The 57671-nt window shown below is 38.0% G+C and carries 57 protein-coding genes and 1 other annotated feature (1 of these 58 running past the window's edge); of the genes, 35 read left to right on the top strand and 22 right to left on the bottom strand.

Translation table 11 applies throughout. The annotated features are described in order from the left end of the window. Positions 1-381: RNA-guided endonuclease InsQ/TnpB family protein (locus AACV00_RS17030; RefSeq protein WP_161680063.1), on the top strand; the 381-nt coding region annotated here is incomplete at its 5' end. Positions 382-484: 103 nt separating this feature from the next. Then, positions 485-1222, top strand: a complete 738-nt coding sequence (locus AACV00_RS17035) for a phosphatase (RefSeq protein WP_004242553.1) — start codon at positions 485-487, stop codon at positions 1220-1222. Between the two features lie 86 nt (positions 1223-1308). On the opposite strand, the gene cyaB is transcribed toward AACV00_RS17035, so the two are convergent. From cyaB to AACV00_RS17050, 3 genes are all read right to left on the bottom strand, one after another. Continuing rightward, positions 1309-1857: a class IV adenylate cyclase gene (gene cyaB, locus AACV00_RS17040; protein WP_004242554.1), complete on the bottom strand. Its 549-nt coding sequence runs from the start codon at positions 1855-1857 to the stop codon at positions 1309-1311. A 451-nt stretch (positions 1858-2308) separates the two neighbouring features. Beyond that, positions 2309-2704: a DUF2628 domain-containing protein gene (locus AACV00_RS17045; RefSeq protein WP_004242555.1), complete on the bottom strand. Its 396-nt coding sequence runs from the start codon at positions 2702-2704 to the stop codon at positions 2309-2311. A 309-nt stretch (positions 2705-3013) separates the two neighbouring features. Further along, positions 3014-3448: a universal stress protein gene (locus tag AACV00_RS17050; protein ID WP_004242557.1), complete on the bottom strand. Its 435-nt coding sequence runs from the start codon at positions 3446-3448 to the stop codon at positions 3014-3016. A 641-nt stretch (positions 3449-4089) separates the two neighbouring features. On the opposite strand from AACV00_RS17050, the gene ftnA reads away from it, so the two are divergent. From ftnA to AACV00_RS17070, 4 genes are all read left to right on the top strand, one after another. Beyond that, the gene (gene ftnA, locus AACV00_RS17055) at positions 4090-4593 is read left to right on the top strand and encodes a non-heme ferritin (RefSeq protein WP_004242561.1); all 504 of its coding nucleotides are present in this window, start codon (positions 4090-4092) and stop codon (positions 4591-4593) included. Between the two features lie 532 nt (positions 4594-5125). Continuing rightward, positions 5126-5518 (top strand): copper homeostasis periplasmic binding protein CopC, encoded by a 393-nt coding sequence (copC, locus tag AACV00_RS17060; RefSeq protein WP_004242563.1) that lies wholly within the window; start codon positions 5126-5128, stop codon positions 5516-5518. Further along, positions 5518-6417 carry a copper homeostasis membrane protein CopD gene (copD, locus tag AACV00_RS17065; RefSeq protein ID WP_004251471.1) on the top strand — a complete coding sequence of 300 codons (900 nt, stop codon included), beginning with the start codon at positions 5518-5520 and terminating at the stop codon, positions 6415-6417. Before copC ends, copD begins: the two co-directional genes overlap by 1 nt. A 47-nt stretch (positions 6418-6464) precedes the next feature. After that, positions 6465-6806 carry a YebY family protein gene (locus tag AACV00_RS17070; RefSeq protein WP_004242565.1) on the top strand — a complete coding sequence of 114 codons (342 nt, stop codon included), beginning with the start codon at positions 6465-6467 and terminating at the stop codon, positions 6804-6806. A 300-nt stretch (positions 6807-7106) separates the two neighbouring features. Here the strand turns inward: AACV00_RS17070 and AACV00_RS17075 are convergent, their stop codons facing one another. The 3 genes from AACV00_RS17075 to AACV00_RS17085 form a co-directional block, all read right to left on the bottom strand. After that, on the bottom strand, positions 7107-7349 hold the full coding sequence (locus AACV00_RS17075; protein ID WP_004242567.1) for a DUF1480 family protein: 243 nt from the start codon (positions 7347-7349) through the stop codon (positions 7107-7109). 212 nt (positions 7350-7561) lie between these two features. Further along, on the bottom strand, positions 7562-9880 hold the full coding sequence (locus AACV00_RS17080; protein WP_004242568.1) for a PqiB family protein: 2319 nt from the start codon (positions 9878-9880) through the stop codon (positions 7562-7564). Then, on the bottom strand, positions 9822-11078 hold the full coding sequence (locus tag AACV00_RS17085; protein WP_004242569.1) for a membrane integrity lipid transport subunit YebS: 1257 nt from the start codon (positions 11076-11078) through the stop codon (positions 9822-9824). The genes AACV00_RS17080 and AACV00_RS17085 overlap by 59 nt, the downstream gene beginning before the upstream one ends. Positions 11079-11355: 277 nt before the next feature. On the opposite strand from AACV00_RS17085, the gene AACV00_RS17090 reads away from it, so the two are divergent. The 5 genes from AACV00_RS17090 to htpX all read left to right on the top strand — a co-directional run bounded on the left by AACV00_RS17090 (position 11356) and on the right by htpX (position 18235). Beyond that, complete coding sequence (locus AACV00_RS17090) at positions 11356-11853, top strand: GAF domain-containing protein (RefSeq protein ID WP_004242571.1); 498 nt, start codon at positions 11356-11358, stop codon at positions 11851-11853. A gap of 95 nt (positions 11854-11948) precedes the next feature. Then, positions 11949-12641, top strand: coding sequence for an RNA chaperone ProQ (gene proQ, locus AACV00_RS17095; protein ID WP_004242572.1), 693 nt, complete (start codon positions 11949-11951; stop codon positions 12639-12641). Positions 12642-12660: 19 nt separating this feature from the next. Continuing rightward, on the top strand, positions 12661-14721 hold the full coding sequence (gene prc / locus AACV00_RS17100) for a carboxy terminal-processing peptidase (RefSeq protein WP_017827230.1): 2061 nt from the start codon (positions 12661-12663) through the stop codon (positions 14719-14721). Between the two features lie 903 nt (positions 14722-15624). After that, complete coding sequence (locus tag AACV00_RS17105) at positions 15625-16977, top strand: OprD family outer membrane porin (protein WP_004242576.1); 1353 nt, start codon at positions 15625-15627, stop codon at positions 16975-16977. A gap of 379 nt (positions 16978-17356) precedes the next feature. Next, positions 17357-18235, top strand: a complete 879-nt coding sequence (gene htpX, locus AACV00_RS17110; protein ID WP_004242578.1) for a protease HtpX — start codon at positions 17357-17359, stop codon at positions 18233-18235. 324 nt (positions 18236-18559) lie between these two features. On the opposite strand, the gene AACV00_RS17115 is transcribed toward htpX, so the two are convergent. From AACV00_RS17115 to hxpB, 3 genes are all read right to left on the bottom strand, one after another. Next, a complete protein-coding gene (locus AACV00_RS17115) occupies positions 18560-19951 on the bottom strand; it encodes an L-cystine transporter (RefSeq protein ID WP_004242579.1) in 1392 nt (463 codons plus the stop codon). 241 nt (positions 19952-20192) lie between these two features. After that, on the bottom strand, positions 20193-20759 hold the full coding sequence (locus AACV00_RS17120; RefSeq protein WP_004242580.1) for a metal-dependent hydrolase: 567 nt from the start codon (positions 20757-20759) through the stop codon (positions 20193-20195). A gap of 257 nt (positions 20760-21016) precedes the next feature. Continuing rightward, a complete protein-coding gene (gene hxpB, locus AACV00_RS17125; protein WP_004242581.1) occupies positions 21017-21685 on the bottom strand; it encodes a hexitol phosphatase HxpB in 669 nt (222 codons plus the stop codon). Positions 21686-21870: 185 nt separating this feature from the next. Between hxpB and AACV00_RS17130 the strand changes: the two genes are divergently transcribed. Continuing rightward, positions 21871-22425: a YniB family protein gene (locus AACV00_RS17130; RefSeq protein WP_004242582.1), complete on the top strand. Its 555-nt coding sequence runs from the start codon at positions 21871-21873 to the stop codon at positions 22423-22425. A gap of 93 nt (positions 22426-22518) precedes the next feature. Here the strand turns inward: AACV00_RS17130 and AACV00_RS17135 are convergent, their stop codons facing one another. From AACV00_RS17135 to AACV00_RS17155, 5 genes are all read right to left on the bottom strand, one after another. Then, positions 22519-23391, bottom strand: a complete 873-nt coding sequence (locus tag AACV00_RS17135) for a fructosamine kinase family protein (protein WP_004242583.1) — start codon at positions 23389-23391, stop codon at positions 22519-22521. A 150-nt stretch (positions 23392-23541) separates the two neighbouring features. Next, positions 23542-24399 (bottom strand): metal ABC transporter permease, encoded by an 858-nt coding sequence (locus tag AACV00_RS17140; RefSeq protein ID WP_004242584.1) that lies wholly within the window; start codon positions 24397-24399, stop codon positions 23542-23544. Continuing rightward, positions 24396-25307: a metal ABC transporter permease gene (locus AACV00_RS17145; RefSeq protein WP_004242585.1), complete on the bottom strand. Its 912-nt coding sequence runs from the start codon at positions 25305-25307 to the stop codon at positions 24396-24398. Before AACV00_RS17145 ends, AACV00_RS17140 begins: the two co-directional genes overlap by 4 nt. 2 nt (positions 25308-25309) lie before the next feature. Continuing rightward, positions 25310-26197: a manganese/iron ABC transporter ATP-binding protein gene (locus tag AACV00_RS17150; RefSeq protein ID WP_004251467.1), complete on the bottom strand. Its 888-nt coding sequence runs from the start codon at positions 26195-26197 to the stop codon at positions 25310-25312. Beyond that, the gene (locus AACV00_RS17155) at positions 26194-27102 is read right to left on the bottom strand and encodes a metal ABC transporter substrate-binding protein (protein ID WP_004242594.1); all 909 of its coding nucleotides are present in this window, start codon (positions 27100-27102) and stop codon (positions 26194-26196) included. The genes AACV00_RS17150 and AACV00_RS17155 overlap by 4 nt, the downstream gene beginning before the upstream one ends. A 390-nt stretch (positions 27103-27492) precedes the next feature. Between AACV00_RS17155 and AACV00_RS17160 the strand changes: the two genes are divergently transcribed. Continuing rightward, positions 27493-28194, top strand: coding sequence for a transglycosylase SLT domain-containing protein (locus AACV00_RS17160; protein WP_004242595.1), 702 nt, complete (start codon positions 27493-27495; stop codon positions 28192-28194). Here AACV00_RS17160 and AACV00_RS17165 read toward each other — a convergent pair. Further along, positions 28146-28880, bottom strand: coding sequence for a MarC family NAAT transporter (locus AACV00_RS17165; RefSeq protein WP_004242597.1), 735 nt, complete (start codon positions 28878-28880; stop codon positions 28146-28148). The genes AACV00_RS17160 and AACV00_RS17165 overlap by 49 nt on opposite strands. Before the next feature lie 106 nt (positions 28881-28986). Beyond that, a complete protein-coding gene (locus AACV00_RS17170; RefSeq protein WP_004242600.1) occupies positions 28987-29583 on the bottom strand; it encodes a GNAT family N-acetyltransferase in 597 nt (198 codons plus the stop codon). A gap of 266 nt (positions 29584-29849) precedes the next feature. Here AACV00_RS17170 and AACV00_RS17175 point away from each other — a divergent pair, with 266 nt between their 5' ends. The 22 genes from AACV00_RS17175 to AACV00_RS17275 all read left to right on the top strand — a co-directional run bounded on the left by AACV00_RS17175 (position 29850) and on the right by AACV00_RS17275 (position 50915). Continuing rightward, positions 29850-30197, top strand: coding sequence for a tRNA-binding protein (locus AACV00_RS17175; RefSeq protein ID WP_004242601.1), 348 nt, complete (start codon positions 29850-29852; stop codon positions 30195-30197). Positions 30198-30288: 91 nt separating this feature from the next. Next, the gene (locus tag AACV00_RS17180; protein WP_012367831.1) at positions 30289-30975 is read left to right on the top strand and encodes a helix-turn-helix transcriptional regulator; all 687 of its coding nucleotides are present in this window, start codon (positions 30289-30291) and stop codon (positions 30973-30975) included. Positions 30976-31200: 225 nt separating this feature from the next. Continuing rightward, positions 31201-32112: a fimbrial protein gene (locus AACV00_RS17185; RefSeq protein ID WP_004251460.1), complete on the top strand. Its 912-nt coding sequence runs from the start codon at positions 31201-31203 to the stop codon at positions 32110-32112. Between the two features lie 281 nt (positions 32113-32393). Then, complete coding sequence (gene thrS, locus AACV00_RS17190) at positions 32394-34322, top strand: threonine--tRNA ligase (RefSeq protein WP_004242605.1); 1929 nt, start codon at positions 32394-32396, stop codon at positions 34320-34322. A gap of 3 nt (positions 34323-34325) precedes the next feature. After that, a complete protein-coding gene (infC, locus tag AACV00_RS17195) occupies positions 34326-34865 on the top strand; it encodes a translation initiation factor IF-3 (protein ID WP_012367833.1) in 540 nt (179 codons plus the stop codon). Between the two features lie 94 nt (positions 34866-34959). Continuing rightward, the gene (gene rpmI, locus AACV00_RS17200; protein ID WP_004242608.1) at positions 34960-35157 is read left to right on the top strand and encodes a 50S ribosomal protein L35; all 198 of its coding nucleotides are present in this window, start codon (positions 34960-34962) and stop codon (positions 35155-35157) included. Positions 35158-35200: 43 nt separating this feature from the next. After that, positions 35201-35557: a 50S ribosomal protein L20 gene (gene rplT / locus AACV00_RS17205; protein ID WP_004242609.1), complete on the top strand. Its 357-nt coding sequence runs from the start codon at positions 35201-35203 to the stop codon at positions 35555-35557. Positions 35558-35656: 99 nt separating this feature from the next. Next, positions 35657-35779, top strand: a sequence feature (Phe leader region). Next, complete coding sequence (pheM, locus tag AACV00_RS17685; RefSeq protein ID WP_120655563.1) at positions 35658-35705, top strand: pheST operon leader peptide PheM; 48 nt, start codon at positions 35658-35660, stop codon at positions 35703-35705. Its footprint overlaps the feature before it by 48 nt. A gap of 102 nt (positions 35780-35881) precedes the next feature. Continuing rightward, positions 35882-36865 carry a phenylalanine--tRNA ligase subunit alpha gene (pheS, locus tag AACV00_RS17210; RefSeq protein WP_004242610.1) on the top strand — a complete coding sequence of 328 codons (984 nt, stop codon included), beginning with the start codon at positions 35882-35884 and terminating at the stop codon, positions 36863-36865. A gap of 14 nt (positions 36866-36879) precedes the next feature. Beyond that, positions 36880-39267: a phenylalanine--tRNA ligase subunit beta gene (gene pheT, locus AACV00_RS17215; protein ID WP_108717007.1), complete on the top strand. Its 2388-nt coding sequence runs from the start codon at positions 36880-36882 to the stop codon at positions 39265-39267. A 4-nt stretch (positions 39268-39271) separates the two neighbouring features. Continuing rightward, complete coding sequence (ihfA, locus tag AACV00_RS17220) at positions 39272-39568, top strand: integration host factor subunit alpha (RefSeq protein WP_004242612.1); 297 nt, start codon at positions 39272-39274, stop codon at positions 39566-39568. Between the two features lie 282 nt (positions 39569-39850). Next, complete coding sequence (btuC, locus tag AACV00_RS17225) at positions 39851-40885, top strand: vitamin B12 ABC transporter permease BtuC (RefSeq protein WP_004251448.1); 1035 nt, start codon at positions 39851-39853, stop codon at positions 40883-40885. A 1-nt stretch (position 40886) separates the two neighbouring features. After that, positions 40887-41636, top strand: coding sequence for a vitamin B12 ABC transporter ATP-binding protein BtuD (locus AACV00_RS17230; RefSeq protein ID WP_004242614.1), 750 nt, complete (start codon positions 40887-40889; stop codon positions 41634-41636). A gap of 134 nt (positions 41637-41770) precedes the next feature. Then, positions 41771-42916, top strand: coding sequence for a UDP-4-amino-4-deoxy-L-arabinose aminotransferase (gene arnB / locus AACV00_RS17235; protein ID WP_004251446.1), 1146 nt, complete (start codon positions 41771-41773; stop codon positions 42914-42916). Then, complete coding sequence (arnC, locus tag AACV00_RS17240) at positions 42916-43896, top strand: undecaprenyl-phosphate 4-deoxy-4-formamido-L-arabinose transferase (RefSeq protein ID WP_004242618.1); 981 nt, start codon at positions 42916-42918, stop codon at positions 43894-43896. Before arnB ends, arnC begins: the two co-directional genes overlap by 1 nt. Continuing rightward, positions 43896-45878 carry a bifunctional UDP-4-amino-4-deoxy-L-arabinose formyltransferase/UDP-glucuronic acid oxidase ArnA gene (gene arnA, locus AACV00_RS17245; protein WP_004251444.1) on the top strand — a complete coding sequence of 661 codons (1983 nt, stop codon included), beginning with the start codon at positions 43896-43898 and terminating at the stop codon, positions 45876-45878. The genes arnC and arnA overlap by 1 nt, the downstream gene beginning before the upstream one ends. Next, on the top strand, positions 45878-46771 hold the full coding sequence (gene arnD, locus AACV00_RS17250; RefSeq protein WP_004242622.1) for a 4-deoxy-4-formamido-L-arabinose-phosphoundecaprenol deformylase: 894 nt from the start codon (positions 45878-45880) through the stop codon (positions 46769-46771). Before arnA ends, arnD begins: the two co-directional genes overlap by 1 nt. Positions 46772-46778: 7 nt before the next feature. Next, complete coding sequence (arnT, locus tag AACV00_RS17255) at positions 46779-48440, top strand: lipid IV(A) 4-amino-4-deoxy-L-arabinosyltransferase (protein WP_012367836.1); 1662 nt, start codon at positions 46779-46781, stop codon at positions 48438-48440. Beyond that, the gene (gene arnE, locus AACV00_RS17260) at positions 48440-48781 is read left to right on the top strand and encodes a 4-amino-4-deoxy-L-arabinose-phosphoundecaprenol flippase subunit ArnE (protein WP_004242624.1); all 342 of its coding nucleotides are present in this window, start codon (positions 48440-48442) and stop codon (positions 48779-48781) included. The genes arnT and arnE overlap by 1 nt, the downstream gene beginning before the upstream one ends. Continuing rightward, the gene (arnF, locus tag AACV00_RS17265) at positions 48778-49179 is read left to right on the top strand and encodes a 4-amino-4-deoxy-L-arabinose-phosphoundecaprenol flippase subunit ArnF (protein ID WP_004251439.1); all 402 of its coding nucleotides are present in this window, start codon (positions 48778-48780) and stop codon (positions 49177-49179) included. The genes arnE and arnF overlap by 4 nt, the downstream gene beginning before the upstream one ends. 147 nt (positions 49180-49326) lie before the next feature. Then, the gene (locus AACV00_RS17270; RefSeq protein WP_017628170.1) at positions 49327-49818 is read left to right on the top strand and encodes an NlpC/P60 family protein; all 492 of its coding nucleotides are present in this window, start codon (positions 49327-49329) and stop codon (positions 49816-49818) included. A 77-nt stretch (positions 49819-49895) separates the two neighbouring features. Further along, a complete protein-coding gene (locus AACV00_RS17275) occupies positions 49896-50915 on the top strand; it encodes a lipoate--protein ligase A (RefSeq protein WP_004251432.1) in 1020 nt (339 codons plus the stop codon). Positions 50916-51031: 116 nt separating this feature from the next. Here AACV00_RS17275 and AACV00_RS17280 read toward each other — a convergent pair whose 3' ends face one another. From AACV00_RS17280 to AACV00_RS17305, 6 genes are all read right to left on the bottom strand, one after another. Beyond that, the gene (locus AACV00_RS17280; RefSeq protein ID WP_004242629.1) at positions 51032-51400 is read right to left on the bottom strand and encodes a helix-turn-helix domain-containing protein; all 369 of its coding nucleotides are present in this window, start codon (positions 51398-51400) and stop codon (positions 51032-51034) included. A gap of 580 nt (positions 51401-51980) precedes the next feature. Continuing rightward, complete coding sequence (gene lhgO / locus AACV00_RS17285; RefSeq protein ID WP_004242630.1) at positions 51981-53183, bottom strand: L-2-hydroxyglutarate oxidase; 1203 nt, start codon at positions 53181-53183, stop codon at positions 51981-51983. Positions 53184-53200: 17 nt separating this feature from the next. Then, complete coding sequence (locus AACV00_RS17290) at positions 53201-53914, bottom strand: FadR/GntR family transcriptional regulator (RefSeq protein ID WP_004242631.1); 714 nt, start codon at positions 53912-53914, stop codon at positions 53201-53203. Then, on the bottom strand, positions 53915-55882 hold the full coding sequence (locus tag AACV00_RS17295; protein ID WP_004242632.1) for a TRAP transporter permease: 1968 nt from the start codon (positions 55880-55882) through the stop codon (positions 53915-53917). It lies immediately after the preceding gene. A 12-nt stretch (positions 55883-55894) separates the two neighbouring features. Next, on the bottom strand, positions 55895-56929 hold the full coding sequence (locus tag AACV00_RS17300; protein WP_004242633.1) for a TAXI family TRAP transporter solute-binding subunit: 1035 nt from the start codon (positions 56927-56929) through the stop codon (positions 55895-55897). A 405-nt stretch (positions 56930-57334) separates the two neighbouring features. Continuing rightward, positions 57335-57671, bottom strand: partial view of a DedA family protein gene (locus AACV00_RS17305; RefSeq protein ID WP_004242635.1) — the 3' portion only. 176 nt of this gene lie beyond the right edge of the window; 337 of the gene's 513 nt are visible here — the last part of the coding sequence; the start codon falls outside the window, past its right edge — the gene reads right to left on this strand; the stop codon is at positions 57335-57337.

Consider the following 57671-nt stretch of genomic DNA (forward strand, 5'->3'; position numbering starts at 1 on the left):
TCGGCAAAAGGTACGACAGAACGGCATGGACGGAACGTAAAAGCTAAATCTGGTTTAAACCGCGCAATACTGGAGCAGGGCTGGTATGAAATGCGCCGTCAGCTTGAGTACAAGCAGCTCTGGCGAGGTGGTCAGGTACTGGCAATACCACCCGCCTACACCAGTCAGAAGTGCGCTTGCTGTGGTCATACAGCAAAGGAAAACCGGCAGTCACAAAGTCAATTCGAGTGCCTTGAATGTGGATATACAGCGAATGCTGATATCAACGGGGCACGTAACATTTTAGCGGCAGGACATGCCGTGCTTGCCTGTGGAGGGAGGGTGCAGTCAGACCGCCCGTCGAAGCAGGAACTCGCCGAGGTGATTCAGACATCAGTCTGAACGCAGTAGGGATCCACGTCCTTTAGGGCGTGGAGGATGTCAACTTTAGAAAAAAAAGGCTATTGTGTCAGTTGTTATAGTATGCCAGAAAAAGGGGAGCTTTATGTATCCAGTTGATTTACATGCACATACCATTGCGAGTACACATGCTTATAGTACGGTTAGCGAATATTTCCAACAAGCTAAAAAGAAAGGGATTAAGCTATTTGCGATTACAGATCATGGTCCCGATATGGATGACGCTCCTCATGAATGGCATTTTTCAAATTTGCCGGTGATCCCCAGAATGGTCGATGGTGTTGGTATTCTTTATGGCATCGAAGCAAATATCAAAAATATAAAAGGTGAAATCGACTGTACTGAGAAGATGAGTAAAAAATTAGATATTGTACTCGCTGGTTTTCATGATCCTGTTATGGGATCACTAGGTATGGTTGATAATACTAAAGCGCTTATTGCAACAATAAGTAGTGGTTTAGTACAGGTGATCACCCATCCGGGAAACCCTAAATATCCTATAGATATTAAGGAAGTCGCAAAGGTTGCTGCTGAGTTCAATGTTGCATTAGAAATGAATAATTCTTCTTTTATACATTCTCGAGTAGGAAGTGAGAAAAACTGCATTGAAATAGCAAAAGCGGTGCTTGATGCCGGAGGTTTAATTGCGCTAGGCTCCGATTCACATATTGCATCATCTTTGGGGAATTTTGAGCGAGTATTAGAAGTATTGGCGGAGATCCAATTTCCACAACAGAAGATATTGAATACATCACCAAGAAAGGTGCTTGATTTTTTACAAGCTCATGGCAAAAAAGAGATCACAGCGTTTCAACATTTTTGAGATAGTGAAAAAGCTTAAAAGCTAGCATTATTAAATGTTAGCTTTTTTCAAGTATCTTATTTGCTCGAGATTGTGCATCGTGTTAGTTAAGCTAACTTGCTTAAAAGTATTGTTTTATAGTTATGATGCTCTTGCTCACTATCATTAAAGCCAAATTGATATGCTAAGTTATGTAACTGTTGTTTATAGTCAGCAAGTTTACTCTCATCATCAGTCATAATAGCAAATTCAGCAAAGTAACCAAGATTGTCTAATTTATCGATAGTGATATGAAATTGCTCTAGAAAGTAGATTTGACGGGATTTTGTATAGTTTAAAATACAGTGATAACCTAATGTTTTAAACATCGAAACCGTTTTTTCTGCATCTTCTATTTTTACTGCTTCACATTGGGCTTGTTCTGGGCCTTTTACAATTAATAAATTGATACCAGAGGGGACCATTTTTCTTACGCACAAACTTATAGAGGGAGCAGGGAAAGGTGTATTGGGATGTTCTAAATACCAATCTGTTTCATCATTTTTCGATATAAATAAAGTTGCTCCAGCGAGTTGTAATGCATCAATAAAATCTTGAGGTCGTTTTAAGTGGTATTTCAATTCTGCTTCAAATTTACCTTGAAAGTGTTCAGACATCTCTTTTCCTTATCAATTTATTATTCAATATAGCATTATTTATTGTTTGTTGTTCATATTAAAGAATAACCCTAAGATTTAACTGGGTTATAAATATTGTTATTAAATTTAAAATATAGCAAATGATAAATTGAATATTGTATAAATAGTGATAAGTGTTTTTTATGTGTTATTTTTTAGTGAAATTATTTATTTTATAAAAATAATTTATGTTTTTGATTTAGGGCCAAATCTTGTATTTTATTTAATATTAAAGTGAAATTCTTAACTCATTAAATGATCACAAATCGCTGGGTAAATTTTTCATATGTGAGAAGGGCGAGGGAAAAGGTGAAAAATGAGGATTAAGCCATAAAAAAAGGGCTACTGATGAGCCCTTTTAGGTAGCAAAAAACACTGATTTTCTGCTAATTTGATTAATGTTAATTAAACTTAACTTATTGATCTATTTTCAGAATACACCGGTGAACGGGTTCCAACCTTGATCATTTTTCTTTTCTTTTAAGTAGTAAGCATAATTAGCTGTCGCCGCCCATAAGAAGTTGAGCACAATACTGACTACATTGAGAATTGAAGGGCTTAGGGAAAGTCCTTCCACGATAAAACTTACCACAATGATAATAGCAACATTAATCCCGAATAAAGTTAATGCTTTACGCCATAAACCAAGGATAAGAAAATAAATAAAACCAAAGAAGAAAGCCCAGATATTCATCCCAATTAGAATACGCTTACCGAAAGTCAGTGCTTTATATGCAGCCTTGTATTCTGGAGATTTAGGAGAACCATATTTTTCGAAGAAATCAAAACGCTCTTCCCATTTGGCAGAATATTCTTTATTCATCATAATTCCTGTTAGAGGGTCATTTAATTGTAGTCATAAAAAAACGCATTTTTACATAAAGTAACTTTGCAAACAATATAAATTTATTAACATTTTATTAATATATTGTTTTGTATAATAAATATTATCTTACGCTCGATATGAGTTTATTTTCATAAAATTCTTATTGTTAAAATGTTTATTTCTTTTTTATAGGAAGAATAAGATTTTGAGACAATAAAATTTTATTCTAAAGCGATTATTTAGATAAAAAATAAGAAATCAGGTTATTGGCGTAACCTGACTTCTGATAGGAAAAATCTTGGCGTTGAGTTATCGAACAACTAATACAGAAGATTCTGCATAGCTAACAACAGAAGAAGCTGTCGAGCCTAGTAAGTAGGTTTTCATTCCAGGGTTGCGTGAGCCTATCACAATCAGATCAGCTTGGATTTTTTTTGCGGTCTCTAAAATACGGTCGCGTGGGTTACCTACGGAAATATAAGATTGAGATGTACTATTGGGAATTTCAATATGAGATAAACTATCATTTAACGTAGATAATGCAATTTCAATACGCTGCTTATCATTGGCAAGACGGTCTTGGTTGCCAAAAGCAAATCCGACAAAGGACTCATAGCTAGGAATAACAGATAAAAAGTGGATATTTAGTTTATCGGCCATCGCTAATGCTTTGAGATGAGTGACAACTTTATCCAATAAACCAAGCTCAGTAAAATCGATGGGAACTAATACAGTTTTTGTCATAGTGGCTCCTCATTAACCTTTTATATGTTGGGGGCTTTAGCGGGTTGTTATTATATGCACCAAAAATCAGTCACCTCTTAATATTATCAGTACAAATAGAAAACGGTATAAAAAAATAGAAATATTTTCATTTTTTGAGATATTCATATTTATTTTATGTAAAAAGGTTGATCTATCATAAGATTGCTATTGATGGTAGAAAACGTAATAAAAAAGATAATAAATAAAGGAAAATATCTTGATGTTTTTAGTAAATATCGATATTCCATATGACAAATTATATTTAATATAAATTAGAGTGTGCAGTTTTAGTGCGTTACTAAATTTAATAGAAGACTATAAAAAGTGAATTTATTTATTTTTAATAAAATTTATTTTTGAAGAAATGAATATAGTTAAAAATATCCTTTGTATACAATAGGTTGTGTGTAATCAATATTTATTTTCAGCCATAATGCTTAATGATAATCAATCCCATTAATTATTATTTGTTTTCAAGTCACCATAAATGAGATTGGTTTTTATTTTTATTCTCTCTAAAAGTATAAAATATATAAAAAGTATATTTAAATTTACTATATTTTTATTTTTAGCTGTGCATAATATTCATAATGTTAATTTTCATGGTTAGGAAGTAAAATATGTTACATCAAGATATGATCAATAAACTCAATGAACAGCTGAATCTTGAGTTTTATTCAGCTAACCTTTACCTGCAGATGAGCGCTTGGTGCGATGATAAAGGATTTGATGGCGCTGCCAAATTTTTAAAAGCACATTCCCGTGAAGAAATGGAGCATATGCAACGCTTATTTGATTATTTAAGTGATACAGGTGCTATGCCTTTGTTAGGGACTATTGAAGCACCACCCGCTGAATTTTTATCTTTATCTGATTTATTTACTAAAACTTATGAGCACGAGAAGTTTATTACAGCTGAAATTAATAAACTTGCTCACCTAGCAATGACAACACAAGATTACTCAACATTTAACTTCTTACAATGGTATGTTGCTGAACAACATGAAGAAGAGAAGTTATTTAAATCTATTCTGGATAAACTTGCTATGGTCGGTGATGGTGGTAAGGCATTGTTCTTGTTAGATAAAGATTTAAGTGCTCTTTCTACATCCGCACATATTTAAATAATAAGAATAACTATACTGCTGTTTTAACGTGGTTGGTTAAGTGCATATAAGCATTGCTCAGATTAACATAATAAGCTCTACTGTAATCGCACAGTAGAGCTTTTTTTATCGACCCAGTTAGTGCAATATTGCATATCCATATAACTATTTTATATAGACGTAATCGATTTTTTATTTTTCTACTCCTTTAATTTAATCATTTCTTAAGCTTTGCTGATTATTATTTTGTCTATTTTCTGTTCTTTCTATTCTCTAGTTTGAGTCGTCGATTTATAGCCTATTTTAGTTTGGCTTTTAGATTATTTGGTTATGTATTGAACTGTGTAGTGTGTCAATTAAAGTATTATATTTTTGTTAAGTGTAAAAAGGGTGATATTTGAAACAAAAATGGCACTAAATAAGTTATATTTTGAGTGCTAGTTCACAACCTTTTATTTCAACGATAAAGAAGCGCAGATATTAAAGTCAATTTGCTATAAAATCTTCTTTATCATAAATAGAAAAATCACCTGTAATTTAAGAGGTTATTATGTCATTAAACACACTTAAGACATCATGGGGCAAATTATCCGCCATCGCTGTTTTATTTTTAGGCATGTCATGCCAACAAGCCTTAGCACACGCACATCTAAAATCACAATTACCTGCAGAGGGTGCGGCTATTGAACAAGCGCAAGCACCAAAAGTGATTACACTCGATTTCTCTGAAGGGATTGAGTTGGCCTTTAGTAAAGTAAAAGTCACTGATAAAGAGGGTAAAGAAATTACTGTCGGTAAATTAAGTCTTGATCCCGTTAACAATACAAAATTGTTATTGCCATTAGAAGGTGAATTAGCAGAAGGGAACTACTCTGTAGATTGGAGTGTTGTTTCTGTCGATGGGCACAAAACAAAAGGTTCTTATCAATTTAGTGTAAAATAATGACTCCTGAAGACGTTTATATTTTATGCCGAATTTTTCATTTTGTGGCAGTCATGTTCATGTTCGGACTGAGCTGTTCGGCTGCCATTCTCGCTAAAGAAAAGTTTGTTCCTCTTATTCAAGTACGCTTACGTCCAGCATTGGCGATTAGCACTATCACTGTATTTGTTTCCACTTATTTATGGATGATAGTGCAATCAGGCATTATGGGAGATGGCTGGCAAGACGCTTGGTCACTAACAATATGGCAAGCCGTATTGGGAACCTCTTTTGGACAAATTTGGCAATGGCAATTAGTTTTATCCTCTCTCGCATTAATCGCTCTCTTTATTCATCAACGTAGCATTAGAAATATTAGTCTGTTACTTATCTCAACATTGATGCTTGTGCTACATGCTTTTATTGGCCATAGTGCCATGTTTACAGGTAGTGAAGCCGTAATTTATAAACTAAATCAGAGTATCCATCTTATTAGTGGAGCGTATTGGTTTGGTGGTTTATGGCCTTTTGTTGTGTGCTTACAGTTTTTGCGTAATAAAGATGAATTAGCTGATGGCATGATCAAGCCTATTATTGCCACCATGAAACGCTTTTCATTATTCGGTCACTTCGCTGTTTTATTGGTTATAGCTAGTGGGATTGTGAGTGCCATTATGTTACTCCCCGGTTGGCCTGCAACAACACAACTTTCCTCAGAGTACCAAAGTATGTTATGGCTAAAAATAGCCTTTGTTGCCTTGATGTTAGGATTGGCATTAGTGAATAGGTATGTATTAGTGCCTCATATCCGTAAGAAGAATAACTTTCAATGGTTGCTTATTAATAGTTGGTTTGAGTTATTACTTGGTAGCATGGTTATTTTGACAGTGGCCATTTTTGCGATTAACTCACCTGTATAGATTGATATATACTTGTATTAATCTATTTTTTTAAGTGGAAGATAACCATGAAACGTTTTTTATTTGCGGGCATATTGATGCTTTTTTCTTTTCAAACTTTCAGTGCACCAATATCAACAGTCAGTAAGCTTCAGTTTGGTGATGCTTGGCCATTCACCCGTGAAGAAGTCATGCTAAATTGTCGTGCAGATGGTGCTTGGTTTGTGATTAATCCCGCAACTTTAGCTCAATATCCACTTAATAATATTGCCATGGAACAAATGAAAAGTGGCAAAGTTAATGCTCAACTGATTGATAGTATTCTACTTCCTGATCCCAATACACCTGATAAGAAAAAATCACTGGAAGCTATAGAAAGTGCATTTTTGTCTCTTTGTGAAAAAAACTAATCATTTGATTGAGTTGCAATAAAAAAAACACATTTATTATTTGTTTGATTTAAAAGATAAAAAATGAGTTATTTGATTTTTTATAAAGAATATGAAGTGTGGTAGGGGTGTTTACTGGATCTTTACATATTGTTAGCTATTATTTAACAATAAGGTTGTGAAATAGATGTGGCATAAGCAGTTTTTTACACGCTATTTTCTCATTCAGTATCACTTTTTAGCGCACGGCTCGCAATGAGCCTTTTCCCTAAGCCAGGTAAATGATTTACCTGGCTTTTTTTATGATGCTTTAACATGCGATTAGGCTACTTTTAAAATCCAATGGTGGTTTTCTTTGTCATAGGCATGACGATAAAGCAGAATATTTTTATCTTTCAGTTGCGCAGGAATGCTGGTGTTTTCATCCCATCCATCTAATTGCATACAAAACTCTTTATCATAATCACATGGAATATGAACATAAGTGAGTTGGTTATCGGAAGAGTGTTTCAAAGTAACATCTTCAATTTCATAACAAGCAATTTTTAAGGTTGTTTTATTCATGCTATAGCTCCAAGGTTATGCGATGTTGTGTTGTGCTTTCATAGTTTAAGCTTAAAAGTGAACAGCATGGTGAGCACTTTTTAATCGGACAGTTTTAAGCATAGTATAAATGGAAGTCATTTCCAAAGTATTTTTTAGCAATAAAAAAAACGGATCAAATTTTGTGATCCGTTTTAAATAAATGTGTTAAATAAAGTTGATGATATTACCGTTTATGGCTTAGGTATCGCAGTACCCCATTCATTCCACTCTTTTGGCTCTTTAGCATTGAGAATGAAATTCTGCTCTTGTTTTGCTTTAGCCTGGAGTGGGGTTGATGGCGGTGTAGCAAATGTAATGCCACCACGTATAAACTGCTTAAATGTACCGCTGCGGAATACTCCACCAGTTAAACCAAATGAGAAGTTATAACCTGATGAAAGCCAAAACTCTGTGTTATTACGTACCAGATATTGATATTTCTGACTAATTCTAATGTGGATCAATACCCTGTCAGACATATTACCTAATTCTAGTCCGGTTACCGCACCTACTTCTAAACCACGATAATAGATAGGTGTGCCAATTTGTACAGATCCTGCTTCAGTCGCATTCAATACAAGGTTAAGGCCGTCTAGATACCGAGAGTCGGTAATATTTGCCGTTTGTAATTCAAATATGCGGTATACGCCACCATTGCCTGGCTCTGCCTTGATATAAGGCTGAATAAGAGAATCTAAATTATCGAGGCCTGAAGCGGTTAACTCAGGGGTGACTACCGCAAATCGGCTTCCTGAACGTGCAAAAGTTTTCACATATTCAGGGTAGAGTACCGCTGATACACTCACCGCTTTTTTATCCGCAGAAAGGGTTAGCGTTTCCACCTGACCGATATCAATACCTAGATAACGAATAGGCATTCCTTCAGAAAGTTTACTGGCATCGTAGGTTTTTAAAGTAATTTGAGCACCAATGGCTCTAGCGCTCGTTTCGCTAGGATAAAGTTTATATCTTGAAACATTGTTATTAATATTTTCAAAGTTATCAAAGCTTATCGCGCCTTTTAAGGCACGGTTTAGCGGCGTTGCTTCTACCGTTAATCCCGCACCATTTAATGAAACCTTCGCAGCACCTTCAGTCCAGAACACACTCTTTTCAGTAAGCAGGTGACGATATTGTTTAGAAATATGGACATCAATATCAAATTCATCCATTAAAGGCCGTACATCGACGATTTCTCCAACTTGGAATTGGTGGTAAAGCACCACGGAACCTTTTTGAATACCCGGTAGACTAGCTGCTTTAAGTGTCAAAGTGACAGGTAACTCATTGCCCTCAATACTTGCTTTAGCATAAAAATCATTGCGATAAAGGCGATATTGTTCTTTAGGGGCGCCTTGGCTACCCGGAATAAGGTGGATACCGCCTTCAAGCCACTCTTGAGGTGTGGCTCCTTGGATCTCAATACCATTTAAGCCCATATTGACGTTAATTCGGCTATTAGCGACAAATTTGCTGTTTTCGTAAATATAGTGTTTATATTCAGGTGCAATGATGGCATCGAAAATAACCCCATCATCACTGATGTTGCGCTGAATAATTTGTCCTATCGTAATGCCTCTAAATAGAATAGGTTGCCCGGCATCTACACCCCAGCTCTCTTCACTGGTTAATGAGATAATTAATCCATCTTCACCATATAAGGCTTTGCCTGCATCCACGGAAGTGGCAGACTGTAGCACAAATTGTTGATTTTCTTGGGCTGGGGGACTATTTTCCGGAGAATCAAAGGCAATAGCACCATTAATTAAAGCAGAAACACTTTCCATTTTAATAGAAGCACCACTCTTTAGATTAAAGTTGCCCTGAAAGCCGGATACATTCCAAAAATGACTATCTTGACGGATCAGATGAGCATATTGTTTATCAATACTCAGCTCGATAAAAATACCTTGATTATCTGGACGTATGGCATAGCTGTAAACTTTACCGACCGGAACTTTGCGATAATAAACTTGAGAGTCGACATTAAGAGAGCCTAAATTATCCGCCGTTAAGGTGATAATTTGTTGGTTTTTATCAATGTTGGCTTTAGGACGAACCTCTTGAGCAACAAATTGAAACTGCTTTTCCCCATCTCCAGGAAGCATACTGATATAGTTGCCTCCCACTAAGGCATCTAATCCTGAAACACCAGAAAGACTGGCTTTTGGGGTAACAAGCCAAAATTGCGTATTTTTACGTAATGCATTAGCAAGGTTTTTTCGAATATCAGCGGTAACAATGACTCGGCGTAAATCATTACTGAGCGTCACGTCCTGTACAATACCTACATCAACACCTTGGTAACGGATAGGTGTTCTCCCTGAAACAATACCAGAGGCTGATTGAAAATCGATGGTGATTTGTACGCCTTTTTCTTGCCAGTGTTGGAAAAGCAACCAACTCGCAATAAAAATAGCGATAACAGGGAGTAACCAAAAAGTCGAAATTTTACGTTTGCGACGTATTTCGGCTTGGGTTGCCTGTGTGTTGTTTTCTTCTTGTTGCATAAGTATCCCATAATAAACGACTATCAAACCATTCAACGGCAAGGATAGTGAGAATGACAGCTGTACCAAAATAAAAAGCTGCAGGTCCCATAGTGAATGTCATTAACTGATCTCGATTAATTAATGACATCATCAGCGCAATCACAAACAGGTCGAGCATTGACCATCGGCCGATCCAAGAGACAAATCGATAAAGTTTCATGCGCAATAGAGGGTGAATACGTGAGTTAAAATGAATGCTCAATAGTAACCCCAGCATAATGATTATCTTAAAGAAAGGCACAAAGATACTGGCAATAAACACAATAATTGCAATAGGTGTATTACCTGAATTAATTAAAGAGAGAACACCAGAAAAAATAGTGTCTTCATTACGCTGGCCATTTAAATAAAAGATTGAGATAGGTAATAAATTTGCCGGTAATAGCAAGATCATCGCTGTAATGAGTGCTGCCCAGGTTTTTTGCAAACTCATTGGTTGACGAGCACTATAGCAAGATTTACATCTTGGGCAATGGCTCGAAGGTGGCTTTTTAAAATGGTAATGACATGCATGACAGGTTGCTGGACTCGTTTTTATCTCTTTTTGCGGATAAAACTGTTGCCATAGTTGATCCATATTAATGTTAATAAGCATTAATAGACTTAAAACCATTAAAGCTGAAAAAGCAACTAAGCCATGACCAATATAGATTGTGGCATAATCGCCTAGTTTTATGGTGGCAACACCAAGGCCAATTAAATAAACATCCAGCATTACCCATTCTTTTAGCTTACCTAACATTAATAGCACGGGACGTAAATTTAGATGTAAACGAGCCCCTAAATGGAGATATAAAATGGCAATGGGTAGACTAAGAGGAGCGGCAACGGCACAAAAGGCAACCATTGTTGCCGTTAATGGAGAGCCTTGTTGTGACATTAAGCGAATACCGTCAAGAACATTGGCTGATATCATGGTCCCTAATAAATGGATCTTGATAAGAGGTTGAGTAAAAGCGATAGACGCGAATATCAGCATGGTGATAGAAAGAATTAATAGCCGAGTTAATGACCAATCACGATAGGTCGCTAACTTGGCTTGACATTGTGGGCAATAGGCGTCTTCGCCGCGCTTGAGGTCTGTAGGAAGTGATACGAGGTGGTCACACTCCTGACAATGTATTGATTTGCTTTCTTTGGTGACTAAATCGCTCATTTATCCGCCTATTTGGTCTTTCTTCTCGCTTATCCTAGCTTAAGCCCAAAAAAAACCTCTATACTCAGTGGGTCACAAATTACCATTTTTATTATATTTACGCTTTTCATTTTACAATAATAAGTATCTGATTTTTTTTGTGCGCTTTTAGTGTGTATTATCGTTTTTTTGTAGACTTATTGAAAAGTCTGTATTCAACCTCAAGATAAAATAAGCTAAATTACAAGATATGTTATCTATTTTAGTTATGCTTTCGTTATGCAAATAGGATCTTCTGATGCCACAATTAAATTTTTATCAGGAACTCACTGATAATTTGTCAGCCTTGTTGTCTGGTGAAAATGACTTTATCGCATCACTTGCTAATACCAGTGCATTGATTTACGAGAAGTTAGACAAGATAAATTGGGTCGGATTTTATCTTAATGATGGTAACTCATTAGTTCTTGGTCCTTTCCAAGGTAAAGTGGCTTGTGTCAGGATTGGTTTTGGAAAAGGAGTCTGCGGAACGGCATTCTCAGAAAACAAAATTCTAAGAGTTAATGATGTGCACCAATTTAGTGGACACATTGCATGTGATAGTGCAAGTCAGTCTGAAATTGTTCTACCTTTAGAGGTAAATGGACAAATTATCGGCGTTCTCGATATCGATAGCCCTATTTTTGGTCGTTTTGATAAAAAAGATGAAAATGGGCTTAAAGCGTTGTGTGACGTGCTCTGCGAGCATTTAAAAACGTGTCATACCGCAAAATATTGTGAATTTTGTGTAAGATAACAGGCGTTTGCCGTAGAAATTGTTGGCAACACTATTATAATGTCGCTTGTTCATGCCTGCGCTGGTTGGCAAAACCGTTGTAATCAGGAAATTTCATGGAAAATCAACCTAAGTTGAACAGTAGTAAAGAAATCATCGCTTTTTTAGCGGAACGTTTCCCTAAGTGTTTTATCGCTGAGGGTGAAGCACGCCCTTTGAAAGTCGGTATTTTTCAAGATCTCGTTGAGCATCTAAAAGATGAAACTCAGCTGAGTAAGACACAGTTACGTTCTGCCTTACGCTTGTATACCTCAAGTTGGCGCTACCTTTATGGTGTAAAAGAAGGGGCTAAACGTGTCGACTTGAATGGTAACGACTGCGGAGAGCTGGAAGCAGAGCATATTGCACATGCTCGTACACAATTAGCCGAAGCGAAAGCGCGCGTTCAAGCTCAACGAGCTGAGCAACGTGCTAAAAAGCGCGAAGCTGAAGGTGATAAGGAGACCAGTAAACGTCCGGCAGCGAAAAAGCCAAATCCTCGTCGTCAAGCACCTAAAGACGGTGAAAAACGACAGCCTCGCCCTCAAAAGCAAGCTAATCAAGCGCCTCGCAAAGCGCCACGCCAAAATACTGAAAAGTTAACCCCAGTCAAAGACATCTCAGTGCTTACTGTAGGTCAATCGCTGAAAGTTAACGTTGGAAGTAGCGTGATGGATGCGACAGTGCTAGAAATAGCGAAAGAGGGTGTACGTGTACAATTGCCTAACGGTTTGGCAATGAATGTACGCACGGAACATTTAAAGTTCTGATACGGAGGCCAACCAGAGCATGAACAAACTTTTAAATGTGGCTTTTGCTATTGGATTAGCGTTAACAGGCACTTCTGCTGTCATGGCTGATAAACCAGCCACGCCAGCCATGGTGACTATTAATCAATTACCGACATTAAAGCAAGAGCCACAACATTCCACAGTGAGTGAACGTGTCACCGCTCGTTTTGAACGTTCCCACTATCGTCAATTCTCGTTAGACGCGAGTTTTTCCGAAAAGATTTTTAATCGTTATCTTAATTTATTGGATTATAGCCATAACGTATTATTAGCGTCAGATATTGCCCAGTTTGATAAAGATAAAACTAAAGTGGGTGAATATTTAAAAACAGGTGAATTAGGTCCTTTATATGATCTGTTTAACCTTGCGCAAAAAAGACGTTTTGAGCGCTTTCAATATGCTTTAAATCGATTAAATCAACCTATCGATCTCACTGGACAAGATAAATTTCAGTTAGATAGAACCAAAGCGCCATGGCCGAAAACGCAAGCTGAATTAGATAAGCTTTGGGATGAAAAAGTAAAATACGACTGGCTAACACTTAAACTCTCTGACAAAACAGACAGTGAAATCAAAGAAACACTGACAAAACGTTATAAAGCTGCATTACGTCGCCAAACACAAAGCCAAAGTGAAGACGTATTCCAAATTATCATGACGGCTTTTGCGCGTGAAATTGATCCCCATACCAGTTATTTATCACCAAGAAATACGGAAGCCTTTGATTCAGAAATGAGCCTTTCATTAGAAGGGATTGGTGCCGTATTACAAATGGATGATGATTATCCAATGATTAATTCCATGGTAACGGGCGGACCGGCTGCTAAAAGTAAAGCGCTAAAAGTAGGTGATAAAATTATCGCTGTCGGTCAACATAATAAACCCATGGTTGATGTGGTTGGTTGGCGCTTAGATGATGTTGTCGCACTAATCAAAGGTCCTAAAGGTAGTCAGGTTAAACTAGAAGTTATCTCTGATGAAAAAGGGGCGAAGCCAAGAACTATCACTTTAACAAGAGAACAGATCCGCCTAGAAGATAGAGCGGTCAAGTTAACCGAAAAAGTGATTAATGGTGATAAAATCGCTATTTTAGATATTCCTAGTTTCTATGTCGGTTTAACTAATGATGTGAAAACCCAACTACAAAAAGTGGCTAAAGACAATGTATCTGCTTTAGTTATTGATTTACGTGGTAATGGGGGCGGTGCGTTAACGGAAGCTATTGCATTATCAGGTTTATTTATTCCAAGTGGTCCCGTCGTTCAAGTCCGTGATAATAATGGTCGAGTACGCCAGGATTATGATCGTGATGATGTTGTCTATTATAAAGGGCCACTAGTGGTTATCGTTAACCGCTTTAGTGCTTCTGCTTCTGAAATTTTTGCTGCTGCAATGCAAGATTATGGTCGCGCATTAATTGTTGGTGAGCAAACCTTTGGTAAAGGAACGGTGCAACAATATCGTTCATTGACACGAGTTTATGATCAGATGTTAAGTCCTGATTGGCCTAGTTTAGGTTCAGTTCAGTACACTATCCAAAAATTCTATCGTATTAATGGCGGAAGTACCCAATTAAAAGGGGTGACACCAGACTTGTTATTACCAAGCTTTGATAATTCAGAAATGGGGGAAAGCAATGAAGATAATGCTTTACCTTGGGACAGTATTCCACCGGCTAATTATAAGCTGTCTGAGTATTCAGAGAAAATAAAACAAGCACTACCTACATTGGCGGATCAACATGCTAAACGTATCGCGAATGATAGAGAGTTTTCATATATCTTTGATGATATCAAGCGCTACAATGAAGCTAAAGCCAAAGGTGAAGATAAGTTTATTATTCTTAATTTTGCAGAGCGCGAAAAAGAGAATAAAGAGCTAGAAGCCATAAAATTACAGCGTATTAACCAACGTCTTAAGTTAGAGGGTAAGCCACCACTAAAATCACTTGATGATTTACCGAAGGATTATGAAGGCCCTGATCCTTACTTAGATGAAACGGCTAATATTGCGGATGATCTTGCAAAGGTATTAAAACCTAAGAAGTTATTAAATTAAGTTTTTCTACTTAAGAAAGTGATTCAAATTTACCCCCAATAGTTGATTAATCAATTATTGGGGGTTTTTATTTCCCTATATTTGTCTGCAAAAGTATCTGGTATCTAATACTTTATAATAACCGTGTTATATCTTTAGTGAGAAAATCATCTCATACTATTATTTCGCTATTTTTCTTAGTAGTCATATTTAGTTACCAGTAACATAAGAATTCATTAAGGTATTTAACTGCTTTTATATAAAAATATTCTTAATATCATGTAATCTAAGTTTTTATTTAAAATCTATTTGATACTAGCTTTGAAAAATATAAATAAATGGAATGCAAGGAGGTTTAGATAAAAAATCTTTTATAAGGTAAATAAAAGCTAGATTTTTATCTATTAAATAAGATAAAAAAATAAATGCCTTATTAAATGTGATTAAATTCACATTTAATGGTTTACTTATTGCAATAAATGTAACATGTTGTGACAATGATCGCTCTAGTTGACATAAAATTACGATAGCATACAGAACATAAAATTTTGTATCATTCTGACATACTAAGGTAATAGTAACAGATTAAAAATCTCACCCAAATGCTAAGTGCAAAATCTCTTCTCATCGGCGCAGTTATATAAACGCTAGATGCGCTAATTTTAGAATAGATTTTCTCATTAAGGACTAATGACTAGAAGGTAAGTTATTTATAATTTGCTTAAGCATTTTATTGCTCAAAAAAGTAAATAACAATGTGGTGAGATGACTACCTAGCATTATTGATGCTAAAAAAATAGCGATTTGGCTTAAGTTTATACAATTTAAGCGAGCGTTACTTTTAGCTAAATATAAAAATAGTACTTTGTTTAACTTATTGAATATAAATAAATTTAAATAGTTATTAACCAGGTTGAATTTAAAATGAAACTAAAAAGAATGGTGTTGTTTATGTTTTCCCCTTGTTTTTTAGCTGTGAGCGCTGCTAATGCTGGGAATTGGGAAAATACAATTAAAGAAAGCTCATTTATTTCTGATTCTGAACTTGAGCTGACTACCATTAATATGTGGAAATACCTAAAAACAGAAAACCGTTTTGATAAACAAGAGCAACGTTATAGAAAACAAGTTGCTAATGCTTGGGGTCAAAACTTCCAAGCTGATTTCAGATCTGGCTATTTAGGTGGCATTCTAGGATTCGATGTTTCTTATTATGGTGGTATTAAATTAGGAGCAAGTAAAGACTTCGCTTCTCGTGCCATATTATATAATGATGATGGTGAAGCAAAAGGCTATAACAAAATTGGTCAACGTTTTGCAAAAGTGAGATTCGATTTAGATCCTGTTTTAATTAATGGTAAAGCGGGTTGGTTTACCTTGAAGAATACAGGTATTTTTACTAACTCACAGCGCTTATCATTAAACAGTTATAACGGTTATTACACTAATACGGCGATGGGTGATTGGAGTTTAGATTTGCTGTATCTCGACGGAAAAGTTATGCGTCGTGATAGCCCAAATATCGATAGAATGTATTTCAGTGATGGTAATGGTGTTAGACATAATATTGACCATGTTATTACTGGTGGAGTTAACTATAATTCCAAACCATTAAAAGTCTATTATTTCTATGGTCAGGCGGATGATGTATTCCGTCAACACGGTTTAGAAACAAAATATAAGTTAACATCAGACGTTACTCTAGGTGGTGTTGTTTATTACCACGATTATGGCAGTGAAGGAAAACGCACATTAACCAATGCTAATGCAGGTAAACGTAACTTTGATAAGGATGCATGGCACTTTGCTGGTACTATGGAATGGCGTATTCCTGAATCAGCGTGGACCATTCGTACTGGTGTGACTTATACCGATGCGAAAAAAGCCAATGGTGTTGGTCAATTTGCGCGTAACCCAATTGGGAATACTCGTGGACGCTTTAACTCACCGGCTTATGCAGATATTGACTATGTGCGTGATGGTGAAGTGATGGGGGCATTAGAAGCTGCATACAAAGTTAACAATGAGTTGTCTGTTGGTGCACGGACTAACTATAGTGAATTTAGTTACTCCGGCGAAAGATTAAAACAAGGGCAGTTTGGCTTATTTAGCTACTGGAAGCCAACGGCTAATCTTTCTATTTCTTTAAGTGGCGGTATTGGTTGGCACCATCAACAAGAAAATGATTACACCACACCAAAACTGTATGATGGTCACTCACGACGTGCTCACTCATTATCAGGCTCTATGACAACGACATATCGTTTTAAAATGTAATTGTTTATAGGGTAAGGGATAACAGAATTCATCCCTGTATAGGTGCATGGCTTGCCTGATGGTGAGCCATGTACAAAAATAGATAAAGCTGACATCCAAACCTTTAATCTAACAAAACGTCTTCAATTAATTTATTTTGTTAAAATTTCATCACTAGGCATTTATTTTTGGGCCTATCTTGCCTAGACTGTTATTCCTCCTCTATGTGAAAATAATCCTCCATAATTTAGCTATTAATTACATTTTCTTTTATTAAAATGTAAAGTTATATCGTTTTTAGTAGCAAACAAGTTAAAAGACTTGATAAAATAAAAAAAAGCCTTATTTATAAGATAGTTTTTGCAATGTGGTAATTAGATAAAATAGGAACAGTATCAATATGATGAGGATTGCCTTATTCCTGTTAACAAACTTAGCTGTCATGTTTGTGTTCGGGATCATCTTATCTTTAACAGGTATTCAAGGCCGCAGTGTTCAGGGTTTAATGATCATGGCTGGCCTATTTGGTTTTGGTGGTGCATTTGTTTCTTTACTTATGTCAAAATGGATGGCATTACGATCCGTTGGTGGTCAAGTGATTGAAAATCCAACCTCTGAAGTAGAACGTTGGTTACTTGATACTGTAAGACGTCAGTCTGAGCAAGTGGGGATTAAAATGCCTCAAGTTGCAATCTACGATGCACCAGATATTAATGCGTTTGCAACTGGAGCTCGTCGTGATGCTTCGCTGGTGGCGGTGAGTACCGGATTATTAGCCAGTATGAGCCGTGACGAAGCGGAAGCTGTTATTGCACACGAAATTAGCCATGTTGCCAACGGTGATATGGTAACGATGACCTTATTACAAGGTGTTGTGAATACTTTCGTGATCTTTATCTCCCGTATCATTGCTCAATTTGTGGCGAATTTTATTTCGAGCGATGAAGAGAGTGAAAACAGTAACGGAAACCCATGGGTATACATGGGCGTTTCTATGGTGCTTGAAATTGTCTTTGGCATTTTGGCAAGTATCATCACGATGTGGTTCTCTCGCTACCGTGAATTCCATGCGGATGCAGGCTCTGCAAAACTGGTTGGCCGTGAGAAGATGATAGCGGCATTACAACGCTTAAAAACCAGCTATGAGCCACAAGAAGAGAGCAGTATGATGGCTTTCTGTATTAATGGCCGTAATAAGTCATTTAGTGAATTATTTTTATCACACCCGCCATTAGATAAGCGTATTGAAGCACTACGTAGTGGCGAATATCTCAAGTAAAAGAAACTATTAGCGATAAATAATTTTTAATTATCAGTTTACAAATGCCAGAGACAGAAATGTTTCTGGCATTTTTGTTGGTGATCCATTAGCTTTAATTAATTCCTACAATCGCTTTTCGTTTTATTTAACAGACTGTTCTGGTTCAACTGAATATTCTTATCTCTTAATATTTTTATAGGTATTAAGTTAAGCCTCAGAGCTAGTGATGCATGATCATCATATCTATTGATTGATAAAAGGCGGTTAAATTAATATCAAAATAAAAAAGCCAGTTTAAAATTAAACTGGCTTTAAGAGATTTAACTTAATTGTTAATGTGGTTTACTTCACATTAAGTTCAGCTTCTTCTTCCTGATTAAAGATCTCTTTATCTGTTTGGCGCATCATTTGGCTAGTAATAGTACCTGCGGTCATAGAGCCACTGACATTTAATGCAGTACGACCCATATCGATAAGAGGCTCCACAGAAATCAGTAGGGCAACCAGTGTAACGGGTAATCCCATTGCTGGTAAAACGATCAGGGCTGCAAAGGTTGCACCACCACCGACACCCGCAACACCTGCTGAGCTAATGGTTACGATACCCACCAAAGTGGCAATCCAAAGAGGATCGAAAGGATTAATACCGACTGTTGGTGCCACCATAACGGCTAACATAGCAGGATAAATACCGGCACAACCATTCTGACCAATTGTCGCACCAAAAGACGATGAGAAACTGGCAATCGATTCAGGAACACCAATGCGACGAGTTTGTGTTTCGATATTTAATGGAATACTGGCTGCACTCGAACGACTTGTAAATGCAAATGCTAATAATGGTCCTGCTTTTTTGAAGAATTTAATTGGGCTTAAGCCAGTAAATCCAACTAATAAACCATGAACGACAAACATTAAGCCCAGCGCAACATAAGAGGCAACAACGAAGCTACCGAGTTGAATAATGTCATGCAGATTGGAGCTTGCCACAACTTTAGTCATCAGTGCCATTACACCGTAAGGTGTTAATGCCATAACGATACGGACTAACTTCATGATCCACGCTTGTAAGCTATCAATCGCTGCTAATACTTTTTCACCGCGAGGTTTATCTTCTTTAAGCAGTTTTATTGCAGCCATTCCTAGGAATACCGCAAAGATAACTACACTAATAATCGAGGTTGAGCTTGCACCAGTTAAATCGGCAAATGGATTTTTAGGAATAAAAGATAAAATTAATTGAGGTACAGTTAAGTCAGACACTTTACCTATATAATTATGTTGAATAGCGGCTAAACGCTGCGCTTCCTGTTCCCCTTGAACAAGACCTTCAGCTGTTAAACCAAAGATATTGGCTATAACAATACCGATAAGAGCAGCAATTGCCGTTGTAAATAGAAGTGTACCAATAGTTAGTGCACTAATTTTTCCCAATGATGATGCTTGGTGTAAACGTGATACTGCACTTAAAATAGAAGCAAATACCAATGGCATAATGATCATTTGTAACAGTTGTACGTAACCGTTACCAACGATGTTAAACCAAAGGATAGATTCTTTAATAATAGGATCGTGTGCGTCATAGAATGCATGTAACGCCAGCCCAAACACCACCCCAAAGACCAAACCGACAAGAACTTTCTTTGACAGGCTCCACTGACGTTGGCTTAATTTAGCCAAGATGAGTAATAGCACAACAAAGACGAGTACGTTAATAATTAACGGAAAATTCATCTTAACTCTCCAACGAGATTTTTATATATAAATTTGGCGATTGTATGCGATATGAGTTCTTAGGTAATAAGAAAGGATATAACAGCATCAACTCGCTATATGGTAACAGTATTGTTAATAACTTTTTATAATCAATTATTCTTTTATATAGTCGTTTAGTTATAAAAACAAGGAAGATTGGTATAAAAAAGACTAATTAACTATAAATAGATAGAGGAAAGTAGAGAACTGTCAAGGAGAGTTAAAAAGGTGTACGTTTATCGTGGTACATTTGTAACCAGTGATTTATTTGTGTGGGAAGAGAAAAAGTTAGGTGTGGGGGCAGAAATAGTGCACCAACTAAGATGATGACAGAAATAAATCGTTCTCCTTTTTTGCTATTTTTTTTCGCTAAAATCGGTAAGGCAAAACGCATTTTTAGTGGCCATAAAAAAGGTACACCTGATGGTGTTAGCATATCTGCCAGTAGGTGACTTAAGTAACCTAGCAAAAGGGCGTGAAAAAAATCAGCCGAAATCGTGATATAAGGCGCAACTTGTGTTTCCCATAAAATGGCTAAACCACAAAAGGCGAGTAGGCTATGTGTGAAGCCACGATGACCACAGAGTTTTGATAGCGGTAATGAGATTATCCGAAAGAGGCGTCCTAATATAGAGCCTGGATGATCTAAATCTGGTAGTAGTGAACCTAATAAGACAGCAGGGATCATGTGAAACCAATCACCTTGAGCAAGAACGGGGGTTATTTCTAATTTCTGTGCTAAGACGAGTGTTGCAACAGAAAAAAGTAAATGTCCTTCGGCTGTCATTCCTTATCTATGCCTATATGCGGTTTTTACCGCTTGCTGTTCATTTATACAGTGCTTAAGTATAAAAGGTTTTTACAGCAACTAACAGACATAAAAGATAAAAATTGCCTTAATTATTAAGCAATAACAGAAATATTTTATTCGGATGTGTTAAAAATAACCAAATTTTAGATAAGGGATAAGAATTAATATAGAAAAAGGATATCGACAATAAATGATACCCTTCTATAAATTTTTATAGGCTATAACTAAAGTCGTTAGCCTAATAATTGAGATTTGGTTAATTCGTTGAGAGAGGCAATTTTAACATCGGCTAATCCCCAACATTTGTCATTAAACTGCTCCGCTGCAGGCACAACAATTGAGCGCATTCTTGCAGCTTTGCAAGCAATCATACCATTGCGTGAGTCCTCTAAAGAGACACAATTAATGGGTGCGACATTAAGTGCCTTAGCAGCATTGAGATAGACTTCTGGGTGAGGTTTACTGTGCGCTAAATCAGCTGCAGAGACAACAGCAGAGAAGTAATGACGAATATTAAATAACTCAAGTACACGCTCTAGCATAAAATGCGGTGATGCTGAGGCTAAGGCTATCTTTAAACCTAATGATTGACATAAAGATAGGGCATGTTCAACACCAGGGAGCAGCGGTTTTTTATCTTCAATAAGTTGTACAACGCGAGCAATCATTCTCTCTTTAGCTTCTTGTTGTGTTACGCCTTGCCAAGGTGATACTTGATACCAAAGTTCGATAACTTGATCTATTCTTAAGCCGACGGTGTCGGGCATGCTGTCAGCAAGTGATAAATCGACACCTAATTGTGCAAAGACCTCATGTTCTGCTTGTGCCCAAAACGGCTCTGAGTCGATTAGCAAACCATCCATATCAAAAATAGCGGCTTCAATGGGCAATTTAAAAGACATGTTTACTCTCCATAATAAGGTCTATGTTGATGAAAAATGATTGTAGCAAGAGTTGATTGGAAAATCTTTTTTAATCAGTTTCTTATTTCTTTTAAAAAATAAATAGAGAAAATGATAGCTATTAAATTATTGACATATTAGCCGTTAATTAGATTAGGATATTTAGGTGCATATTGCCGAATTCTATGAGTGAGGACAAAATGAGTTATCAACATGCAGGAATATATGCCATTGTAAAACGTGTTATTGGTTGGCTTATTTTTATTCCTGCCTTTATTTCAACGACAGTTTCGTTGATTGAGTTAGCTGCGATGCCAAGAGCAAATGGCGAGGGTGTTAATGCTGTAATTAATGATTTTTTTCGAGTATTAGCAGAAATGGTACAATTTAACACCCCGTGGCTAGACTTTTTTTGGCGTCATTCTCCAGTACCCAACACTCAAATAGGTTTTAGCCAACAGAATATTATCTTCTTTGTGATCTTCTTTTTAATGTTTATTGGCTTAGCACTGAGTGCATCAGGGTTAAGAATGTATCGCCAAGTGAAATATTTAAAAGAAAATATTCAAGATCAACTAATTATTGAACGAGCACTAAAAAGTGGTATTACAGCGCAAGAGCTAGAGCAGAATATAAAATTGCCAAGACATACACTATTTACTCAAGTCATGGTGCTGTATATTTCACCTATTATTGTTATCGCAATTGGTTATTTTCTGCTGAAATTTTTAGGCTGGTAGTTATCTATCACATTGATTTAATTAAAATAAACCTCGCAGGGTAACATTTGGCGAGGTTTATTTTTATCTATCGGTAAATAAAATCAGATTGTTTTAGTGTGTACCGAGCAAATCATCAATGATTTTTCTGGCTGCTAGGTAATCTTTTTCTTCACCGAATAAATGACAGCGATTAAGGAAATAGTAGAGCTGGTAGATAGGCTGGCGTGATAGGAATTTTTCAGATAAAGGCCAGATGCTTTGGTAACCATCAAAAATATTCGCTGGCACCGAAGAGCATAGTGGTAGCATGGCAATATCACATTCGCGATCACCCCAATAACAAGCAGGATCGAACATCGTTCCTTCAGATTGACCTATAGCAGCACAATTTTTAGGCCATAAGTTGCCATGTAATAGCGAGGGTTGTGGATGATGATCGGCTAAACGGTGATTAATGATTTGAATGATTTCTTCTATATCACCGAAAACCATCCCTTTCTCTGAAGCGAGTTGCAACTGGATACCAATACGCTTTTCTGAATAGAAGTAATTCCAGCGCTTCTCCCAACCATTTGCTTGAGGTGTGGTATCTATATGGGTATCGAAATCAAAACCATAACGGGGTTGTTCTTCCCATTGATGCAATTTAGCTAACTGTTGACCAAAACAATACGCGCTGTGAGGTGTAAAAGGTTGCACAGGCAGAAATTCTAACAGTAAGAAGCTAGTATCTTTACTATTGCCAATGCCTAATACGCGAGGAATACGGATCGTTTGGCTTTTTGCCAACATTTCAAGCTGTTCTGCTTCATTTTTAAAGGTGGGCAAAAATTCCCGTAGGTTAGATTTTACAAAGACAGGGATCTCACCATATTGAATTTTCCAAGTGTGGTGTATATCACCGCTTGAAAGGTGGTGTTTTTCGCTGATCTTTGCTGAAAATCCTAAATTTGATTCAAGCAAACGACCAATATTCTGCCACATAGATTACACCTCGCAAAGTTGTTTACTTAGTAGACCCAAATAGTAACGAGCGATGTTTATACTATGACAATAACACTTTAATTAAATCAATACAGTATAAAACTAAAAAACGGGATGATTATCCCGTTTTTATAGCAATAAAGATTTTCATTAGGCATTGGCGGGTTTAGTTTGCCGTTTTATTTTTGCCAATTTAATCTGATTACAGAGTAATGCAATAATAAAGAACACCGCTTGCGTGAGTACAATAGAAGGGCCTGTGGCACCGTCAATATGAAAACTGATAAATGTACCAATAACACTCGATATAACAGAAAAAAGGATAGCGAGTGTGATCATTCGAGAGAAGCTTCGCGTTAATAGATAAGCGGTGATCCCCGGAGAAATCAGCATGGCGACCACTAAAATAATCCCAACGGCTTGCATCGAGGCGACAATCGTTAACGCCAAAATAGAGAGTAAGCCATAATGTAATAAAGCGACCGGGAGACCGACAATTCTTGCTTGATTAGGGTCGAAACAATACAACATAAAGTCTTTTTGTTTAACCAGCATAATAGTAATAGTAATTAAACAAATAGCACTAATCTGTATAAGCACATCTGGGGTGATACCTAAGATATTACCAAATAATATATGCATTAAATGTTGGTCAGTATCTACACTAGCGAAGATCACCAAACCGACAGCAAACATACCAGAAAAGACAATTCCCATTACCGTATCTTCTTTTATTCGGCTATGCTCTTTTAAATAACCTGTTGCAAATGAGCAAAATAGGCCCGAAAGAAAAGCCCCTATCGTTAAAGGAATTGCAGTGACATAAGCTAATACCACGCCAGGTAAAACAGCGTGAGAAATAGCATCTCCCATTAGTGACCAACCTTTTAACACCATATAGCAAGATAAAATAGCGCAGGCGATACCAATGATAACCGCGGCAATAATTGCACGTTGCATAAAAGGATATTGAAAAGGTTCAATGAAAAATTCCATTAATTCATTCATAGTTGCACCTCTTCTTGTTGAGTAACGTCTTTTGGATGCTGGGATTGTGAAATAAGTGCTTGTGAACTTTGACGTGCGCGGCGACGGGCTGCCAACATGCCATGTTTAGGCGCAAATAAGAAGGCTAATAAGAAAAGGGCGGTTTGCATTGTGACGATAACGCCCCCCGTAGCACCATTAAAGAAATAACTTAGATAAGCACCAACAGCACTGGTTACTGTACCAATACAAATAGCGATAATAGCGAGTCGTTTAAATTGGTCAGTGAGTAAATAAGCGGTAGCGCCAGGCGTAACCACCATAGCAATAACTAAGATAGCGCCGACCGTTTGTAGCGCAGCAACGGTACATGCACTGAGCAAGGTAAAGAAGATGATTTTTAGTTTTAAAGGGGATAAACCAATAGAGCGAGCATGTACTTCATCAAAAAATACAACTAATAAATCTTTCCACATACAAAATAGAATAAGAAAAGAGACACCAGTAATGATAACGACTTGCCAGACATCTTCATCAGCAATGCCGAGAATATTCCCTAAAATAATGGTCTGAACGTTGACGGCAGTAGGGTTTAATGAAACCAGCAACAGACCAAAAGCAAAAAAAGTAGAAAAAATAAAGCCAATCACCGCATCTTCACGTAATCGTGTGATGTGACGAATAAAAGTCATTGATAAAGCAGCAAGTAGACCCGTAAAAAAAGCACCCACTGCGTATGGCAGCCCTAAAATATAAGCACCGGCAACGCCGGGAACGACGGAGTGGGAGAGGGCATCTCCCATTAATGACCAACCTTTAAGAATAAGGTAAGAAGATAAAAAGGCACAGACAGCACCAACTAAGGCACTTACCCAGATAGCCTTTACCATATAGTTATACTCAAAAGGTTGTAGGAGTAATTCTAGCATGGCTAATCTCCTTGTTTACGCTTACTTTGATGAGCGGGAGTATGTTGTTCATGGTGACCATAGAAAACGGCAGCGCGTTCATCATCAGTAATAACGGTAAGTGAACGTGGATCGTCGTCGTCGTGAAGATCAGGGCCTGATAAGCTGATATGACGCAATACGCCACCAAAAGCATGCTCTAAATTCTTTTGGGTAAAGGTGGTTTCTGTTGGCCCGCTATCAAGCACTGTTCTATTAATTAAAATAACGTGATCACAAAACTCGGGTACACTACCTAAGTTATGAGTTGATACTAATACTAGGTGACCTTCTTTACGCAAGTTACGTAATAATTCAATAATGGCATTTTCTGTTTTTACGTCCACGCCAGTAAAAGGTTCATCTAATAGCAGTACGGTGCCTTCTTGTGCCATTGCTCGTGCTAAGAATACCCGTTTTTTCTGCCCACCAGATAGCTCACCAATTTGGCGATGTCCAAGGCCTGATAAACCGACACGCTCTAAACAAGCTTCAACCACTTCATGATCTTGTTTCGATGGAATACGAAAAAAACCCATTTTTCCATAACGTCCCATCATCACCACATCAGAAACCAGTACAGGAAAGTTCCAGTCAACTTCCTCTGTTTGTGGCACATAAGCAATCATATTCTGTTTAAGTGCTTGCTGAATAGGTTGATTATTTAATGTTACGGTACCTTTTGAGGGTTTGACTAATCCCATAATGGTTTTAAAAAGTGTGGATTTACCACTACCGTTGATGCCCACTAGGGCACAAATTGTGCCACCAGTGATAGAGAAACTTGCATCATAAATAGCAGTGTGACCGTTGTTATAGGTTACCGTTGCATTATCAACAGTAAGAGTAGGATTTATTTTTTTATCATTCATTGTCCAAATCCTTTCGCAATGGTATCGACAGTAATATTAAGTAGATCAATATAAGTAGGGACTTCTCCACCTGGGGCAGAAAGTGAGTCTACATAAAGAACGCCACCATATTTTGCACCAGTCTCTTTACTCACTTGTTTAGCAGGTTTATCGGAAATCGTACTTTCGCTAAACACGACAGGAATATGGTGTTCTCTTACGGTATCAATCACGTATTTTACTTGTTGTGGGGTGCCTTGCTCTTCTGCATTAATTGGCCATAAATACACTTCTTTAAAACCATAATCATTGGTTAAATAGCTAAAGGCACCTTCACTCGTTACTAACCAGCGTTTTTCTTCAGGAATACGCGCTAATCTTGCTCTTAATGGCGCATCAAGTTGTTTAATTTGTTCAGCGTAACGCGCGGCATTTTGGTTATAAATTGCGGCATTATCTGGATCGTGTTCAACGAGCGCTTTACGAATATTTTCGATATAAATTAATGCATTATTAGGCGACATCCATGCATGTGGGTTTGGGTTGTTTTTATAAGCCCCTTCACGAATAGGCATAGGGGTAATACCTTCAGTGACAACGACCGCAGGCACATTACGTAATTCATTGAAAAAACGTTCAAACCAACGCTCAAGGTTTAACCCATTCCATAAAATAAGATCAGCTTTTTGCGCTTTGACAATATCTTTTGGTGTTGGTTGATAATCATGAATTTCTGCACCGGGTTTGGTGATAGATTCAACAACGGCAGCATCGCCAGCAACATTTTGTGCGATATCTTGGATAATAGTAAAAGTCGTGACAACTTTTAGCTTATCTTTTGCCTGTGCAGGGGTTATAAAGAAGATTGAGGCAACTAAGCATAATGCCGTAAGCGAAATTTTATTTACAGAGCGGAACATATCCATATTATATAGCCTTATAATTTTCGTGGAATTCTCTAACTGATAATGATTATCAATATCATTTCAAAAAAGTCAAGTTATCTCTGTGTGAAAGTGAAAATAGCTATTTGATAACAGCTGATACTAAGATAACAGCATGTATTTCAATAAATGTTAAGTAAATTGTCGTCTTTCTTTATAAAAATTAACAATCGATGGTAACTATTGGTGTGAAAGGTTGTTTAATACTCACAATTGATGAAATTTACAGCCAAATCATGGCTTACTGCTGGTTAAGGTATCTGTTTTTATGAGAGAAGCTTATCCTTAGTCCATTTTTTTAATGGACAGCGTTAGGTTTGTGTTTTTTAATAATCTCCTATAAAGCATAGGGCGAAATGATGAGGATAACGTGTGAAGACCAACATAATATTTCCTTTGGCAATTTTACTGCTGGCAGGGTGTGCAGATCCCAATCACCAAACGGCGAAAAAAGAGACACCGCGATTTTTAAATAGCCAGCCTGTAGAGCACAGAGTTAATAATGCCTCAATTTCTACTGCTCAATGGAAAAACACCCCTTTTGATGAGCATATTAAACAAGCTTCAGCCCGTTATGGTGTTGATGAAACCTTAATTAAAGCCATTATTCAGGTAGAATCTAATTTTAGGCCAGAAGTGATAAGTAAATCGAATGCGGTTGGATTAATGCAAATAAAGGCATCCACAGCGGGGAGAGATATTTATCAAAATAGAGGAAAAGCAGGGCAACCAACCACCGCTCAGCTAAAAGATCCGGCTACTAATATTGATTTAGGTACTGCTTATATTCAATTATTAAGAGAGCGCCATTTATCTGGGATCTCCAATCCTGAAACACTCTATTACGCGACTATTTTGGCTTATGTGAATGGGGCGGGTGCATTACTCAGAACTTTTGATAAAAATAGAGATGCGGCGATTGCCAAAATTAATGCCATGAGCGCGGATGATTTTTATCGTTACGTTGAAAAAAATCATCCAGCATCTCAAGCACCACGCTATTTAGCGAAGGTCAAAGCAGCTTATCATTTAGCGGATAACTTTTCTGATAAGCTGGCAGCAGCCGCTGATTGAGCTTGTTGTAATAAAGCGGGGAGATCAGCAATGATTTCAAGTACACCATTAATCATAAACTGAACTCCCATGCAAATTAATAAAAATCCCATAACACGAGAAATGGCATCAATACCACTGTGACCGAGATAGCGCATAATACCGGTTGAACCGCGCAGTGAAAGCCAAACAATCAGGCTAATTAAAAAGAAAGTGGTAATAGGTGCAACGTACAATACCCATTGCGCAATATCTGTACGTGAAGGAATTGATGCTGCTGTACTGATGATCATCGCAATTGTTCCCGGCCCTGCGGTACTTGGCATGGCTAAGGGCACAAAAGCAATATTGGGCGCCTGAGGATTTCGATGCGGATTTTTTTCTTCTGAAAGCGGATCGTCCACATTGGGAGTATGGGGAAATAACATACTAAAACCAATAAAAGCAACGATCATCCCCCCAGCAATACGAAGGCCTGGAATAGAGATACCAAAGGTCGTCATTATTACACGACCCGCATAAAAAGCGATGGTCATAATAATAAAAATATAGACACATGCCATAAAGGATTGTTGATTACGCTGTTCCTTGGTCATATTCCCCGACAGACCAAGCCAAAGCGCGACCGTGGTGAGTGGGTTAGTTAGCGGTAGAAGTAAAATAAGACCAAGACCGATAGCCTGAAAAAACTGGTAAACAGAGTACATAGAGTGTAAAGGCTCCTAACAACAGGTAATTAAGGCTACCGATCATAGCAAATAAATAGTAATAATAGTGTTGATATCAAGAAATATTTTTATATTTATAAGAAGGTTATAGGTATTTTTTCATTAACCACTCAAGATGTGTTTTCACCGCTTGCCAATCATAATCGGTAATACTATAGATACAGGTATCTCTGCGTTGACCGTTGGTGGTTAAACGATGATTACGTAATATGCCATCGAGTTTTGCACCTAAACGCTCAATTGCTCTACGACTGGTTTGATTTAAGATATGAGTGCGGAATTCAACAGCAATACATTGCAGATCTTCTAATGCATATTTAAGTAATAGATATTTCGCCTCGGTATTAATACCCGTTCTTTGTACCTCTTTTGCATACCATGTTGAACCAATCTCTACTCGAGGTGTATGGTTATCTACGTTCATATAGGTCGTCACTCCCACCACACGCTCACGGCGTTTATCAATAACGGCAAAAGGAAGCATTACTCCTTGTTTTTGTAATTGTCTTTTATGCTCAATATCTTGTTTTAATGTAGTGACAGAAGGAACTGTGGTAAACCAAAGTTCATCAGGCCTATCTTTAGCAATCAGTTCACGTAATGGTGATGCATGCTCCATGCTTAATGGTACTAAACGTACTAAATTACCTTCTAAGGTAGTCCAGTCTGTTATCTTTCTCATAGGCGATTCTCTAAGTCGGTGTATTAAATAGTTTCAAGGCAAGAATACTTTTTATACATAACAAATTTATTAATTGGTACGCTTATTTTAACGGTGATTAAAAATAGCTTAAGAATTTGTTTTTGTATAAAGAGAAAAATAACGTCATGAGTGTTTAACAACAGAGAATGACAGCTTAGCAACAGGGCAGGATACCGATGTCATGCTAATCTATACTTATTCGATAATCTTAATGAAGATATAGCAATAAAATAATAGGTAGCAATATGACAGACACCACCAACACCATCGAATGGGATGACTTTTTACGGGTAGAAATGCGGGTTGGCACAATTATAAGTGCTGAAATAAATAAAAAAGCTAAGAAACCCGCTTATGTAATGGAAGTCAGCTTGGGAGAGCTAGGGACTAAACGCTCTAGTGCGCAAATTACCGTGAATTATACCCCTGAAGAGCTAATTGGTCGCCGAGTTTTATGTGTTTGCAATTTTCCTATTAAGCGGATTGCAGGGATCAAGTCTGAGGTGTTGATTACCGGGGCTGCTGATGAAAACGGTGCTATCGTTCTCGCAGAATTTAATTTACCTGTGCCTGATGGGGCTCGTTTAGCATGATCTATAGCTAATTGTCCTTTTCTTTTAACGCTCACAGCGATTTTGTTGTAGTATTTATTTCACTGTGAGCGTTAATGTGTAAGGGGATGTTTTGTTATTACCTGAATTACATTTGCGATGTTATACACAAGATACGGTATCACATCAGCATGAGAATATCTGGCAGATCATCTTTGGCTTAACCGGAACGATGGAAGTTAATTTCAATCGGCAAGATTTTCTTATTTCTCAACAAAACTATTTAATTATCCCACCTACCATCGATCATGCTTTTGCTGGTCATCTCAATAATAAAAATCTTATTTTAGAACTTCCTGTCACATCACAGTGGCGACTGAATGAAAGAGGGGGAATGTTTGCCTTATCACCCGCAGCAATAGGATTATTAGCGTGGGTACATCAATACCCTCAAGCGCCAGAACATCATTCCACTCTCGCACGTCTGCTATTAGCCCAAATGAAAGTACAACCAAGCTGGGGGGATAAATTAGATCTCTGGCTAGAAGATAAACTGCATATGCCATTAACAGCTTCTGATATTGCTGGTGCATTAAACATATCAATCAGTACGCTACAGCGCAAAGTAAAAGCGGAATTAGGCATATCTATTATGCAGTATGTGATGCAAAAGCGACTCGCTAAATCCGCAGAGTTGCTCAAATACACATCATTAACGATTGAAAATATTGCTTTAGCGGTAGGGTATGATTCACATTCGGCTTTTAGCCAAGCTTTTCGTCAATACTTTCATAAAACCCCCAGTGAATATCGACAGTAAACGACTTACTGATAAAAATGCTGACTTTTGATATGTGATTTATTAATTAATTTTATTAATTTATTTTTTATTCTCTATTTATTGTGGATAAATAGAGAATAACAAGGTTATATTATTTGTATAGTCTTTTTTTGAATGTATTTCATTGATTATTAATATTTTTTGTCAAAATCTATATGTATTGCTAAAATAATATTAACTAATATTTTTAAATTGGATATGTAAATGAATTTAATAATAAAGGGGCTTCTTTATCCTTTTTTTGTTTTCTTTTCAGCATATGCATTATCTTTTGGGTGCAGTGTTGATAATGGATATGATATTGAGTCTGGTAATTATAATATTTATGTGCAATTAGAGGCTGAGGTGCAACCTTATCAGAATTTAATTGTTGATCTCTCTAGGCATTTAAAATGTTGGAATAGTTATGGTGGATGGCAAGATGTTGACCATATCAATTTAGAACCAGGGACGGGCTTATCTGGGCCACTATTTAATTTTAGTGGTTCAGTATATTGGTATGGAAATACATATTCATTACCTTTAAATAGTGCGACTAAAGTTTTACATATCGGTGATCTTACCCCTATGCCGATGCCGATGATGTTGTATTTAACGCCTATAAATAACTCACCAGCAGGAGGAGTACTCATTAGATCGGGTGAAACTATTGCAACTATTAATATGTATAAAATAGCGGATTGGGATGGTGGTAATCCTAAATATTTTACGTGGGAAATAGTGTCTAAATATGATGTTACAATGCCAATTAGTGGATGCGACGTTAGTAGCCGAAATGTCAATGTTAATTTACCTCCTTACCCAGGCGAAGCACCGGTCAATTTAAATATTCACTGCGCGCAACCACAAAATATATCATTTTATCTTTCCGGACAAACCACTGATGATGATACAACCTTTATTAATTTAGCAGGCTCTGCAGGGGAAGTCTCTAAAGGTATGGGGGTTCAATTAATGCGTAATGGATATGTAATCCCTGCTAATAAAGCAATATCTTTAGGTAGAGTTAATTCGTCGACTTCATTAGGTTTAAAGGCGAGGTATGGTATGACTGGCGAGCGTGTAACTGCTGGAAAAGTAAAATCAATTATAGATGTTAACTTTATATATGAGTGAATTATTTATTAATTTAATATCTATGATTTTAATTAGCGTAAATAGCAAATGGAGACAGATATACTCGCGCAATTAAAAGCATATATAATTTGTTGTTGCTATGATAATATCACGCTTGAGTTATAGCAGTATGCCAAAGCACTTTTATTATCCTAAACACTTTGGTGTACATAACTTGCAGAGTGAAGCAAGTAACTGCTAATAACGTATTAAATTTTAAAGTAAAATTAAGAATGCATGTGATCTTGCGTATGGGTCACCACTGTAACTAAGGATTTTAAATGCCAATTATTACTCTTCCTGACGGGAGCCAACGTCAATTTGAAAATGCAGTCTCTGTCATGGATGTCGCTGCAGATATCGGTCCTGGACTTGCCAAAGCCTGCATTGCAGGGCGCGTTAATGGTGAGCTGGTGGACGCTTGCGAATTAATCGAGCAAGATTCACAACTGGCGATTATTACCGCAAAAGACGATGAAGGTCTTGAAATTATTCGTCACTCTTGTGCCCACTTATTAGGACACGCAATTAAACAGTTATGGCCACAAACCAAAATGGCGATTGGTCCTGTTATCGAAAATGGTTTCTACTATGATGTGGATTTAGATCATTCTCTGACGCAGGAAGATTTAGAAACGTTAGAAAAACGTATGCTAGAGTTGGCGAAAACAGATTACGATGTCATTAAAAAACGCGTAACTTGGGCACAAGCACGGGAAACTTTTGTTGCTCGTGGTGAAGATTATAAAGTCGCTATCCTTGATGAAAATATCAGTCAAGATGCACACCCAGCACTTTATCATCACCAAGAATATATTGATATGTGCCGTGGCCCCCATGTGCCAAACATGCGTTTCTGCCATCACTTTAAATTACAGAAAATCGCAGGTGCATACTGGCGCGGTAATAGCGATAACAAAATGCTACAACGCATTTACGGTACCGCTTGGGCTGATAAGAAACAGTTAAAAGCTTATTTAGAACGTTTAGAAGAAGCCGCTAAACGTGATCACCGTAAAATAGGTAAACAACTTGATTTATATCATATGCAAGAAGAAGCGCCGGGTATGGCTTTCTGGCATAATGATGGTTGGACTATTTTCCGTGAGTTAGAAACATTTGTACGTTGCAAATTAAAAGAATATGATTATCAGGAAGTAAAAGGTCCATTTATGATGGATCGTGTTCTTTGGGAAAAAACAGGTCACTGGGAAAACTACAAAGAGAATATGTTCACTACTTCTTCGGAAAACCGTGAATATTGTATCAAACCTATGAACTGCCCAGGCCACGTGCAGATTTTTAAACAAGGTCTACGTTCTTACCGTGATTTACCATTACGTATGGCTGAATTTGGTAGCTGTCATCGTAATGAACCCTCTGGTGCATTACACGGTTTAATGCGTGTTCGTGGCTTTACACAAGATGACGCACATATCTTCTGTACAGAAGAACAAATTTTAAGTGAAGTAAATAACTGCATCAAATTGATTTATGATGTATATTCTACTTTCGGATTTGAAAAAATCGTTGTTAAGCTGTCTACTCGTCCAGAAAAACGCATCGGTGAAGATGCTTTATGGGATATTGCAGAAACAGACTTAGCAAAAGCCTTGACTGATAACAATATTGAATTTGAATATCAGCCGGGTGAAGGGGCGTTTTATGGCCCTAAAATTGAATTTACACTTTACGACTGTTTAGATCGTGCATGGCAGTGTGGTACAGTACAGCTGGACTTCTCATTGCCAGGTCGATTAGGCGCTTCTTATGTTGCTGAAAATAATGAGCGTAAAGTACCTGTTATGCTTCACCGAGCGGTGTTAGGATCATTAGAACGTTTTATCGGTATTCTAACTGAAGAATACGCAGGATTCTTCCCGACTTGGTTAGCACCACAGCAGGTTGTCGTGATGAATATCACGGATGGACAGGCTGATTATGTACAAAAACTCGTCAAAGAATTGCAAGATGCCGGAATTCGTGCAAAAGCAGACTTGAGAAATGAGAAGATTGGCTTTAAAATTCGTGAACATACTTTACGTCGTGTTCCGTACATGCTTGTTTGCGGTGATAAAGAAGTCGAATCAGGCAAAGTAGCGGTTCGTACTCGTCGAGGTAAAGACCTTGGCAGTATCGACGTTAACGATTTTAAAGAAAAACTTCTGCAAGAAATCAGAAGCAGAAGTCTTCATCAGTTGGAGGAATAAGGTATTAAAGGCGGAAAAAGAATTCAATCAACGCGTCAGAATCGTATCAATGGTGAGATTCGCGCTCATGAAGTTCGTTTAACAGGTTTAGACGGCGAACAGATTGGAGTTGTTAGTCTGAAAGAGGCTCTTGAGAAAGCCGAGGAAGCAGGTGCTGATTTAGTTGAAATCAGTCCTAATGCCGAGCCGCCAGTTTGTCGTATTATGGACTACGGCAAATTCCTCTATGAGAAAAGTAAGACTCTCAAAGAACAGAAAAAGAAACAAAAGGTTATTCAGGTCAAGGAAGTTAAATTCCGTCCTGGTACAGATGAAGGCGACTATCAGGTCAAACTACGCAACCTGATTCGTTTTCTTGAAGATGGCGATAAAGCCAAAGTCACACTGCGTTTTCGTGGTCGTGAAATGGCACACCAACAAATCGGTATGGAAATGCTTAATCGCATCCGTGAAGATTTGGATGAACTGGCTTCTGTTGAATCTTTCCCTAATAAGATTGAAGGTCGTCAGATGATCATGGTGCTAGCGCCGAAGAAGAAATAGTTAGGCAATTCAAGTAATAGCGTCAGTCTTTATTGACTGACTGCTATTCGCCTTATTATTTTATGTTATTAACAATGCGAAGTGGATTATAGAAATGCCAAAGATTAAAACAGTACGCGGTGCAGCTAAACGCTTTAAAAAGACTGCAGGTGGTGGTTTTAAGCGTAAGCACGCTAACCTCCGTCACATTCTGACTAAAAAATCAACTAAGCGTAAACGTCATTTACGTCCAAAAGGTATGATCTCTAAAGGAGATTTAGGCCTGGTCGTAGCTTGCCTACCATACGCATAAGTATCAGTTTTTTTAACAGAATTATAGACATTAGGAGTGTTATATGGCTCGCGCTAAACGTGGTGTTATCGCCCGTGCTCGTCACAAGAAAATTTTAAAGCAAGCTAAAGGTTATTACGGTGCACGTTCTCGTGTATATCGTGTAGCTTTCCAGGCTGTTATCAAAGCTGGTCAATATGCGTACCGTGACCGTCGTCAGAAAAAACGTCAGTTCCGTCAGCTGTGGATTGCGCGTATCAACGCAGCAGCTCGTCAGAACGGCATGTCTTACAGCCGTTTCATCAATGGATTAAGAAAAGCATCTATTGAAATCGACCGTAAGATCCTGGCGGATATCGCTGTATTCGACAAAGCTGCATTTGCTGCTTTAGTTGAAAAAGCGAAAGGTGCTCTGGCTTAATTAAGTCAATGGAAGAGGGAGTTAACTCCCTCTTTTATTTTGTCTAAATTTGTGGCTTAATGGTAAAATTCAATAAGTTACACATAATGAGAATGTCTCAATGTTAAATATCGCTTTTTTCCGCTTCTTTTTTTACTTTAGCGCCTAATTTTGGGGGCTTTTGCGCGTAAGAAAAGAAACGAAAAGTAGCGCCGGAGCCTCCATTTTGGAGGCTTTTTTGTTTTCAGTACTCAAACTTGAGTTCAGAAATCAAAAGGGCAATTTTTTAATCGTCATCATTGATAACAACTAATAGACCTCATCAGGTCAAAGGAAGAGGAAACGATGCCACATCTCGCTGAACTCGTTGCTCAAGCTAAAGCAGCTATCGAAGAGGCACAGGATGTTGCTGCGCTGGATTCGGTTCGTGTTGAATACTTGGGGAAAAAAGGTCATTTAACGCTCCAGATGTCCACGCTGCGCGACTTACCCGCTGAAGAGCGTCCAGCTGCTGGAGCGGTCATTAATCAGGCAAAACAAGAGGTTCAGCAAGCACTGAACGCTCGTAAAGAACAAATGGAATCAGCACTATTAAACGAACGTTTAGCGGCTGAGAAAATTGATGTCTCTTTGCCTGGACGTCGTATTGAAAATGGTGGTCTGCACCCTGTTACTCGCACAATTGAACGTATTGAAACTTTCTTTGGCGAATTAGGGTTCTCTGTGGAATCAGGCCCTGAAATTGAAGATGACTATCATAACTTTGATGCGTTAAATATTCCTGCTCATCACCCTGCAAGAGCTGATCATGACACTTTCTGGTTTGATGCTAAACGTTTATTGCGTACTCAAACCTCTGGTGTACAAATTCGCACTATGCAAAATAAACAGCCACCGATCCGCATTATTGCACCTGGCCGTGTTTATCGTAATGACTATGACCAAACACATACTCCAATGTTCCATCAAGTTGAAGGCTTAATTGTTGATAAAGACATTAGCTTCACTAATTTAAAAGGAACACTGCACGATTTTCTGAAAAACTTCTTTGAAGAAGATATGGAAATTCGCTTCCGCCCATCCTATTTTCCATTTACAGAGCCTTCAGCCGAAGTTGATGTAATGGGTAAAAATGGCAAATGGTTAGAAGTCTTGGGCTGCGGTATGGTGCATCCAAATGTGTTGCGTAATGTAGGTATCGATCCTGAAGTTTATTCTGGTTTTGCTTTCGGGATGGGTATGGAACGCTTAACTATGTTACGTTACGGTGTCACCGATTTACGTTCATTCTTCGAAAATGATCTTCGTTTCCTCAAACAGTTTAAATAAGGTGGGATTATCTCATGAAATTCAGTGAACTTTGGTTACGTGAGTGGGTAAACCCAGCAATTAGTAGCGAAGAGCTTTCTGAACAGCTAACCATGGCTGGCCTTGAAGTTGATGGTGTAGAGCCTGTTGCCGGTGATTTTCACGGTGTTGTTGTGGGTGAAGTGGTTGAATGTGGACAACACCCAAATGCAGATAAACTACGAGTGACAAAAGTCAATGTCGGTGGTGAGCGTTTATTGGACATCGTGTGTGGTGCGCCAAATTGTCGCCAAGGCTTAAAAGTTGCTGTAGCAACGGTTGGGGCGGTATTACCGGGTAACTTTAAAATTAAAGCAGCCAAACTACGTGGTGAGCCTTCAGAAGGTATGCTGTGCTCTTTTTCTGAATTAGCTATCTCAGAAAACCATGAAGGCATTATCGAATTACCTGCTGATGCACCTATCGGTACCGATATTCGCGAATACTTAAAATTAAATGATAATGCGATTGAAATCAGCATTACACCAAACCGAGCAGATTGCTTAGGTATTATGGGTGTTGCTCGCGATATCGCGGTCATTAATAAAATGACATGCCAAATCCCTGATATGTCACCAATTGCAGCCACTTCTTCAGGGACATTTCCTGTGCGAGTTGAAGCACCACAAGCTTGTCCTCGCTATTTAGGTCGTGTTTTCACTAATGTGAATGTGAAAGCGAACACACCATTATGGATGCAAGAAAAATTACGTCGTGGTGGTATTCGCTCTATCGATCCAATCGTTGATATCACTAACTTTGTCTTACTTGAAATGGGACAACCATTACATGCGTTTGATCTTGACCATGTCGATGGGGCTGTGGTTGTTCGTATGGGCAAAGAGGGTGAAAAACTAACTTTACTTGATGGTAATGAAATCACCTTAAAAGATGATGTACTGGTTATTGCTGATGAAAAACAAGCATTAGGAATGGCAGGTATTTTCGGTGGTGAATCTTCTGGTGTTAATGAAGAAACTAAAAACGTATTTTTAGAGTGCGCATTCTTCTCTCCATTAGCGATCACCGGCCGTGCACGTCGTTATGGTTTACATACCGATGCATCTCATCGTTTTGAGCGTGGTGTTGATTCAGCGCTGCAATATCAGGCCATTGAGCGAGCAACGAAATTATTACTCGAAATTTGTGGTGGTGAAGTGGGTGAAATTATTGATGTCACCAATGACAGCTATTTACCCCATGTCGCTCCTATCAAATTAACACGTGCAAAATTAGACCGTTTATTAGGTCATGTTATTGATGATGAACAAGTTGTTGATTCGTTAACACGTTTAGGTTTTGGCGTCACCGTTGAAAATGACGGGTGGTTAGCCACTGTGCCTTCATGGCGTTTTGATGTTGAAATTGAAGAAGACTTAATTGAAGAAGTTGCACGTATTTACGGGTATAACAATATTCCAGATGTACCTTTACGTGCCGATCTGATTATGACAGACCACCGTGAAGCGGATCTGCCATTAAAACGTGTAAAAACCATGCTGGTTGATAATGGATTCCAAGAAGCTATCACTTATAGCTTTGTTGATCCGAAGATCCAAAGCTTACTACATCCTAATGAAGAAGCGTTGATCTTACCTAACCCAATTTCTGCCGATATGTCAGCCATGCGTTTGTCATTGTTGACCGGATTATTAACCACAGTGGTTTACAATCAGAACCGTCAACAGGCTAGAGTTAGGTTATTTGAAGCAGGTCTGCGTTTTGTTCCTGATAATCAAGCAGAATATGGAATACGTCAGGAACTTATGCTAGCTGGTGTGATCGCGGGCAACCGTTATGAAGAACATTGGACTTTAGAGAAGCAAACTGTTGATTTCTTTGATTTGAAAGGTAATATTGAATCAATTCTGGAATTGACAGGCCAGTTAGATGAAATTACATTTAAACCAGCCAATCATTCAGCGCTCCATCCGGGACAAAGTGCTGAGATTTATCTGAGAAATGAATATATTGGCTGTATTGGTGTTGTTCACCCAGAGCTTGAACGTAAACTTGATTTAAACGGCCGTACGGTAGTATTCGAAATACGTTGGGACGCAATCGCAAACCGCAATTTACCGCAAGCGAAAGCTGTTTCACGTTTCCCTTCGAATCGTAGAGATATCGCTGTAGTTGTTCCAAATGATGTGGCTGCAGAAGATATTTTAGCTGAATGTAAGAAAGTTGGCGGAAATCAAATAGTTGGCATAAACTTATTTGACGTGTATTGTGGTAAGGGAGTAGCGGAGGGTTATAAGAGCCTCGCTATTAGCTTAATCTTGCAGGATATCGAGCATACTCTGGAAGAAGATGAGATTGCTGCCACAGTCAATACCTGTGTTGCAGCATTGAAACAGCGATTCCAAGCATCCTTGAGGGACTAGACCTATGGCGCTTACAAAAGCTGAAATGGCAGAAAATCTGTTTGAAAAACTTGGCGTTAGCAAACGCGATGCAAAAGACCTTGTAGAAGCCTTTTTTGAGGAAGTGCGTCGTTCTCTGGAAAATGGAGAACAGGTGAAGCTGTCTGGATTCGGAAACTTTGACCTACGTGATAAAAATCAGCGCCCAGGTCGTAACCCGAAAACAGGGGAAGATATTCCTATTACAGCCCGCCGTGTTGTAACTTTCCGCCCGGGACAAAAGTTAAAAAGCCGGGTTGAAAATGCGACACCAAAAGAGTAATACTTAAACACCAAAACGGCTTTCTATTGAAAGCCGTTTTTTTTGCGACTTACTTCTACGATTTACTCCTTCTATTTTTCTTTTGCTTATCTGTGATAGCGCCTAATAGTCATTTTATTGTTTAAATAAGATGTGCTTGAGGGGAATAATCATTGGTTTAAAATTAATCATACTGGAAGGTTTATTTCCTTAGGATAGAAAATTATATTTTCTTCATTGAAAGGGACTGTGTTATGTTGCCCTACATTTATTAGCAATATATTTATAAAAATAGCGTAATTTATGGGCTATTTACTAAACAATATGAATAATCAATATGATGATCCGCTTAATCAATTACGAAACAAACAGCAAATTAGTGATAAGCTAAAACTCACTTTGCTGGTGTTAGTTTTATTTGTTCTTATTGTTATCTCACTTTCAGCCGGTGAAATTTGGTTATTCCCCAATAAATGGCTCACTGAAGAAGCTAGTTTATTTATTTGGCAAATTAGGCTTCCAAGAATATTGGCTGTGATGATGGTTGGCGCAAGCTTAGCTATTGCTGGTGCCATTATGCAGGCAATCTTTGAAAATCCGTTAGCAGAGCCGGGACTTTTAGGTGTAAGCAGTGGTGCGGGTGTTTGTGTTGTGTTACTGATTGTTTTCCAATTAGGAACTGCATACTGGTTAATAAGCAGTGCCGCGATATTAGGGGCTTTGGGGATCACCTGCTTATTAATGTTTTTCTCACAAATAAAAAAGCTATCTAATGCTCAATTATTATTAATAGGCGTAGCATTAGGGGTATTAGCAAGTGCTGTTATGACTTGGCTGGTCTATTTTAGCTCTGCGTTAGATTTAAGACAATTAATGTACTGGCTTATGGGGAGCTTTAGTGGCATTGACTGGCGCCACCAAATATTATTTTGGGCATTACTTCCAATCATCACACTTCTTATTTGGCAAGCCGATATTTTAAATTACCTTTCTCTGGGGAGTTTTGAAGCCAAAAAACTCGGCATCTCTGTGATTATATGGCGTAATTGGTTTATTTTAACCGTTGGTTTATTAATTGGTTTTAGCGTTGCTCTAGCCGGCGCAATTAGTTTTGTCGGGTTGATTGTACCGCATTTATTACGATTGTCTGGTATCACACATTATAAAACCTTGTTACCGGGCTGTGCTTTAACGGGAGCGAGTTTACTGATATTCGCTGATTTAATATCAAGGCTGATGTTAAATGGCGCAGAAGTCCCTATTGGCGTGATAACTGCCACCTTAGGCGCACCTCTTTTTATTTGGTTATTAGCCACTAAACAGATGGAGCGCTTATAATATGGCACAATTAAAACTATATAAATTAGCTGTCAATAAAAGACTATATGGTATTACTGAACAAGTTAATGATGGCGAACGCATTCATTTAATTGGCGCGAATGGGGCGGGTAAAAGTACGTTGTTAATGGCCATTGCTGGTGAAGTTTCATACGTTGGAAATATATTTTTAAACGAAACTTCAATGAGAGATTATAAAATTGCCGAACTTTCTAGAATACAAAGCGTTGTTAGACAACAATCGTTAGCTTTGCCATTTATGCCAGTGTTTCATTATCTTTCTTTATCCTATCAGTTATCAAAAATGGATATTCAAGAATTGAATGCACTATTAAGCGATTTTCAAATCAATAAATTATTGTCAAAAAATATTCATCATTTATCTGGTGGGGAATGGCAACGCGTTCGGATTGTTGCCACTTTTATACAATTATGGTCAAGCGATGATTTAACAGGAAAATTAATGATGCTTGATGAGCCGACAAATAATTTAGATATTGTACAACTTACTTTATTGGATAAATGGCTAGATAAATTTTGTCTACAAGGTGGCAGTATTATTATGAGTACTCATGATTTGAATCATTCTTATCTAAAAGCAGATAAGTTATGGTTTATGTTAGAGGGAAAAATAATCAACTCAGGTGACTCAGCACTTTTGTTGGATGAAAATTTATTATCTACTACATTTAATACTAAGATTAGATGTAATAGATCAGCAAATAGTGTAATTTGGCAAGTAATAGAGTGATGTTATTGAGTCAGAGTCTGCGCATCGGAAATTATTAAGCCTTCTTTAAGGCTTTCTTAATAACAACGGGTGCTGTGAAACAGCAAATTGTATATAATTAGTTTTTATTCATTCATTAATTAGGCTACATTTTTATGAGTCACTTTCTTCCATTCTCCCGTCCTGCTATCGGGGATGAAGAGATTAAAGCAGTTGAAAGCGTTTTACGCTCCGGCTGGATCACAACAGGTCCCCAAAATCATCAGCTAGAACAAGATTTTTGTGAAAAATTTGGTAGCAAACATGCTATTGCGGTTTGTTCTGCAACAGCGGGTATGCATGTTGTTTTGATGGCGATGGGAATAGGGCCTGGTGATGAAGTTATTACACCTTCCCAAACTTGGGTATCAACTATCAATATCATTACGTTATTAGGCGCAGAGCCAGTAATGGTCGATATTGATCGTGACACATTAATGGTTAGCGCTGAATCGGTAAAAAAAGCGATTACCCCAAGAACCAAAGCAATTATCCCTGTGCATTATGCCGGAGCGCCTTGTGATCTTGATGCACTCAGAGCGGTTGCTGATGAGGCGGGCATTCCTCTAATTGAAGATGCAGCACATGCGATAGGTACTCGATATAAAGATGAATGGATAGGTGAGAAGGGAACTTCTATTTTTTCTTTTCATGCTATTAAAAATGTCACTTGTGCCGAAGGTGGATTAGTTGTTACGGACGATGATGAATTAGCCAATCGAGTCCGTTGCTTAAAATTTCATGGTTTGGGTGTTGATGCTTTTGATCGTCAAATCCAAGGACGTAAACCTCAAGCGGAAGTCGTTGAGCCTGGTTATAAATATAATCTCTCGGATATTCATGCTGCTATCGCGGTAGTGCAATTAAGTCGCTTAGAAGAAATGAATGCTAAACGTGCTGAGTTAGTTGCCCTTTATCGTGAAAAACTTCAAGATTCACCATTGGAAATGTTAAGTGTGCCGGAATATCCACACTTACATGCTAACCATCTCTTTATGGTCAGAGTTGATAAAAATGTCTGTGGTATCGATCGTGATACATTTATGGAAAAACTCAAACAAAAAGAGATTGGTACAGGGCTTCATTTCCGTGCTGCGCATACACAAAAATATTATCGTGAGCGCTACCCTTCGTTATCCCTTCCTCAATCAGAATGGAACTCTGCAACGTTATGCTCGCTGCCACTGTTTCCTGATATGAGCAATAAAGATGTTATTCGCGTTGTCGATGCGATCAATGAAATTCTTTCGGAGCATATCTAGTGTCAACATTTGAAAAAATCAATAAAGTATCAGTCGTTATTCCCGTTTATAACGAGGAAGAGAGTCTCCCACAGCTTTTAGAGCGAACAATCAAAAGCTGTAAACAGTTAGAACAAGAGTATGAGCTGATCCTTGTTGATGACGGAAGCAGCGATAATTCAGCAAAAATGCTAGAAGAAGCTGCCAACATTGAAGATAACCATGTTATTGCGATTATTTTAAATCGCAACTATGGTCAACACTCCGCTATTATGGCGGGTTTTAACCAAGCTGACGGGGATTTAGTCATTACCTTAGATGCTGATTTACAAAACCCACCAGAGGAGATCCCTCGTTTAGTGGCAACCGCAGAAGAGGGGTATGATGTTGTCGGAACTCGACGCCGTAACCGTCAAGATTCGTGGTTTCGTAAAACGGCCTCTAAAATGATTAATGCCATGATAACCAAGGCAACAGGTCGTTCAATGGGAGATTATGGTTGTATGTTAAGAGCATATCGTCGTCATATTATTGATGCGATGTTGCAATGCCATGAGCGTAGTACTTTTATCCCAATTTTAGCGAATACCTTCGCTCGTCGTACGATTGAAATTGAAGTCGCTCACGCTGAGCGTGAATATGGTGATTCAAAATACAGTTTCTTAAAACTCATCAATTTGATGTACGACTTATTAACCTGTCTGACAACTGCACCATTACGTTTATTAAGTGTCGTAGGTAGTGTGATTGCTGTTGCCGGCTTTTTACTTGCCGTATTACTGATTGTACTACGACTTATTTTCGGTGCAATTTGGGCGGCAGACGGAGTGTTTACACTCTTTGCTATCTTATTCATGTTTATCGGTGCGCAGTTCGTTGCAATGGGTCTATTAGGTGAATATATAGGCCGAATTTATAATGATGTAAGAGCGCGTCCTCGGTATTTTATCCAAAAAGTGGTTGGCGTTAAAAAACCCAACAAAAATCAGGAAGAAGACTAATGAAAGCAATAGTATTTGCCTATCATGATATTGGCTGTGTTGGTTTAAAAGCACTTGAAAAAGCGGGTTTCGATATTCAAGCTGTATTTACCCATACTGACGATCCTAACGAAAATCATTTCTTCTCATCCGTAGCGCGTGTTAGCGCAGAAATGGGATTAACCGTGTTTGCTCCAGAAAACGTTAATCATCCATTATGGATTGAGCGTATTCGTGAGATGAAGCCAGATGTCATTTTCTCTTTCTATTATCGCCATATGCTAAGCGATGAGATCCTGAATTTAGCACCTAAAGGTGCATTTAATTTACATGGCTCTTTATTACCTAAATATCGCGGTCGTGCACCTATCAATTGGGCCATTGTCAATGGTGAAACTGAAACAGGTGTCACTTTACATAAAATGACGGCTAAAGCAGATGCTGGTGATATCGTTGCACAAGAAAAAGTAACGATTGAAGATACTGATACTTCATTAATTTTACATGAAAAAGTCAGAGAAGCTGCGGCGAAATTAATGGCTCATACGTTACCGCATATCGCCTCAGGTAACTATTCAACAACAGCGCAAGATGAAAGCCAAGCAACTTATTATGGTCGTCGTTGTGCTGATGATGGTTTAATTGACTGGAATGCAGATGCTAAAACGGTTCATAATTTAGTTCGTGCCGTTACTGAACCATACCCAGGTGCTTTCACTTTCTTAGGTGAGCGCAAAATGATTATCTGGCGCGCACGTCCAGTGGCAGATAACCAAGGTAAACGTCCGGGTACTGTTATTTCGACTAAGCCTTTAGTTATCGCATGTGCGAAAGGTGCAATTGAAGTTATCACAGGTCAAAGTGAAAATGGTCTTTATGTTCAAGGCAGCCGTTTAGCCACTGAAATGGGGATCGTGACAGATGTACGCGTTGGACCAAAAGCAACAGCACAAGTCAAACGTCGTCAACGTGTACTGATTTTAGGTGTCAATGGCTTTATTGGTAACCACCTAACCGAGCGTCTATTAAAAGATGGTAACTATGATATCTACGGTATGGATATCGGTTCATCAGCAATTGAACGCTTTATTGGTAACCCTCGTTTCCACTTTATTGAAGGTGATGTCAGCATTCATACAGAATGGATTGAGTATCACATCAAGAAATGTGATGTGATCTTGCCATTAGTAGCGATTGCAACACCGATTGAATATACCCGTAATCCATTACGTGTATTTGAATTAGATTTTGAAGAGAACTTAAAAATTGTTCGTTATTGTGTTAAATACAATAAACGTATTATTTTCCCATCCACATCAGAAGTATACGGTATGTGCGATGATAAAGAGTTCGATGAAGATAATTCACGCTTAATCGTTGGTCCTATTAATAAACAACGTTGGATTTACTCTGTTTCTAAACAGTTATTAGACCGAGTTATTTGGGCTTATGGTGCTAAAGAAGGGCTGAAATTCACTTTATTCCGTCCATTTAACTGGATGGGGCCACGTCTTGATAACTTAAATTCAGCGCGTATTGGTAGCTCTCGTGCAATTACTCAGTTAATTTTGAACTTAGTGGAAGGTTCACCGATTAAACTGGTTGATGGTGGTGAGCAAAAACGTTGTTTCACTGATATTAATGATGGTATTGAAGCATTATTCCGCATTATTGAAAATCGTGATAACAAATGTGATGGTCAGATCATCAATATCGGTAACCCAACTAACGAAGCAAGTATTCGTGAGCTAGCAGAAATGCTGTTAGATTGCTTTGAAAAACATGAGTTACGCGGTCACTTCCCTCCATTTGCTGGCTTCAAGAAAATCGAAAGTAGCAGCTACTACGGTAAAGGCTATCAAGATGTTGAACACCGCAAACCAAGCATCAAAAATGCTGAGCGTCTGTTAGATTGGAAACCAACTATCGAAACACGCCAAACGGTAGAAGAGACATTAGACTTCTTCTTACGTGGTGCAGTTGAAGAGTTAGGTAATAAGTAATGAAGAAAGTTGGCTTGAGAGTCGATGTGGATACTTATCGAGGTACAAAAGAAGGTATTCCACAATTGCTGGATGTCTTTAACAAGCATAACATTCAGGCCAGCTTTTTCTTCAGTGTCGGTCCAGATAATATGGGGCGCCATTTATGGCGCCTTTTAAAACCGAAATTTCTGTGGAAAATGCTAAGGTCGAATGCCGCTTCATTATATGGACTGGATATTCTATTGGCCGGTACGGCGTGGCCGGGTAAAAAAATTGCCAAAAATTTAGGCTATTTGATGAAACAAACCCAAGATGCGGGGCATGAAGTCGGATTACACTCATGGGATCATCAAGGTTGGCAAGCTAAAGTAGGCCGTTGGTCAACAGAAGAATTAATGCAACAGGTTCGTTTAGGTGTAGAAGCACTGGAAAAAGCACTTGAAAAACCTGTAAAATGTTCTGCGGTTGCTGGGTGGCGTGCTGATGAACGTGTTCTAATGGTTAAAGAAGCTTTCCAATTTGACTACAATAGTGATTGTCGGGGAACGCATCCATTTAGGCCAGTTCTAGAAAATGGTTCTATCGGTACAGTGCAAATTCCAGTAACATTACCAACTTATGATGAAGTGGTCGGTACTAAGGTAAAGGACGAAGATTTTAATCAATTTATTATTGATGAAATCAAAAAAGATCAGGGTATACCTGTTTATACTATTCATACCGAAGTTGAGGGAATGTCAAAAGCGGCTCAATTTGAGCAGTTATTGGCAATGATTGCAAACGAAGGCATCGAATTCTGTCCATTAAGCCATCTACTACCACAAGATATAGACATGCTTCCGATGGGTAAAGTTGTCCGATCTGACTTTCCAGGTCGAGAAGGCTGGTTAGGGTGCCAACAAGAGGTCTAACAAAACTATGTTGAATAACCGGGCGAGTAAAATCGGGGCCATCCTCTTGGCTCTTTTTTTTGTTCTTACCTACTTATTTCCATTGAACAGCCGGTTATTATGGCAACCTGATGAAACACGTTATGCGGAAATTAGCCGTGAAATGGTGGTGAGCGGGAACTGGATTGTTCCCCATATGCTTGATATCCGCTATTTTGAAAAACCAATAGCAGGTTACTGGATTAATAATATTAGCCAGTTAATATTTGGCCACACCAATTTTGCCGTACGCTTTGGTTCAGTTATTTCTATTCTATTAAGTGCGTTACTTATTTATTTATTAGCACGAATGATGTGGCGTAATCGCCAAGTCGCTTTTGTGGCTAGCTTAATTTATTTATCCATGTTTTTGGTGTTTAGCGTCGGAACTTATAGCGTACTTGATCCGATGTTAGCGCTTTGGGTTACTGCAAGTATGGTGTGTTGTTTTTGGGCGTTGAAAGCAACCACGGCAAAAACGCGTATACTGGCATGGATAACGCTAGGTTTAGCTTGTGGTATGGCCTTTATGACCAAAGGCTTTTTGGCATTAGCTATCCCTGTTATTGTGATGATCCCTGTAACCCTTTACCAAAAACAGTTCACTCGGATGTTACTCTATGGTGTGCTTGCTGTTTTAAGTGCGGCGTTAATTAGCTTGCCATGGGTTTTAGCGGTGGCGAAGGCTGAGCCTGATTATTGGCATTATTTCTTTTGGGTTGAGCATATCCAGCGTTTTTCTGGTGATGATGCTCAGCATAGTTCTCCTTTCTGGTATTACATCCCTATAATTTTACTGGGTGTTATTCCTTGGCTTGGATTATTACCAGGGGCACTAACTAGTGCATGGAAGAAGCGCCGTAAGCGTCCTGAACTCTTTTTCTTACTATGTTGGTTTGTAGTACCTTTCCTATTTTTTAGTATCGCGAAAGGTAAATTACCTACTTACATGTTGCCATTTATGGGACCATTGGCGATGTTAATGGCCAAATACGGTGTAGACTGTGCTAGAAAATTTAAAATGAAAGCACTGCGCATTAATGGCTATATTAATATTTTTATTGGTGTCGCTGCTGTTGTTGCAATATTAATTATTCAATTGGTTTCTTCTAAACCTATCTATATGCCTTATGAATGGTCAAAATGGGTATTAGCGATAGTCGCTTTCTCATTATGGGGCATCATTGGTTATCTCTGCTCTACATTAAATGGTAAACATTGGCTATGGGCAGCCTCTTGCTCTTTAGGGGTAAGCTTATGTATTGGGCAAGCCATTCCCAATAGCTCTATTGATGGCAAATTACCACAAGAGTTTATTCGCCAAAATATCGATACCCTCAATGCGAGCAAATATATAGTCAGTAACAGCGTTGGTGTGGGGGCTGGATTAGCTTGGGAATTGCAACGTAGCGATATCTACCTTTATGAGAGAACAGGGGAATTAACCTATGGAATTGAATATCCAGATTCTCAACATAGATTACTAAAACCTGAAAGTTTTGAGCAATGGTTAGAAAATGCCAGAAAAGAAGGTAATGTCTCTGTGGTGATCACTTATAAAGATCCGAAGAAACTGGCGCAGATGCCACGACCTGAAGAGTTAGTGACGAATCGTCGTATGGCTATTTTGACCTATGAGAAACGTAAGTAATGGCCTTTTTTTTGTTACTTATTGTTAGTTTGCTAACCTGTATTGGCCAAGTTTGTCAGAAACAAGCAGTGGTGAGTTGGCAAAATAATTCAACCACTAAAGCCAGAAAGACGATTTTCTGGCTTATTACTGCCATCGCTATGCTAGGCTTTGGCATGTTATTTTGGTTACGTTTACTGCAAATCCTCCCACTTAGTATTGCTTATCCGATGTTGAGTATTAACTTTATTGTCGTCACTTTGATAGGCCAATTTATCTATAAAGAGACGGTTAATGTGAAACATTGGGTTGGTATTGCCTCGATTATGTTAGGTATTGTGTTAATGAGTATGCAGTCATGAAAAACGGTTACTTATGGGCCATCGCCAGCGCATTATTAGTCACAGTTGCACAACTGCTGTTAAAAATAGGTATGTCAGAATTACCTGATCTGCAATTAGAAAAACAGTGGTTTGATCTTCATTGGTTATGGGCAAACATAATACCTATCAGCGTTGTTTTCGTGGGACTGATTGGCTACGTACTGTCAATGGTTTGTTGGTTATTGACTTTACGTACAATCCCCCTAAACAAAGCTTATCCACTCATCAGCCTTAGCTATGTCTTTGTTTATATTCTCGCGGTGGTTTTACCTTGGTTTCAAGAAACACTGTCGTGGTCTAAAACAATAGGTATCATTTTTATTATGCTAGGTGTTTGGTTAATAAGCCAAAAAACGGAGCAAACAACATCGCATTAGCTTAACTGATCAAGTGTTATTCTCTCTTTAAAGTGAGCTATTGTGCGATTGACACTATCAATGCTTGTGTATTCACCTTCAATCACTTGTTTTTACGTAAAAAAGCAGATAGATTTTAAATCTATTGTCAATAATTGGGTGGATGCAATGAGAAAGCCTACTTTTTATTCTTTCTTACTCTGTATTATTCTGCTAGCTGGATGCTCATCGAGTCCCTCTAAGCGTTTCCCACCCGCGCCCCCGTTAAAAACGCAACTTTCTGATCCTATTATGGTCATTGTGCAATTAAAATCTCAGCTAGAGCAATGGTATGGTACGCCTTATCGCTATGGTGGCATGAGCCCATCCGGTATTGATTGCTCAGGGTTTGTGTATAGGACTTATAGTGATCGTTTTGATATACAACTGCCAAGAATGACTATCGACCAAACTAAATATGGTACACAAATTAGTAAAAGTGATTTGATGCCTGGTGATTTAGTATTTTTCAAAACCGGAGGAGGGGATAACGGGCTTCATGTTGGTATTTATGATACTGACAATACCTTTATTCATGCTTCTACCAGTAAAGGCGTTATTCGTTCATCATTAGATAATGCGTATTGGAAAAAAACTTTCTGGCAGGCTCGTCGATTGTAATTTTGTGCCATTGAAGGCGCTAACCTATTGAGTGTTATGCTATCTTATAGCTAACTTTTTTCATATAGGGATATCTTATGTCAGGCAAATTGCGTCTACTTCTTTCTGAGTCTTATGATCCATGGTTTAACCTCGCGGTTGAAGAGTGCATTTTTAAACAGATGCCAGCTGATCAACGAGTCCTTTTTTTATGGCGTAATGATAATACTGTGGTAATTGGTCGAGCACAAAACCCATGGAAAGAGTGTAATACCCGAAAAATGGAAGAAGATGGTGTGAAATTGGCGCGTCGCTCAAGTGGTGGCGGTGCAGTATTTCATGATCTAGGTAATACCTGTTTTACTTTTATGGCAGGCAAACCCGAATATAATAAAACCATTTCGACGCAAATTATTTTAGATGGGTTATCGAAAGCCGACATACAAGCAACGGCATCAGGACGAAATGATTTAGTCGTACCATTGGCTGATGGTGAAAGAAAAATTTCTGGCTCAGCCTATAAAGAGACAAAAGATCGTGGTTTTCATCATGGTACTTTATTAATTAATGCTGATTTATCTCGTTTAGCTAACTATTTAAACCCAGATCCAAAAAAACTACAGGCGAAAGGGATCACTTCGGTGCGCTCTCGTGTCACTAATTTAGTGGAATTAAAACCCGATATAACTCATGAAAAGTTATGCCAAGCGATTACTGACAGTTTTTTTGACTATTATGGTGAGCGTGTTGAAGCTGAAATTATTTCACCACAAAAATTACCTGATTTACCGGGTTTTGCAGAAACATTTGCAAAACAAAGTAGTTGGGAGTGGAATTTTGGTCAAGCGCCTGCGTTTTCACATCTATTAGATAATCGCTTTAAATGGGGTGGTGTTGAGCTGCACTTTGATATTGAACGCGGTACGATTATTAGAAGCCAAATTTATACCGACAGTTTAGATCCCGCACCATTAGAAAAGTTATCGCAGATGTTAGTTGGACAGCGTTATGCTTCTGGATCGATGAAAAGACTATTAGCACAATTAATAGAGCAGTCCCCAAATAACCAATCAGAGCTTGAAGAGCTGCAACAGTGGCTTGTTCATGCGCTTTCTTAATTGATTATTATCTATTTAAGAAAACGACTGACAATAAAATGGTTTGATATAATAAACAAAGCGGGAAAACATGATGTTTTCCCGCTTTGTTTTGTCAGTCAATACTTCTGGCTATATTAGCTATTTTCACATGACATAAAACGACGTGTATCTGGTAACTCACCATGTTCTCTAAATTTAGCTGGTGTAGTGTTGAAGTGTTTTTTAAAGATACGAGTAAATGTTGCTTGGGAACTAAAGCCATACATCAAAGCAATATCTAAAATGGACATGTCTTTTTCTTGTAAAGACTTTGCTGCTTCCAATAAGCGACGTTTACGTACATATTCGCCTAATGTGCAACCTTTAAAATCTTTAAAAATACGTTGCAAATGCCACTTCGAGTAGCCACTTTTATTTGCAATCGTATCAATCTTTATACCCTCATTACGTTGTAACTGAGTTTCTAACCATTTCAGAATATCATTAACGACATTTTCAGCCATAAAAACCTCCCACAATAGGTGGGGACATAGTGCCCAATTAAATAGAATAGTAACGTATGTTATTTGTAATCTATTTTAAGCATAGAGGAAATAATAGGTAGGCAAAAAGTGCTTTTTATGATTGATAATCATTATCAAAGCAATAGGAGTAAGTAATAAACAATGATTGATAGATAGTCTATCAAAAAGAAAGTGATAAGTTTTATAAAATTGGCGCATTTTATTTTATTGAATTTACTCTATTATTTAGCAATCGCTAAAATTTGTTATAGATGTTGTTTTGCAGACTGTTATATTTTTTGATAAAAAATCAATTAAATCATTGATGAAGATGTATTTCAAATCCAATTTTATTGGTTGAAATCGTTTTTTTAATGATTAATATTTCTAATTAAAATAAGTATTGGTACTTGGTTGTTTAAAGTGCTTTTATCAATATATAAAGGCTAACATAAATCTGTCAAAATACGGTTATTGCATAGGGGGAATTGTAGGCAGGAGCAGAAGATAAAAGCAGATATACTAAATAAGCTCACTCGCAGACAACGGGAGACACTCTGCGAGTGAGACGAAAGATTTTTTATAATAAAAAATGCTCTCTTACAATTTCACGACCAATTTCAATTGATGCTGTTGCGGCAGGAGAAGGGGCATTACATACATGTAATGAACGTTTGCCTTTAACAAAGTGAAAATCATCAACTAATTTTCCTTCGCGAGTTAAAGCTTGGGCGCGTACACCTGCCGGACCTGGGTGAATATCTGCTTCACGTAGAGCAGGAATAAGCTTTTGTGCATTTTGGGCAAACAGCTTACGTGAATAGGAACGACGTAATTCGGCCATCCCTTCACCTAAATAATTTCCGGCTATTTTCCAAAATCCTTTATAGGTTAGTACTTCAGTGAGATCTTTTAAGTCAATATCACTTTTCTTGTAGCCTTCACGTTTAAAGGCTAATACGGCATTAGGGCCTACGTCACGATGCCCGTTATACATACGTGTAAAATGGACACCTAAAAATGGGAAATCAGGATTCGGCACGGGATAAATAAGATGATTAACTAAATAATTTTTATTTGAGTTGAGCATAAAATATTCGCCACGAAAGGGAACTATCTTCATGCCGGTATCGTAGCCCGCCATTTTTGCTACCCGATCACTAAATAATCCAGCACAATTAATCAGCCACTTTGCGGTAAATTGTGTTGTGGACGTGGTGACTGTTACCGTTTCGTCTGTTTCATTAATCGCATTTACTGCTTGGTTAAAGGCAAATACTCCACCTCGAGCTTGAATGATTTCAACGTGTTTGGCGGCAATTTCCGGATAATTGACAATACCGGCATCAGGAACAAGCAAAGCAGCAATACCATTAACATAAGGCTCCCTGGCTTTTAGCTCGCTCTCGGTCATTTTAATCACTTCAAGGCCATTTTGTATTCCACGTTGATAGATATTTTCTAATGCTGGTAGCTCTTTTTCATCAGTTGCCACAATCACTTTGCCACAACGATCGTAATAGAGATGATGCTGTTTACAAAAATTGTAAGTCGTGATGTTACCTTGCTTAGCGAGTCTTGCCTTTAGGCTTCCTGGTGTATAGTAAATCCCCGAATGAACAACATTGCTGTTATGGCCACTTTGATGAACGGCGGGGCCAGACTCCTTATCAATCACCAGTACTTTAAGCTCAGGTTGGCTTTCTTGTAATGCACTGGCAACCCCTAATCCTACTAATCCTGCACCGATGATAATTACGTCATAAGTCATAATACTACCCATATAATCCAGTATAAGAGTTAATTTTTTTCTTGTTGTAAACGCTTTAACTTTCCACGTACATTGGCTAAATGAAGACGCATTTTGTGGCTAGTTTCATCACTATCTTGTTGTCTTATTGCTTCAACAATAGCTTCATGCTCTGCAATAACACGCTCAGTTTCGGCAATACGTCCTTTATTTTGACTTAAGGAATACATCAATACGCCAAGATAAAGCTCATGTAAGTTATCGAGGATGCGCACGAAAAAAGGATTATGTGAAGCAACCATAATGGCACGATGAAATTGATAGTCTTCTTGATGACCAATGTTGTTGTTTTTCTGCGTGGCTAAGATAAAGGCCTGATGTGCTTGCTCTATCGTCAGCAATTCTTCTGGTGTTCGGCGTAAAGCGGCAATGGCTGCCGCTTCATGTTCAATGACCTCACGCATTTCAAGCAGTGATTCAATTTCTTGAGGACAAGCAATTTCCATCACAATAGGTTCGTATTTACTCAAGATAGAGTGGTCAATAACGCGTCTACCGCCTCCTTGGCGTGACGTAATAATGCCACTCGCTTCTAATACCCCTAATGCTTCTCTGATGGGAACTCTGCTAACGCCAAAGGCGTCAGCGAGTACATTTTCAGACGGTAGCTTTTCACCAATAGGATAGGTCCCGTCATAAATATTTTGCTTAATTTGATCAAGAATTTGTTGCGACGCTTTTTGGCGTGAGATCTTTTTTATCATCTAGTTTTCTCCAGATACTTGCCCTACATTGACCAACTGTTTTTTAGAGCGCAACAGATGGAAAGCGCCAGTAAGTAAGATCAACGCCATACCTAATAAATCGGTATATAGTCCGGGCTTAATCATTAAAATAGCGGCCGCTGCAAAGGCGATACGTTCAAACCATGTTGTTTTGATTATCCAAAAATTCGCAGTGGCAATACTTAGTGCATAAATTCCCACTAATGCACTAATGACCATTAACCCGATAGAGATAACACTTAAATTATCACCTTGCATCAGTAATGCAGGGTTATAAACCAAAATAAAAGGAATAATAAAACCAGGGAGTGCTAAACGTACCGCATCCCATGAAGTTTGCATCGGATCGGCTCTCGCAATACTTGCTGCCGTATAGCTTGCTAGGGCGACCGGAGGAGTAATATTGGATAACGCGCCAAACCAGAATACAAAGAAATGAGCCGCTAAAGGCATCACACCGGCTTTAATTAAAATAGGTGACACTGTAACGGCAACCACGATATATAGAGCAGTTGATGGTAAGCCCATACTTAATACAATACAGACTAACATCACAACCAGTAAGATCATCCATAATGTATTGTCAGTCATAGAGACAATATTAAATGCTAAGGTCGCACCGATACCGGTCATGGTAACAACACAAATAATCACACCAATGGCAGCACAAGCGATAGTCACTTGTACCGAGCCACGAGCCGCTTCTGCTAAAGCATCAGCCACTTTAGTTAATGTCATTCGTACCGTTTTATCAGGTGTTAGCCAGCTGGCAACAATAATGGTTAAGATACCAAGAAAACCCGCATAAATAGGAGTTTTACCCATTAATAACGTGCCAATTACAATAATTAAAGGTAATAGTAATAAACCGCGTGCTTTTAATACCGCTTTAACTTGTGGAATATTCTCTTTGCTAAGTCCTTTTAAACCTTGTTTTTTCGCTTCAATATCAATTGCCATGATCAAGGCCGCGTAATAGAGCAACGCAGGAATAATCGCGGCAATAACAATCGTGGTATAAGAAATTCCCAAAAAGCCCGCCATAATAAAAGCAGCCGCACCCATAATCGGTGGCATGATCATTCCACCCGTAGATGCAGTAGCTTCAACGGCACCCGCAAAACGTGATGTTAAGCCAATATTTTTCATTAATGGAATGGTAAAGGTTCCCGTAGTGGCTACGTTGGCGACCGCGCTACCACTTAATGAACCTGTTAATGCTGATGAAATGACGGCAACTTGAGCAGGTCCCCCACGGCGACGTCCGGCCATAGCTAGCGCTAAATCATTAAATAGTGCTGTGGCACCACTAACACTTAAAAACGAACCGAATAAAATAAATACCACGATAGCGGTAGAGGCAGTAGAGAGTGTAATACCAAAAATACCTTCACTGGTCATAAATAAACGATATAACAGTCTCTCTACAGAAAATCCTGCATGACCAAAAATACCCATAAAGTATTGGCCAAATAGGGCATAGATAATAGCGAATGTGGCTAGGCTAGGAATAAAATAGCCCGTTGTTCTTCTTGCTGCTTCAAAAAGAACAATAATGCCAAGAATTGCCATCGCATAATCCATTGTGTTGGGAATACTTTTTCTTACCACATGGAGATCAACATAGTTAAAGAAAAAATAGCCATAGCTGATTAATGTTAAAGCGATAAAAAGATAATCCCAGCCATTAAATTTTGCGGTAGAAAATCGTTTAGAGAATGGAAATAAAATAAAACCAAGGATCAAAATACCACTAAGAAAAATAGTATTACGATAAAACTCTTGGGTGTTGGATAAGGCATTAGAGTAAATAGCATACAACGAAATGAATATCGCCAGCGTGGTGGTGATTTTTAAATAGATACCGGTAAGGTGACGAGTGCCTGAGCTAGCTTCTTTATCTAATGCTGGTGGCTCTACCGGAGTTAGGTGGTCATTATTAGTCATAACTCACTCCTGTTATTTATTATTAGTTTGCGTTTGAGCTTCAGGTGGAATTAAATAGTCAGGGATATCTAATCCAATTTCTTTGTAATAACGATAAGCTCCAAGGTGTAATGGCACAGAAACACCTTTTAACGCATTTTCGGTGGTGATGTATTTTGCAGCACTATGTACTTGATGAACTTCTGGTAAGTTTTCAAACATGGTTTTAGTCAATTCATAAACTAACTGGTCATCAATACTTGTGGTTGTCATTAAGATATTAGGTTGTGCAATGGTGTTTACTTTTTCTGCTTGGCGAGGGTAGGTATTTGCTGGTATTTCAAAGCGAAACCAAGAGTTAGCAATATGATTAATATCATCAAGTTGCTTATCAGTCACTTCAAGTAATTTAGCATTAACACCACTGGCATACATATCGGTAACCGCAGAGGCGGGAACACCCGCAGGTAATGCTCCCCCATCAAGGCGTCCATCACGCATTGCTGAAACGGTATCTCCATAACCAAGATATTCAGGAGTGATCTCTTTTTTAGTTAAATTCACACCTTTAAGAATGATAATGGTCGATTGTTCAGTGCCACTGGCTTGTGGCCCGACAGAGAAGCTGGTGGCACGAATATCATCCAATGTTCCTGTTTTTACTTTGTCATTCATTAAGACAAAGTGCTCTACATTTGGCCAAAGCATTGATATAGAACGTAGATTTTTTTCTGGTTTGCCTTCAAAATTACGTACACCTTCGTAAGCTTCCACAGCTAATAGACTTTGTAGAATAGAAAGCTGAGCTTCGTTTTGTTGCATTAAATAGATATTTTCAATTGAGCCAGCAGAGGACTGCCCTGTGACTTGTATTCCTCTATCCTTGAGGTGGGTGCTCCAAACATTGGCTAAACCGACTCCCATCGGGTAATAAGTTCCTCCTGTTGAGGCCGTTGCTACAGAGAGAAATTGCTTATTGGCATTCTCTTTTTTGCCGATCATTGCTAGTGATACAACAGCAATAACAGCAACAATACCGATGGCAAGCTTTGTTTTTCTTATTCTCATGATGTTGTTCCTGTACATAAAAACGCAGGTGAATATTTCACATCAACTTGTATACAACATGACAACTTTTATAGGTAAAGGAAGGTTACGAAATTGTGAACTGGGTTGATTAATTTGATACGTGAATGTAACAAATTGTGATCATGATGGTAATTATGTAAATTATATCCATAATCAAGGGGTTTTTATCAAGAAGACAGAGAAAATATCGATAACTTGGGGTATTTGAAAAATAATTCACTAAAAAATAAATTAATAATAGATTTTCTAAAATAAATAACTATTTACATTAAAGGAATAAATAAGAGCAGAGAGGGGCGAGAAAACAATAATTAACGGGTATGGCTAACAAATAAATATCAAAATTAGTCAATTAAAGATAATAAATAATTAAAAATTATTATTTTATAATGAGATGGAGATTACGCCATTGGCTATTAAAATAAATACTCCTGACCACACTAAGGCTGAAACAGCACTTGTTAGATAAATACCATAAATGGGGAGTTTTAATAAACCTGCGCTAAAAGGCGTAAGGTAGCGAAACACAGCTAAAAAGCGTGAAATAAAAAGAATAAAGAATGCTTTATTTTTTAACAGTTGTTGTATACGTAAGATCTTTGTTTGATAGCGGGTAACCCATTTATTTAAGCGAGGGAAATAATAAATGGAACGTCCTAACTGATAACTCGCTATAGATCCTAATAAGGCACCTAAACTAGTTGCTAACCAAAGTAAAATA

It is taken from the genome of Proteus sp. G3927, from assembly GCF_963894685.1.
GTDB classification, from domain to species: domain Bacteria; phylum Pseudomonadota; class Gammaproteobacteria; order Enterobacterales; family Enterobacteriaceae; genus Proteus; species Proteus mirabilis.

Bases quoted from the DNA above. Each gene is read 5' to 3' on its own strand.
- AACV00_RS17035 (WP_004242553.1), top strand. From the start codon at position 485: ATGTATCCAGTTGATTTACATGCACATACCATTGCGAGTACACATGCT.
- cyaB (WP_004242554.1), bottom strand. From the start codon at position 1,857: ATGTCTGAACACTTTCAAGGTAAATTTGAAGCAGAATTGAAATACCAC.
- AACV00_RS17045 (WP_004242555.1), bottom strand. From the start codon at position 2,704: ATGATGAATAAAGAATATTCTGCCAAATGGGAAGAGCGTTTTGATTTC.
- AACV00_RS17050 (WP_004242557.1), bottom strand. From the start codon at position 3,448: ATGACAAAAACTGTATTAGTTCCCATCGATTTTACTGAGCTTGGTTTA.
- ftnA (WP_004242561.1), top strand. From the start codon at position 4,090: ATGTTACATCAAGATATGATCAATAAACTCAATGAACAGCTGAATCTT.
- copC (WP_004242563.1), top strand. From the start codon at position 5,126: ATGTCATTAAACACACTTAAGACATCATGGGGCAAATTATCCGCCATC.
- copD (WP_004251471.1), top strand. From the start codon at position 5,518: ATGACTCCTGAAGACGTTTATATTTTATGCCGAATTTTTCATTTTGTG.
- AACV00_RS17070 (WP_004242565.1), top strand. From the start codon at position 6,465: ATGAAACGTTTTTTATTTGCGGGCATATTGATGCTTTTTTCTTTTCAA.
- AACV00_RS17075 (WP_004242567.1), bottom strand. From the start codon at position 7,349: ATGAATAAAACAACCTTAAAAATTGCTTGTTATGAAATTGAAGATGTT.
- AACV00_RS17080 (WP_004242568.1), bottom strand. From the start codon at position 9,880: ATGCAACAAGAAGAAAACAACACACAGGCAACCCAAGCCGAAATACGT.
- AACV00_RS17085 (WP_004242569.1), bottom strand. From the start codon at position 11,078: ATGAGCGATTTAGTCACCAAAGAAAGCAAATCAATACATTGTCAGGAG.
- AACV00_RS17090 (WP_004242571.1), top strand. From the start codon at position 11,356: ATGCCACAATTAAATTTTTATCAGGAACTCACTGATAATTTGTCAGCC.
- proQ (WP_004242572.1), top strand. From the start codon at position 11,949: ATGGAAAATCAACCTAAGTTGAACAGTAGTAAAGAAATCATCGCTTTT.
- prc (WP_017827230.1), top strand. From the start codon at position 12,661: ATGAACAAACTTTTAAATGTGGCTTTTGCTATTGGATTAGCGTTAACA.
- AACV00_RS17105 (WP_004242576.1), top strand. From the start codon at position 15,625: ATGAAACTAAAAAGAATGGTGTTGTTTATGTTTTCCCCTTGTTTTTTA.
- htpX (WP_004242578.1), top strand. From the start codon at position 17,357: ATGATGAGGATTGCCTTATTCCTGTTAACAAACTTAGCTGTCATGTTT.
- AACV00_RS17115 (WP_004242579.1), bottom strand. From the start codon at position 19,951: ATGAATTTTCCGTTAATTATTAACGTACTCGTCTTTGTTGTGCTATTA.
- AACV00_RS17120 (WP_004242580.1), bottom strand. From the start codon at position 20,759: ATGACAGCCGAAGGACATTTACTTTTTTCTGTTGCAACACTCGTCTTA.
- hxpB (WP_004242581.1), bottom strand. From the start codon at position 21,685: ATGTCTTTTAAATTGCCCATTGAAGCCGCTATTTTTGATATGGATGGT.
- AACV00_RS17130 (WP_004242582.1), top strand. From the start codon at position 21,871: ATGAGTGAGGACAAAATGAGTTATCAACATGCAGGAATATATGCCATT.
- AACV00_RS17135 (WP_004242583.1), bottom strand. From the start codon at position 23,391: ATGTGGCAGAATATTGGTCGTTTGCTTGAATCAAATTTAGGATTTTCA.
- AACV00_RS17140 (WP_004242584.1), bottom strand. From the start codon at position 24,399: ATGAATGAATTAATGGAATTTTTCATTGAACCTTTTCAATATCCTTTT.
- AACV00_RS17145 (WP_004242585.1), bottom strand. From the start codon at position 25,307: ATGCTAGAATTACTCCTACAACCTTTTGAGTATAACTATATGGTAAAG.
- AACV00_RS17150 (WP_004251467.1), bottom strand. From the start codon at position 26,197: ATGAATGATAAAAAAATAAATCCTACTCTTACTGTTGATAATGCAACG.
- AACV00_RS17155 (WP_004242594.1), bottom strand. From the start codon at position 27,102: ATGGATATGTTCCGCTCTGTAAATAAAATTTCGCTTACGGCATTATGC.
- AACV00_RS17165 (WP_004242597.1), bottom strand. From the start codon at position 28,880: ATGTACTCTGTTTACCAGTTTTTTCAGGCTATCGGTCTTGGTCTTATT.
- AACV00_RS17170 (WP_004242600.1), bottom strand. From the start codon at position 29,583: ATGAGAAAGATAACAGACTGGACTACCTTAGAAGGTAATTTAGTACGT.
- AACV00_RS17175 (WP_004242601.1), top strand. From the start codon at position 29,850: ATGACAGACACCACCAACACCATCGAATGGGATGACTTTTTACGGGTA.
- AACV00_RS17185 (WP_004251460.1), top strand. From the start codon at position 31,201: ATGAATTTAATAATAAAGGGGCTTCTTTATCCTTTTTTTGTTTTCTTT.
- thrS (WP_004242605.1), top strand. From the start codon at position 32,394: ATGCCAATTATTACTCTTCCTGACGGGAGCCAACGTCAATTTGAAAAT.
- rpmI (WP_004242608.1), top strand. From the start codon at position 34,960: ATGCCAAAGATTAAAACAGTACGCGGTGCAGCTAAACGCTTTAAAAAG.
- rplT (WP_004242609.1), top strand. From the start codon at position 35,201: ATGGCTCGCGCTAAACGTGGTGTTATCGCCCGTGCTCGTCACAAGAAA.
- pheS (WP_004242610.1), top strand. From the start codon at position 35,882: ATGCCACATCTCGCTGAACTCGTTGCTCAAGCTAAAGCAGCTATCGAA.
- pheT (WP_108717007.1), top strand. From the start codon at position 36,880: ATGAAATTCAGTGAACTTTGGTTACGTGAGTGGGTAAACCCAGCAATT.
- ihfA (WP_004242612.1), top strand. From the start codon at position 39,272: ATGGCGCTTACAAAAGCTGAAATGGCAGAAAATCTGTTTGAAAAACTT.
- btuC (WP_004251448.1), top strand. From the start codon at position 39,851: ATGGGCTATTTACTAAACAATATGAATAATCAATATGATGATCCGCTT.
- AACV00_RS17230 (WP_004242614.1), top strand. From the start codon at position 40,887: ATGGCACAATTAAAACTATATAAATTAGCTGTCAATAAAAGACTATAT.
- arnB (WP_004251446.1), top strand. From the start codon at position 41,771: ATGAGTCACTTTCTTCCATTCTCCCGTCCTGCTATCGGGGATGAAGAG.
- arnA (WP_004251444.1), top strand. From the start codon at position 43,896: ATGAAAGCAATAGTATTTGCCTATCATGATATTGGCTGTGTTGGTTTA.
- arnD (WP_004242622.1), top strand. From the start codon at position 45,878: ATGAAGAAAGTTGGCTTGAGAGTCGATGTGGATACTTATCGAGGTACA.
- arnT (WP_012367836.1), top strand. From the start codon at position 46,779: ATGTTGAATAACCGGGCGAGTAAAATCGGGGCCATCCTCTTGGCTCTT.
- arnE (WP_004242624.1), top strand. From the start codon at position 48,440: ATGGCCTTTTTTTTGTTACTTATTGTTAGTTTGCTAACCTGTATTGGC.
- arnF (WP_004251439.1), top strand. From the start codon at position 48,778: ATGAAAAACGGTTACTTATGGGCCATCGCCAGCGCATTATTAGTCACA.
- AACV00_RS17270 (WP_017628170.1), top strand. From the start codon at position 49,327: ATGAGAAAGCCTACTTTTTATTCTTTCTTACTCTGTATTATTCTGCTA.
- AACV00_RS17275 (WP_004251432.1), top strand. From the start codon at position 49,896: ATGTCAGGCAAATTGCGTCTACTTCTTTCTGAGTCTTATGATCCATGG.
- AACV00_RS17280 (WP_004242629.1), bottom strand. From the start codon at position 51,400: ATGGCTGAAAATGTCGTTAATGATATTCTGAAATGGTTAGAAACTCAG.
- lhgO (WP_004242630.1), bottom strand. From the start codon at position 53,183: ATGGGTAGTATTATGACTTATGACGTAATTATCATCGGTGCAGGATTA.
- AACV00_RS17290 (WP_004242631.1), bottom strand. From the start codon at position 53,914: ATGATAAAAAAGATCTCACGCCAAAAAGCGTCGCAACAAATTCTTGAT.
- AACV00_RS17295 (WP_004242632.1), bottom strand. From the start codon at position 55,882: ATGACTAATAATGACCACCTAACTCCGGTAGAGCCACCAGCATTAGAT.
- AACV00_RS17300 (WP_004242633.1), bottom strand. From the start codon at position 56,929: ATGAGAATAAGAAAAACAAAGCTTGCCATCGGTATTGTTGCTGTTATT.